Annotated in this window: 59 protein-coding genes and 3 pseudogenes (1 of these 62 only partly in view); 35 read left to right on the top strand and 27 right to left on the bottom strand. The window is 60.6% G+C overall.

The genetic code is table 11. The features are described 5' to 3' along the window. The 3 genes and pseudogenes from DK870_RS29710 to DK870_RS18025 all read left to right on the top strand — a co-directional run. The coding region (locus DK870_RS29710) for a hypothetical protein (RefSeq protein WP_223820096.1) at nucleotides 1–81 on the top strand (81 nt) is incomplete at its 5' end. An 86-nt stretch (nucleotides 82–167) separates the two neighbouring features. Continuing rightward, nucleotides 168–338, top strand: a pseudogene (locus DK870_RS18020) (HNH endonuclease); the annotation flags it as partial. Between the two features lie 69 nt (nucleotides 339–407). After that, the gene (locus DK870_RS18025; protein WP_161549406.1) at nucleotides 408–1,055 is read left to right on the top strand and encodes an HAD-IB family hydrolase; all 648 of its coding nucleotides are present in this window, start codon (nucleotides 408–410) and stop codon (nucleotides 1,053–1,055) included. Between the two features lie 28 nt (nucleotides 1,056–1,083). Here the strand turns inward: DK870_RS18025 and DK870_RS18030 are convergent. From DK870_RS18030 to DK870_RS18040, 3 genes and pseudogenes are all read right to left on the bottom strand, one after another. Next, nucleotides 1,084–1,477, bottom strand: a pseudogene (locus DK870_RS18030) (type II toxin-antitoxin system VapC family toxin). A gap of 3 nt (nucleotides 1,478–1,480) precedes the next feature. Beyond that, on the bottom strand, nucleotides 1,481–1,720 hold the full coding sequence (gene vapB / locus DK870_RS18035; protein ID WP_104994612.1) for a type II toxin-antitoxin system VapB family antitoxin: 240 nt from the start codon (nucleotides 1,718–1,720) through the stop codon (nucleotides 1,481–1,483). A 250-nt stretch (nucleotides 1,721–1,970) separates the two neighbouring features. Beyond that, nucleotides 1,971–2,930, bottom strand: a complete 960-nt coding sequence (locus DK870_RS18040) for a LysR family transcriptional regulator (RefSeq protein WP_161549310.1) — start codon at nucleotides 2,928–2,930, stop codon at nucleotides 1,971–1,973. A gap of 193 nt (nucleotides 2,931–3,123) precedes the next feature. Between DK870_RS18040 and argH the strand changes: the two genes are divergently transcribed. The 9 genes from argH (at nucleotide 3,124) to DK870_RS18085 (ending at nucleotide 10,715) form a co-directional block, all read left to right on the top strand. Further along, nucleotides 3,124–4,551 (top strand): argininosuccinate lyase, encoded by a 1,428-nt coding sequence (gene argH, locus DK870_RS18045; protein ID WP_161549311.1) that lies wholly within the window; start codon nucleotides 3,124–3,126, stop codon nucleotides 4,549–4,551. Nucleotides 4,552–4,789: 238 nt separating this feature from the next. Continuing rightward, nucleotides 4,790–5,668, top strand: coding sequence for an amino acid ABC transporter permease (locus DK870_RS18050; protein WP_060757244.1), 879 nt, complete (start codon nucleotides 4,790–4,792; stop codon nucleotides 5,666–5,668). Between the two features lie 23 nt (nucleotides 5,669–5,691). Then, nucleotides 5,692–6,456: an amino acid ABC transporter ATP-binding protein gene (locus tag DK870_RS18055; protein ID WP_060757243.1), complete on the top strand. Its 765-nt coding sequence runs from the start codon at nucleotides 5,692–5,694 to the stop codon at nucleotides 6,454–6,456. A 25-nt stretch (nucleotides 6,457–6,481) separates the two neighbouring features. Next, nucleotides 6,482–7,303, top strand: coding sequence for an ABC transporter substrate-binding protein (locus tag DK870_RS18060; protein WP_161549312.1), 822 nt, complete (start codon nucleotides 6,482–6,484; stop codon nucleotides 7,301–7,303). A 103-nt stretch (nucleotides 7,304–7,406) separates the two neighbouring features. Continuing rightward, entirely contained in the window at nucleotides 7,407–8,576 is a 1,170-nt protein-coding gene (locus DK870_RS18065) for an MFS transporter (protein WP_090369034.1), read from the top strand. A 54-nt stretch (nucleotides 8,577–8,630) separates the two neighbouring features. Next, nucleotides 8,631–9,578, top strand: a complete 948-nt coding sequence (locus DK870_RS18070; RefSeq protein ID WP_161549313.1) for a hypothetical protein — start codon at nucleotides 8,631–8,633, stop codon at nucleotides 9,576–9,578. A 93-nt stretch (nucleotides 9,579–9,671) separates the two neighbouring features. Then, on the top strand, nucleotides 9,672–9,992 hold the full coding sequence (locus DK870_RS18075; protein ID WP_161549314.1) for a helix-turn-helix transcriptional regulator: 321 nt from the start codon (nucleotides 9,672–9,674) through the stop codon (nucleotides 9,990–9,992). Between the two features lie 47 nt (nucleotides 9,993–10,039). After that, nucleotides 10,040–10,402 (top strand): type II toxin-antitoxin system RelE/ParE family toxin, encoded by a 363-nt coding sequence (locus DK870_RS18080; protein ID WP_161549315.1) that lies wholly within the window; start codon nucleotides 10,040–10,042, stop codon nucleotides 10,400–10,402. Further along, nucleotides 10,377–10,715 (top strand): helix-turn-helix domain-containing protein, encoded by a 339-nt coding sequence (locus tag DK870_RS18085; RefSeq protein WP_161549316.1) that lies wholly within the window; start codon nucleotides 10,377–10,379, stop codon nucleotides 10,713–10,715. Before DK870_RS18080 ends, DK870_RS18085 begins: the two co-directional genes overlap by 26 nt. Here the strand turns inward: DK870_RS18085 and DK870_RS18090 are convergent. The 4 genes from DK870_RS18090 to DK870_RS18105 form a co-directional block, all read right to left on the bottom strand. After that, entirely contained in the window at nucleotides 10,685–11,266 is a 582-nt protein-coding gene (locus DK870_RS18090) for an AAA family ATPase (RefSeq protein WP_161549317.1), read from the bottom strand. The two genes, DK870_RS18085 and DK870_RS18090, sit on opposite strands and share 31 nt — an antisense overlap. Nucleotides 11,267–11,419: 153 nt before the next feature. Then, nucleotides 11,420–12,937 carry an amidase family protein gene (locus DK870_RS18095; RefSeq protein ID WP_161549318.1) on the bottom strand — a complete coding sequence of 506 codons (1,518 nt, stop codon included), beginning with the start codon at nucleotides 12,935–12,937 and terminating at the stop codon, nucleotides 11,420–11,422. A gap of 114 nt (nucleotides 12,938–13,051) precedes the next feature. Continuing rightward, nucleotides 13,052–13,621 (bottom strand): hypothetical protein, encoded by a 570-nt coding sequence (locus tag DK870_RS18100; protein ID WP_235594064.1) that lies wholly within the window; start codon nucleotides 13,619–13,621, stop codon nucleotides 13,052–13,054. Nucleotides 13,622–13,929: 308 nt separating this feature from the next. Further along, on the bottom strand, nucleotides 13,930–14,988 hold the full coding sequence (locus tag DK870_RS18105; protein ID WP_161549319.1) for an MBL fold metallo-hydrolase: 1,059 nt from the start codon (nucleotides 14,986–14,988) through the stop codon (nucleotides 13,930–13,932). Nucleotides 14,989–15,130: 142 nt separating this feature from the next. On the opposite strand from DK870_RS18105, the gene DK870_RS18110 reads away from it, so the two are divergent. The 4 genes and pseudogenes from DK870_RS18110 (at nucleotide 15,131) to DK870_RS18125 (ending at nucleotide 19,162) form a co-directional block, all read left to right on the top strand. Further along, nucleotides 15,131–15,763 (top strand): TetR/AcrR family transcriptional regulator, encoded by a 633-nt coding sequence (locus DK870_RS18110; RefSeq protein ID WP_090369025.1) that lies wholly within the window; start codon nucleotides 15,131–15,133, stop codon nucleotides 15,761–15,763. A 189-nt stretch (nucleotides 15,764–15,952) separates the two neighbouring features. After that, entirely contained in the window at nucleotides 15,953–17,011 is a 1,059-nt protein-coding gene (locus tag DK870_RS18115) for a diguanylate cyclase (RefSeq protein ID WP_161549320.1), read from the top strand. A 266-nt stretch (nucleotides 17,012–17,277) separates the two neighbouring features. Beyond that, nucleotides 17,278–18,597 (top strand): PAS domain-containing methyl-accepting chemotaxis protein, encoded by a 1,320-nt coding sequence (locus tag DK870_RS18120; RefSeq protein WP_161549407.1) that lies wholly within the window; start codon nucleotides 17,278–17,280, stop codon nucleotides 18,595–18,597. Nucleotides 18,598–18,672: 75 nt separating this feature from the next. Then, nucleotides 18,673–19,162: pseudogene (locus DK870_RS18125) on the top strand (DUF1003 domain-containing protein). Here the strand turns inward: DK870_RS18125 and DK870_RS18130 are convergent. Then, complete coding sequence (locus tag DK870_RS18130; protein ID WP_161549321.1) at nucleotides 19,159–20,043, bottom strand: LysR family transcriptional regulator; 885 nt, start codon at nucleotides 20,041–20,043, stop codon at nucleotides 19,159–19,161. The pseudogene DK870_RS18125 and the gene DK870_RS18130 sit on opposite strands and share 4 nt — an antisense overlap. A gap of 80 nt (nucleotides 20,044–20,123) precedes the next feature. Here DK870_RS18130 and DK870_RS18135 point away from each other — a divergent pair, with 80 nt between their 5' ends. Beyond that, nucleotides 20,124–20,831, top strand: a complete 708-nt coding sequence (locus DK870_RS18135; RefSeq protein ID WP_161549322.1) for a CTP synthase — start codon at nucleotides 20,124–20,126, stop codon at nucleotides 20,829–20,831. Further along, nucleotides 20,828–21,151, top strand: coding sequence for an antibiotic biosynthesis monooxygenase (locus DK870_RS18140; RefSeq protein ID WP_161549323.1), 324 nt, complete (start codon nucleotides 20,828–20,830; stop codon nucleotides 21,149–21,151). The genes DK870_RS18135 and DK870_RS18140 overlap by 4 nt, the downstream gene beginning before the upstream one ends. On the opposite strand, the gene DK870_RS18145 is transcribed toward DK870_RS18140, so the two are convergent. Next, nucleotides 21,148–21,471 (bottom strand): DUF2025 family protein, encoded by a 324-nt coding sequence (locus DK870_RS18145; RefSeq protein WP_060757226.1) that lies wholly within the window; start codon nucleotides 21,469–21,471, stop codon nucleotides 21,148–21,150. The two genes, DK870_RS18140 and DK870_RS18145, sit on opposite strands and share 4 nt — an antisense overlap. A 232-nt stretch (nucleotides 21,472–21,703) precedes the next feature. On the opposite strand from DK870_RS18145, the gene DK870_RS18150 reads away from it, so the two are divergent. From DK870_RS18150 to DK870_RS18160, 3 genes are all read left to right on the top strand, one after another. Next, nucleotides 21,704–22,855: a glycerophosphodiester phosphodiesterase gene (locus tag DK870_RS18150; RefSeq protein ID WP_161549324.1), complete on the top strand. Its 1,152-nt coding sequence runs from the start codon at nucleotides 21,704–21,706 to the stop codon at nucleotides 22,853–22,855. A 122-nt stretch (nucleotides 22,856–22,977) separates the two neighbouring features. Further along, complete coding sequence (locus DK870_RS18155; RefSeq protein ID WP_161549325.1) at nucleotides 22,978–23,283, top strand: PepSY domain-containing protein; 306 nt, start codon at nucleotides 22,978–22,980, stop codon at nucleotides 23,281–23,283. 182 nt (nucleotides 23,284–23,465) lie between these two features. After that, nucleotides 23,466–24,638 (top strand): sensor histidine kinase KdpD, encoded by a 1,173-nt coding sequence (locus tag DK870_RS18160; protein ID WP_161549326.1) that lies wholly within the window; start codon nucleotides 23,466–23,468, stop codon nucleotides 24,636–24,638. Here the strand turns inward: DK870_RS18160 and DK870_RS18165 are convergent, their stop codons facing one another. Then, nucleotides 24,639–26,267 carry a methyl-accepting chemotaxis protein gene (locus DK870_RS18165; RefSeq protein ID WP_161549327.1) on the bottom strand — a complete coding sequence of 543 codons (1,629 nt, stop codon included), beginning with the start codon at nucleotides 26,265–26,267 and terminating at the stop codon, nucleotides 24,639–24,641. Nucleotides 26,268–26,530: 263 nt separating this feature from the next. On the opposite strand from DK870_RS18165, the gene DK870_RS18170 reads away from it, so the two are divergent. Further along, nucleotides 26,531–27,553, top strand: a complete 1,023-nt coding sequence (locus tag DK870_RS18170; protein ID WP_161549328.1) for a transporter — start codon at nucleotides 26,531–26,533, stop codon at nucleotides 27,551–27,553. A 327-nt stretch (nucleotides 27,554–27,880) separates the two neighbouring features. Beyond that, nucleotides 27,881–29,497 carry an inorganic phosphate transporter gene (locus DK870_RS18175; protein WP_161549329.1) on the top strand — a complete coding sequence of 539 codons (1,617 nt, stop codon included), beginning with the start codon at nucleotides 27,881–27,883 and terminating at the stop codon, nucleotides 29,495–29,497. Nucleotides 29,498–29,636: 139 nt separating this feature from the next. Here DK870_RS18175 and DK870_RS18180 read toward each other — a convergent pair whose 3' ends face one another. The 3 genes from DK870_RS18180 to DK870_RS18190 are packed head-to-tail and all read right to left on the bottom strand — an operon-like array spanning nucleotide 29,637 to nucleotide 32,302. Further along, nucleotides 29,637–30,611, bottom strand: a complete 975-nt coding sequence (locus DK870_RS18180) for a biotin-dependent carboxyltransferase family protein (protein ID WP_161549330.1) — start codon at nucleotides 30,609–30,611, stop codon at nucleotides 29,637–29,639. After that, nucleotides 30,608–31,486 (bottom strand): allophanate hydrolase subunit 1, encoded by an 879-nt coding sequence (locus DK870_RS18185; protein WP_104994627.1) that lies wholly within the window; start codon nucleotides 31,484–31,486, stop codon nucleotides 30,608–30,610. Before DK870_RS18185 ends, DK870_RS18180 begins: the two co-directional genes overlap by 4 nt. A gap of 57 nt (nucleotides 31,487–31,543) precedes the next feature. After that, nucleotides 31,544–32,302: a 5-oxoprolinase subunit PxpA gene (locus DK870_RS18190; protein ID WP_060757218.1), complete on the bottom strand. Its 759-nt coding sequence runs from the start codon at nucleotides 32,300–32,302 to the stop codon at nucleotides 31,544–31,546. 121 nt (nucleotides 32,303–32,423) lie between these two features. On the opposite strand from DK870_RS18190, the gene DK870_RS18195 reads away from it, so the two are divergent. Continuing rightward, complete coding sequence (locus DK870_RS18195; RefSeq protein ID WP_060757217.1) at nucleotides 32,424–33,341, top strand: LysR family transcriptional regulator; 918 nt, start codon at nucleotides 32,424–32,426, stop codon at nucleotides 33,339–33,341. Here the strand turns inward: DK870_RS18195 and DK870_RS18200 are convergent. Continuing rightward, nucleotides 33,338–34,234: a LysR family transcriptional regulator gene (locus DK870_RS18200; RefSeq protein ID WP_161549331.1), complete on the bottom strand. Its 897-nt coding sequence runs from the start codon at nucleotides 34,232–34,234 to the stop codon at nucleotides 33,338–33,340. The two genes, DK870_RS18195 and DK870_RS18200, sit on opposite strands and share 4 nt — an antisense overlap. Before the next feature lie 106 nt (nucleotides 34,235–34,340). On the opposite strand from DK870_RS18200, the gene DK870_RS18205 reads away from it, so the two are divergent. Beyond that, the gene (locus DK870_RS18205) at nucleotides 34,341–35,099 is read left to right on the top strand and encodes an SDR family NAD(P)-dependent oxidoreductase (RefSeq protein WP_161549332.1); all 759 of its coding nucleotides are present in this window, start codon (nucleotides 34,341–34,343) and stop codon (nucleotides 35,097–35,099) included. A gap of 3 nt (nucleotides 35,100–35,102) precedes the next feature. On the opposite strand, the gene DK870_RS18210 is transcribed toward DK870_RS18205, so the two are convergent. Further along, a complete protein-coding gene (locus DK870_RS18210; RefSeq protein WP_161549333.1) occupies nucleotides 35,103–35,954 on the bottom strand; it encodes an NmrA family NAD(P)-binding protein in 852 nt (283 codons plus the stop codon). Nucleotides 35,955–36,066: 112 nt separating this feature from the next. Between DK870_RS18210 and DK870_RS18215 the strand changes: the two genes are divergently transcribed. Next, entirely contained in the window at nucleotides 36,067–36,972 is a 906-nt protein-coding gene (locus DK870_RS18215) for a LysR family transcriptional regulator (protein ID WP_161549334.1), read from the top strand. Between the two features lie 111 nt (nucleotides 36,973–37,083). Here the strand turns inward: DK870_RS18215 and DK870_RS18220 are convergent, their stop codons facing one another. After that, nucleotides 37,084–37,527, bottom strand: a complete 444-nt coding sequence (locus DK870_RS18220) for a multidrug/biocide efflux PACE transporter (RefSeq protein WP_060757212.1) — start codon at nucleotides 37,525–37,527, stop codon at nucleotides 37,084–37,086. An 89-nt stretch (nucleotides 37,528–37,616) separates the two neighbouring features. Between DK870_RS18220 and DK870_RS18225 the strand changes: the two genes are divergently transcribed. Then, complete coding sequence (locus DK870_RS18225; protein WP_060757211.1) at nucleotides 37,617–38,471, top strand: LysR family transcriptional regulator; 855 nt, start codon at nucleotides 37,617–37,619, stop codon at nucleotides 38,469–38,471. 118 nt (nucleotides 38,472–38,589) lie between these two features. Here DK870_RS18225 and DK870_RS18230 read toward each other — a convergent pair whose 3' ends face one another. Genes DK870_RS18230 through DK870_RS18245 form a run of 4 tightly spaced genes read right to left on the bottom strand, consistent with a single transcriptional unit; the run spans nucleotide 38,590 to nucleotide 41,120 of the window. Continuing rightward, nucleotides 38,590–39,813: an RNA polymerase sigma factor gene (locus tag DK870_RS18230; RefSeq protein ID WP_161549335.1), complete on the bottom strand. Its 1,224-nt coding sequence runs from the start codon at nucleotides 39,811–39,813 to the stop codon at nucleotides 38,590–38,592. Beyond that, complete coding sequence (locus DK870_RS18235) at nucleotides 39,810–40,283, bottom strand: SRPBCC family protein (RefSeq protein ID WP_161549336.1); 474 nt, start codon at nucleotides 40,281–40,283, stop codon at nucleotides 39,810–39,812. Before DK870_RS18235 ends, DK870_RS18230 begins: the two co-directional genes overlap by 4 nt. A 34-nt stretch (nucleotides 40,284–40,317) precedes the next feature. After that, entirely contained in the window at nucleotides 40,318–40,662 is a 345-nt protein-coding gene (locus DK870_RS18240) for a YciI family protein (RefSeq protein ID WP_060754082.1), read from the bottom strand. Between the two features lie 38 nt (nucleotides 40,663–40,700). After that, the gene (locus DK870_RS18245; protein WP_161549337.1) at nucleotides 40,701–41,120 is read right to left on the bottom strand and encodes a nuclear transport factor 2 family protein; all 420 of its coding nucleotides are present in this window, start codon (nucleotides 41,118–41,120) and stop codon (nucleotides 40,701–40,703) included. 159 nt (nucleotides 41,121–41,279) lie between these two features. On the opposite strand from DK870_RS18245, the gene DK870_RS18250 reads away from it, so the two are divergent. Continuing rightward, nucleotides 41,280–41,780: an N-acetyltransferase gene (locus tag DK870_RS18250; RefSeq protein ID WP_161549338.1), complete on the top strand. Its 501-nt coding sequence runs from the start codon at nucleotides 41,280–41,282 to the stop codon at nucleotides 41,778–41,780. Between the two features lie 59 nt (nucleotides 41,781–41,839). On the opposite strand, the gene DK870_RS18255 is transcribed toward DK870_RS18250, so the two are convergent. Then, nucleotides 41,840–42,322, bottom strand: coding sequence for a GyrI-like domain-containing protein (locus DK870_RS18255; RefSeq protein WP_161549339.1), 483 nt, complete (start codon nucleotides 42,320–42,322; stop codon nucleotides 41,840–41,842). Nucleotides 42,323–42,517: 195 nt separating this feature from the next. Between DK870_RS18255 and alaC the strand changes: the two genes are divergently transcribed. Next, nucleotides 42,518–43,735, top strand: a complete 1,218-nt coding sequence (gene alaC, locus DK870_RS18260) for an alanine transaminase (RefSeq protein ID WP_104994636.1) — start codon at nucleotides 42,518–42,520, stop codon at nucleotides 43,733–43,735. A gap of 86 nt (nucleotides 43,736–43,821) precedes the next feature. On the opposite strand, the gene DK870_RS18265 is transcribed toward alaC, so the two are convergent. Together DK870_RS18265 and DK870_RS18270 are read right to left on the bottom strand one after the other, a co-directional pair. Continuing rightward, the gene (locus DK870_RS18265; RefSeq protein WP_060754087.1) at nucleotides 43,822–45,174 is read right to left on the bottom strand and encodes a GntP family permease; all 1,353 of its coding nucleotides are present in this window, start codon (nucleotides 45,172–45,174) and stop codon (nucleotides 43,822–43,824) included. 84 nt (nucleotides 45,175–45,258) lie between these two features. Continuing rightward, entirely contained in the window at nucleotides 45,259–45,792 is a 534-nt protein-coding gene (locus DK870_RS18270; RefSeq protein ID WP_060754088.1) for a gluconokinase, read from the bottom strand. A gap of 213 nt (nucleotides 45,793–46,005) precedes the next feature. Between DK870_RS18270 and DK870_RS18275 the strand changes: the two genes are divergently transcribed. The 4 genes from DK870_RS18275 to DK870_RS18290 all read left to right on the top strand — a co-directional run bounded on the left by DK870_RS18275 (nucleotide 46,006) and on the right by DK870_RS18290 (nucleotide 49,903). Further along, the gene (locus DK870_RS18275; protein WP_161549408.1) at nucleotides 46,006–47,037 is read left to right on the top strand and encodes a LacI family DNA-binding transcriptional regulator; all 1,032 of its coding nucleotides are present in this window, start codon (nucleotides 46,006–46,008) and stop codon (nucleotides 47,035–47,037) included. 314 nt (nucleotides 47,038–47,351) lie between these two features. Then, complete coding sequence (locus tag DK870_RS18280) at nucleotides 47,352–47,591, top strand: DUF6124 family protein (RefSeq protein WP_161549340.1); 240 nt, start codon at nucleotides 47,352–47,354, stop codon at nucleotides 47,589–47,591. 237 nt (nucleotides 47,592–47,828) lie between these two features. After that, nucleotides 47,829–48,461 (top strand): glutathione S-transferase family protein, encoded by a 633-nt coding sequence (locus DK870_RS18285; protein WP_161549341.1) that lies wholly within the window; start codon nucleotides 47,829–47,831, stop codon nucleotides 48,459–48,461. A 32-nt stretch (nucleotides 48,462–48,493) separates the two neighbouring features. Continuing rightward, nucleotides 48,494–49,903, top strand: a complete 1,410-nt coding sequence (locus DK870_RS18290; RefSeq protein WP_161549342.1) for an MFS transporter — start codon at nucleotides 48,494–48,496, stop codon at nucleotides 49,901–49,903. Here DK870_RS18290 and DK870_RS18295 read toward each other — a convergent pair. Further along, nucleotides 49,897–50,319, bottom strand: coding sequence for a hypothetical protein (locus DK870_RS18295; protein ID WP_161549343.1), 423 nt, complete (start codon nucleotides 50,317–50,319; stop codon nucleotides 49,897–49,899). The genes DK870_RS18290 and DK870_RS18295 overlap by 7 nt on opposite strands. A 256-nt stretch (nucleotides 50,320–50,575) precedes the next feature. Here DK870_RS18295 and DK870_RS18300 point away from each other — a divergent pair, with 256 nt between their 5' ends. Next, nucleotides 50,576–51,088, top strand: coding sequence for a hypothetical protein (locus DK870_RS18300; protein ID WP_161549344.1), 513 nt, complete (start codon nucleotides 50,576–50,578; stop codon nucleotides 51,086–51,088). An 84-nt stretch (nucleotides 51,089–51,172) separates the two neighbouring features. Here DK870_RS18300 and DK870_RS18305 read toward each other — a convergent pair whose 3' ends face one another. Beyond that, on the bottom strand, nucleotides 51,173–52,042 hold the full coding sequence (locus DK870_RS18305; RefSeq protein ID WP_161549345.1) for a LysR family transcriptional regulator: 870 nt from the start codon (nucleotides 52,040–52,042) through the stop codon (nucleotides 51,173–51,175). 96 nt (nucleotides 52,043–52,138) lie between these two features. Between DK870_RS18305 and gstA the strand changes: the two genes are divergently transcribed. Next, nucleotides 52,139–52,735 (top strand): glutathione transferase GstA, encoded by a 597-nt coding sequence (gene gstA, locus DK870_RS18310; RefSeq protein ID WP_161549346.1) that lies wholly within the window; start codon nucleotides 52,139–52,141, stop codon nucleotides 52,733–52,735. On the opposite strand, the gene DK870_RS18315 is transcribed toward gstA, so the two are convergent. Together DK870_RS18315 and DK870_RS18320 are read right to left on the bottom strand one after the other, a co-directional pair. After that, entirely contained in the window at nucleotides 52,690–54,105 is a 1,416-nt protein-coding gene (locus DK870_RS18315; protein WP_104994643.1) for an aromatic amino acid lyase, read from the bottom strand. The two genes, gstA and DK870_RS18315, sit on opposite strands and share 46 nt — an antisense overlap. Beyond that, nucleotides 54,102–54,465 carry the 3' portion of an ornithine cyclodeaminase family protein gene (locus DK870_RS18320; protein WP_161549347.1) on the bottom strand. 641 nt of this gene lie beyond the right edge of the window, so only the last 364 of its 1,005 coding nucleotides appear in the window; its start codon lies off the right edge, out of view; its stop codon occupies nucleotides 54,102–54,104. Before DK870_RS18320 ends, DK870_RS18315 begins: the two co-directional genes overlap by 4 nt.

The following is a 54,465-nucleotide window of genomic DNA, read 5'->3' on the forward strand; positions in this document are numbered from 1 at the left end:
ATGGACTTGAAGAAAGAGAAGAATTTCTTCGAGACTCGGGTGATCGAGTACCAGACCGGCGGCGCGCTGAGCTGGGACTGATTCTCCCGAAGCCAGGCAGTATCAAAAAGCCCTGACTCGTTCAGGGCTTTTTAATTTCTAGTGAACTCAAAGTTGGCGTTGAATCGCCATCTCTTGAAGCACATCACATCAAGCACCTCGCCCAGAAGGGTTCGGATCGCATCACCAATGCTGTAGCCTTATGCCCCAATTGCCATCAGCGTTGTCACCGGTCGAGTGATCGGGAGGCTTTTACCGAAGGGCTTTACGCCAAGATCGGAAGATTGGCACGGGAGTAGACTCCTGCTGTCACACCTGATGCACGCTTAAACATTTAGATAGGACCGAGGCCACCCGTGAACCCAGACATGCTCGAAGCCGGCCCCGCTGACGCCAAAGTACTTTCCGTCTTTGACTTCGACGGCACGCTGACCCACCACGACAGTTTTGTGCCCTTCCTCAAGTTCGCCTTTGGCCCCGGTGAGTTCTATGGCCGGATGGTCAAGCTGGCGGTGCCGGGGCTGCGCTTTTTGGTGCGGCAGATCAGCCGGGATGAGTTGAAGGCACAACTGATTCGCACCTTTATGACCGGGGTGGAGAAGGCGTGGGTTCAGCAGCAGGCCGAGGCGTATTGCCAGCGCTATTGGAGCAAGTTGATGCGCCCCAAGGGCTTGCAGTCGGTGGCCGATGAGGTGAACTCGGGGGCCGTGGTGACGCTGTGTTCTGCGTCGCCGGCGTTGGTGTTGCAGCCGTTTGCGAATCGGCTGGGGATCAAGTTGATTGGCACTGAGCTTGAGGTGGTTGATGGCGTATTGACCGGCAAGCTCACCGGGAATAACTGCCGCTGTGAGAACAAAGTGCTGCGGCTTGAGGCGGTGTATGGCGACCTGGGGGAATACCGGCTGCGGGCCTGGGGCGATACGCGCGGGGATCGGGAGTTGTTGGCAGCGGCGCAGGATGCGCATTTTCGGCATTTTCATGCGAAGAAGAAAAAGCGGGATCGGTTGCAGCGATGATGCGGGTGGGGTTGGCAGGAAGTCTGCACTAGACGCCTATCCAGTTTTCCACAATCAAGCCATTTACGCGCGTGAACTCATCTTCATTGTTAGTAACCAAGACCAAGCCTGAGCTTCTAGCGTGCCCGGCAATATGTAGGTCATTGACGCCGATAGGCGTGCCCTTTTTCTCCAGATCTGAACGTATCGAGCCGTAGTGAAAAGCGGCCTTGTCGTCGTAGCTAAAGACATTGAGCCGGGAAGAGAAGTCTTCCACGGCTCACGTATTTTTTTCTACGAACTGACTCTTTTCTGCGCCATGCATCAGCTCAGCAGGGTGATGAAAGAGAGATCACCATACGCCCAACATTGGCATTGAATTTTTCCAATATTTCGATCGGACGACGCTTGATGATGTAGATCACGATGTTGGTATCAAGCACGTACTAATCATCAAAAGACTCTCGTTCTTGCTGGGTTTGATCGGCACGTTCCTCCATGAAATCTTCAGATACCGATTCACTGGCAAGAAAAAAGCTGTCCCAAGTGTTTTCAACAGGCGAAATGATCAGCTCTCTTCCCACAGCACGGACCTCCACGGTCTTCACTCCCGCAGGAAAACGCATGTCGGCAGGGATGCGAATATTTTGCGTACGGTTGTTAGTAAAGACGGTTCCAGAAGACATAGAGAACACCTCTCTGGGTAAGGAAAGACTGGGAAGAATGATGATTCGAGAATGCTCTATTTCAAAGCTATCTGGCAAACATCCGAAGAATGCCAGCGTTATCGCACTAGCATGGGCTGCTACGAGTCGAGGCGATACGGGTTTATGGGCTCGACAGGGAAATCGCGTCGATCCCTTCGCAGCCTCGCTGGGGCTCGACAGCTCCCACATTTGATCTTTGCCAATCCGATGATTTGTGGTCGGCAGGTATTTATGTCGCGGCTTTCAGGTCTACGCCCAGGGCTGTGGCGAAGGCTTTTACCATGGGGCTGCGCGGTGCGTTGTGGCGCAGGATGAGGTTGAATGCCGTGCTCAGGTGGACCTGCTCCGAGCACAGTACGCGCAGGCGGCCTTCTCTCACTAGCGGCGTTGCGTAGTGTTCCGGCAGGAAGCCGAGGAAGCGGCCGGTAAGGATCAGGATGGCCACGGCTTCAACCTGGGAGGCCGAGGCTGACTGGCTGTCGTAGTTGACGAAGTTGGCCTTGTCGCGATGGATCGCATACCGATGGTTCACCACTTCGTATTGGCGCAAGACTTCGGGCGTGATATCGCTCGCATTGAAGAGTGGATGCCCTGTTGCGCAGTAGGCGTGGGCGTTTTCTTCGTACAGCGGGAAGTAGTCGAATTCCTCGCGGCGTTGGTAGACCGGGACGATGCCGGCAACCAGGCGCCCTTCCACTACGCCGCGCTCAACTTCATCCAGATGTGAGGCGTGCAGGCGTAATCGAATCTTGGGCGACTCACTATGTAATTTTCCCAGGGCCGCAATAAGCGGTGAATTAACGTCCGATACGGTGTTATCAATAACGCCCACACTAAGGTCACCGATCAGTTCATTTTGCGCTGAACTAAGCTTGTCGCGAAAACTGTCGACCGAGGTAAATAACTCGATGGAAGCTTGATACACCAACTTGCCTTCTTCGGTCAGCCCGAAGCCTTCCCTGCCCCGGGTGCACAGGCGCATGCCAATGCGGATTTCCAAGTCGGAAATCTGTTTGCTGATAGCTGCCAAGCCCACATTCAGCTCGTTTTGCGCGGCGCTGAAACCGCCGGCCTCGACCACAGCCATGAATACCCGCAGCAACTTGAAGTCCAGCCCGCTCAATTGCAGCGGCGGTCTTGCGCCGGGTTTGGGTGGCAGGTTTCCAGAAGTGGAAAGTGGGGTTTCCATAATACGCGTTGACCTCTAGTGCCATATTCAACAGGCTTGAACCCAATCCTTGAATATAGCCAGGCGGCGATAATGAACATAAACATCCGCCCTTGGCAACCTTGAATACGGCGCGTCAGACGCCGGTTCTACGCCGTTGGAAATTTATTTTTACTGCCTCCGACTCTTCTAAAAACAAGCGTGAGGAACCTCCATGTCCCAGCCCACCGACCGCCTTTGGGGCGCTCGTTTCAAGACCGGTCCGTCTGCGGCATTGGCCGCGTTGTCGCGTTGCCCTGAGCGCTATTTTCGCCTCACGCCCTATGACCTGGCCGGCTCCCGTGCCCATGCCCGTGAGTTGCAGCGCGCCGGTTTGCTGGATGAGTCGGAAACCTTGCGCACGCTGCAAGCCTTGGACGGCATCGGCGCAGATTTCGCCGCCGGCAACCTGCATCCAACCCTGGATGACGAGGACGTGCACACCTTCATCGAACGCGTACTGACCGAGCGCCTGGGCGCCCTGGGCGGCAAGCTGCGTGCCGGGCGCTCGCGTAACGATCAGACGGCCAATGATCTGCGCCTTTTCCTGCGCGACCATGTGCGCACCATCGCCACTCAAGTGCTGGCTTTGCAGCAGGCGCTGGTGCAACAGGCCGAGCAGCATGTACAGAGCATCTGCCCGGGCTTCACGCACTTGCAGCAGGCGCAACCGATTGTGTTCGCCCATCACTTGTTGGCCCACGCCCAGTCAATGCTGCGCGATGTGCAACGGTTGATCGATTGGGATGCGCGTACGGCGTTGTCGCCCCTCGGTGCAGCGGCCATGGCCGGTTCGGCGATTGCGCGTCAGCCGGAACAATCGGCCAAGGAAATGGGCTACACCGGGCCGTGCGAAAACTCTATCGACGCCGTAGCAAGCCGTGACCATGTGGCGGAGTTTCTGTTTGTGGCGGGCATGCTCGGGGTGAATATTTCGCGGCTGTCGGAGGAGTTTTGCCTGTGGTCTTCGCGCCAGTTCCGCTGGGTGGTCTTGGATGATGCCTACGCCACTGGCAGCTCGATCATGCCGCAGAAAAAGAACCCGGACATTGCCGAATTGGCGCGGGGCAAGGCCGGGCGATTGATTGGCAACCTGACCGGGTTGATGTCGACGCTCAAATCCTTGCCGCTGTCCTACAACCGCGATTTGAGTGAAGACAAACACAGTGTGCTCGACAGCGTCGACACCCTGCTGCTGGTGCTGCCGGCGCTGGCCGGTATGGTCGCGACCATGCAGGTGCAGGTGCAAGAGCTGCGGCGGCAGGCGCCGATGGGTTTCACCCTGGCGACGGAGGTGGCGGATTGGTTGGCCACGCGGGGTGTGCCGTTCAAGGAGGCGCATGAGATTACCGGCGCGTTGGTACAAGCCTGTGAGAAGCATGAGATTGAGTTGTGGGAAGCCTCGCCGGCGCTGCTGGCTGAGGTGGATGCGCGGTTGACGCCGCAGGTGCGCGACTGCCTGACACTGGAAGCGGCGATTGCGGCGCGCAATGGGTGGGGTGGGACGGCGCCGGAACGGGTTAAAGAGCAGATTGAGCGGTTGAAGGTATCGTTGGCCGCTCAACAAAAATGGGCTGACAGCTACACCGGATTTCGAATTTAACCCACACCTGTGACGATCGTTGACGATCGTTCCCATGCTCTGCGTGGGAATGCCGCCCCGGACGCTCTGCGTCCCGTTCATGCGCAAGGGTGACGCGGAGCGTCGCAGGATGCATTCCCACGCAGAGCGTGGGAACGATCAATCCTCGGTGTGTGGGCTAGCGCCTTCGCAGGCAAGCCAGCTCCCACATTTGGACCGAGTACAGCCGTTAGTGCGTTGTTAGTTTTGGAGTAGCACCATGAACCAAACCCCGGCAGAGCGCTTGGAAGCCGAGCGCAAGTTGTCCGAAAACCAGTTTGATATCACGCAGTACGAGCACGTGCCGCGTCGCTATTACGGGCGGATGTTTTTTGCCACCTTGATCGTGATTGTGCTGGTCGCGTTGTTGCGCGCCTTCGCCAATGGCCAGATCGAATGGTCCTACATCGGCCAGTTCCTCACGTCCGAGGCGATTCTGTGGGGCCTGGTGAATACCATCGTCATGTCGATCCTGGCGATGGCGCTGGGCGTAGTGATCGGGGTCATCACGGCGATCATGCGCATGTCGGCCAACCCGATCCTGCGCTACGTGGCCATCACTTACACCTGGCTGTTCCGGGGTACGCCGCTGATTCTGCAACTGCTGCTGTGGTTCAACCTGGCATTGATTTTCCCGGTGATCGCGATACCCGGCCTGTTCAGCATCGACACCGTCGACCTGATGACGCCCTTTGTGGCCGCCCTGCTCGGCCTCAGCATCAACCAGGGTGCCTATACCGCCGAGGTGGTGCGTGCCGGTTTGCTGTCGGTCGACACGGGCCAGTACGAAGCGGCCAAGTCCATCGGCATGCCGAGCTTGCAGGCCCTGCGTAGGGTGATTCTGCCGCAGGCCATGCGCGTGATCATTCCGCCTGTAGGCAACGAGTTCATCAGCATGGTGAAAATGACCAGCCTGGCCAGCGTCATCCAATACTCGGAGCTGCTGCACAACGCGCAAAACATCTACTACGCCAACGCGCGGGTCATGGAGCTGCTGATGGTGGCCGGCATCTGGTACCTGGCGGTGGTGACTGTTCTTTCATTTGGTCAAAGCCGCCTCGAGCGTCGTTTTGCCCGCGGCGCCGGCAAGCGTTCGTAAGCCTGGTTGAGGAGATTTGCCCCATGAGAAGCATCGTCAAGGCCGTCAACCTGAACAAGTATTACGACCAGTATCACGCGCTGCGTGACATCAACATCGAGGTCGAGCAAGGCGAGGTCATGTGCATCATCGGCCCATCGGGCTCGGGTAAAAGTACCCTGCTGCGCTGCGTCAACCAGCTGGAAAAAATCGACAAGGGCGGCCTGTGGGTCGACGGCGAGCTGGTCGGTTACCGCGTGGTCGGCAACAAGCTGCATGAGATGAATGAAGCGCAGATCGCCCGCCAACGCCTGGCGACGGGCATGGTGTTCCAGCGCTTCAATTTGTTCCCGCATATGACCGTGTTACAGAACATCATCGAAGGCCCGTGCCAGGTCCTCAAGCGTTCACCCAAGGAAGCCACCGAAGATGCGCTGGAGTTACTCGCGCGCGTGGGCCTGGCGGACAAACGCAATGCCTACCCGGTGGAGTTATCCGGCGGCCAGCAACAGCGTGTGGCGATTGCTCGTGCGCTGGCGATGCGCCCCAAGCTGATGTTGTTTGATGAGCCCACATCAGCTCTCGACCCGGAGTTGGTCGGTGAAGTGCTGTCGGTGATGCGCGACCTGGCGACCACCGGCATGACCATGATCGTGGTCACCCATGAGTTGGGCTTTGCCCGCGAAGTCTCCAACCGCATGGTGTTTATGGACGCCGGCCAGATTGTGGAAGCCGGCAGCCCCGAAGACATTCTAATAAGCCCACAAAACCCGCGTACCCAAAGCTTTATTTCTGCCGTTCGCACTTAACTAGAAAACTAACGAGAACGCCTCCATGAAAAAATTGTTTATCCCCACCTTGCTCGCGGGCCTGATGGCCTCCACTGCAGTTTTCGCGGCATTGCCGGCGGCAATCAAGGAGAAAGGCGAGATCAGCGCGGCCATCGTGCCGAACTACCCGCCAATGGATTTCAAGGACCCGGCCACCAACCAGATCACCGGCCTGGACTTTGACCTGGGCAACGCCCTGGGCGAACGCCTGGGTGTGAAGATCAAATGGCAGGAAACCGCCTTCGAGCAAATGCTCAGCGGCCTGACCACCAAACGCGTGGACATCGTGCTGTCGGGCATGAGCGATACCGCCGAACGCCAGAAGTCAGTGACCTTTATCGACTACTTCACCAGCGGCCCGCAGCTGTACACCCTGGCCAAGCGTGAAGACCTCAAGGAATTGACTGACCTGTGCGGTAAAAAAGTCGGCACTAGCCGCCGTACCACCTGGCCGTCGGAAATTGCCGCGTGGAGCAAGCAAAACTGCGAAGCGGCGGGTAAGCCGGCAATCGTGGTGATCGGCACCGAAGGCTCGGCGGATGCACGGGCGCAGTTGCAGCAGAACCGCCTGGATGCGGCCATGCAGGGCAGCGAGACGATTCCTTATCTGATGTCGTTGGATAAAGGTAAATACAAGCCGGTGGGGCTGGCGATTTCCAAGCAGTTCACCGGGCTGGGCATCGAGAAGAGCAATACCGAGCTGGTCAGCGCGATCAGTGCAGCGCTGCAGGGCATGATCGATGACGGGACCTACGGCAAGATCCTGAAGAAGTGGGACCTGGAGCAAGGTGCGGTAGAAAAAATCAGCATCAACGCCGGGCAGTAACCCGGCCTGACTGTGGGAGCGGGCTTGCTCGCTCCCACAGGCGGTCTGTTTTCCCATTCGACCGGTGTTGTCTCAAAGCAATAACAAGGACGCTCGCCCCACCGTGCCCACCTACTCTTTGGTAATCCGTCGCCTGATGATTTGCTCGGTGACCATCGTGGTCAGCCGTGCCATGACCAGCCCGTTGCTGGCGCTGCTGTTGAGCACCCGGCTGGGCCTCAACCAGCAAGACATCGGCCTGCTGATGGGCATTGCCGTGTTTACCGCCACGTTGCTCGGCCTGTACGGCGGCTACATCATCGACCGCCTGGAAAAGCGCAAGCTGTTGATCCTGGCCATGCTGTCCAGCTCCATCGGTTTTCTTTTGCTGACCTTTGCCAGCAATCTCTACCTCACCACCTTGACACTTGTGATCACCGAGGCGGCGTCGGCGCTGTTCCTGATCGGCTCCAAAGCCATCATCAGCGAGAACCTGCCGGTGGCGGAGCGCGCCAAGGTATTTTCGCTGCGCTACACCCTGACCAACGTTGGCTACGCCACGGGCCCGATGCTTGGTGTGGTGATTGCCGGTCACATGCAACTGGCGCCCTTTCTGATCGCCAGTGCCATTGCGTTTGGCAGCCTGTTCCTGATGATCGGCATCCCGCCGACGCAACAGGATGACAGCAACAAGCCCTTGAGTTTTCTCACGACCCTGCGCACGTTACGCAGCGACCGCACGCTGATCCTGTTCACCGGCGGTAGCTTGTTGAGCACCATTGTCCACGGGCGCTATACGTTGTATCTGTCGCAATTTCTGCTGGTGGCCTACAAGCCTGCCGACGCGTTGAAGATTCTGTCTGCGGTGCTGGCCTGCAACGCTATCACCGTGATTCTGATGCAGTACCAGATCGGCCGCTTTCTCAAACGCGAACAACTGCGCTACTGGATCGTGCTGGGCACCTTGCTGTTCATCGTCGGGCTGGTTGGTTTCAGCCTGGCAGACAGCCTGCTCACCTGGTGCCTGGCGATGTTTGTGTTCACCTTGGGCGAGATGATCATCTACCCGTCGGAATTTCTGTTTATCGATACCATCGCCCCCGATGCGCTGCGCGGCAGTTACTACGGTGCGCAAAACCTGGCCGCGTTCGGCGGGGCAATGAGCCCGGTCATCTGTGGGTATTTATTGATCAACGCCGCCCCTACCAGCATGTTCTATGCCCTCGGCGCACTGACTGCGATCGGGGGCACCTTGTGCTTCTTGAGTGGGCGACGGGTAGCAGGTTCTTGCTGATATTTGTGCTGGATCCCGCTATTAATAGCGAAATATCTCACGGACCCGAGCCCCATGAAATTCGACACGGCCTACAGCCTGAGTCTCGATGACAAGCTGTCGATCTACGATGTAAGAGACCTGAATTTCGACGAAACCGCTGACTTCGACTCCGACAAGGATCGCTTCCTGTGCCCCAACGATGAATGCCGTGGGGCATTCGACACGGGGAATGCGCTGAGTACCTTCAACGCCAAAAACGTCAATTATCAGCGCACACCGCACTTCAAGAACAAGACCAGCACCCGGCATATCGACGGCTGCCGCTATGCCAGCACCCACAAGCCGGCGACGGGTGAACACGACGACGAGCGAGAGGACAACTTCCCATCGGAGTTTGTACTGACGCGGCGTCAGTACGAACGCAAGAAACCGCTGGCGGGCACTGAGGGAAACCTTGCGCAAGACTCAACACAGCCATCGCCAACCCGGCCCGGTGCGCTCGTCGGCACCACCGATGCCGCACCGGACAAAACCAGCGTCTTCGCCCACCCGGTGGAATGTTATGTGTCGAATATCGACGACAAGGACAAGCTCAAGCGCATGCCGTTGAAGATCGGCGATCACACGGCAACCTACTGGACGTTTTTCAAGAAAATCGAATACCTGCAAGACAACAAGGGCCTGATCTACTGGGGCAGGATCAAGGCGATCAAGGACTACACCAGCAGCTTTCGCATCGACTTCGAAAAGAAAGTGTGGCTCGACAAGAAGCCCTACTCGGTCAACGTCTACCTGAGCAAAAAACTCATCGAGAACTACCGCAAGCGCAAAGCGTTCCTGGAGCAGATCAAGGCGGCAGTGGACAGTGAGCAGGCGTTGTATTGCTTCTTCTACGGGGTGACGCCGACGCTCAAACAGGTGCCCAGCAAGAAGAACCCCGAACAGACGTTCGGGGTGTTCAGCGCGAATATCGAAAACCTGGATCACCTGATCATTCGGGAGGCGCCAGGGGTGGAATAGTGGGTTGTCCAGAATCCAGTTGATGAGCGGTCAAAACAACTGTACAAAAACACAGTATAGTTTGCCTTCCCCCGTCGAACCTGGAGAAACCCCATGTCCTCTCTGGCAATGAGCTCTTTCGTAGAACAGCAGATCGTCCTGCACCAATTCACCGCCAAACACAGCGTGCAGGCCCGCGCCATGCTGGGCTGGAGCCAGGAACAACTGGCCCGCCTGGCAGGTGTGACGGTGCAGGCGCTTCAACAGTTTGAAAGCCAGGGCGACGTGGGTGATGACACCCGCCTGGCATTGGCGTTTCGCCTGGAGGCCGAAGGGTTGGTGTTCTTCCCGGGGTTTGCGCCGGGTTGGGGGATGAGTGTGCGGGGCGGTACGCCTCAGCCAACGCTCCAGGTCGTTCATGAGACAGCAGAGTAAATTTTTTACCTGCACTGCCACTTATCCCTATTTAGGTATAACCTCTCATGAGCTCATGGAAGCCACTGCTGTGGGTGGGCGCCAGCAAAAAAGACCTTCAGTTGATGCCGGGTTCAGTTCAAGACATTTTCGGTTTTGCACTGCATCTTGCTCAAGAAGGTGGAAGGCATTCACAAACAAAAGCATTGAAAGGATTTGGAGGTAACGCAGTACTGGAGATCATCGAGGATTTCGACGGCAACACTTATCGAGGGGTGTACACCGTTCGGTTTGGCTCCGCTGTTTATGTCCTCCATTGTTTTCAGAAAAAATCCACAAAAGGCATTGCAACCCCGCAGCACGACATACAACTGATCAAACAGCGACTCAAGGCGGCGCAGGATCATGCACAAGCATCACGAAACCATTGAGATCGAAGAAGGCAGCGGCAATGTCTATGAGGATATTGGTCAGCCCAACGCTGCCGAAATGCAGGTCAAGGCGCAGCTCGCAGCCAAAATCGGCGAGATCCTCAAGGCACGTAATCTCACTCAAACCCAGGCTTCAGTGATTCTCGGGTTGTCACAACCCAAAGTGTCGGAAATGCTTCGTGGAAAATTCCGAGGCATCAGTGAGGCCAAGATGTTGGAATGCTTGTCGCTGCTAGGGCGCGATGTGCAAATTGTCATCAGCACCGCTCCCGCGTCGCGTGTTCAGGGTCGAATTGAAGTGCTATTTGCTTGAGCACTGGTTTCACGCAACCTTTCAAGCAATTGCCCCACCAACGCCTCAACCGAATGGTGCCTGACATCCAACCGGATCACCGGGCAGCTCAGCGCCTTCAACCAGGTCTCATGCCGACGCAGGCTGCGTAGGCTGTGGTTGCCGTCGTCGTAACGGGCGGCCAGGGCGAGGAAGGCGAGACTGTTGGCGTGGCGGTTGCCGCCCTCCAGCACTTCATCGCCATAGCGTTGCATTTCTCGCAGGCGCAATCGATGCAGGCGGGTTTCGGTGTCCAGACGCAGAAACACCACGTGGGTGAACTGCGGGAGCATCGGGTCGCCCCAACCGCACAGCGAACCTGACAGCACCCAGCTTTGCAGGCCCGCCGTCTGCTCTTGCAGCAGGCGGATGCGTTCATCCCGGGGCCGGGCAACGGTAAAAGGGTCGGGGGTTTGCTGCCAATAGAAGAAATCCGAATCGAAGTAGGCAACCCCCAGGCGTTCGGCCATGGCCTTGCCCAGGGTCGTGGTGCCGGCACCCGCAGCGCCGAGGATGTGAATTCTGTAGGCCATGGTGTTCTTTCCTCGGCACTGAGTCTGACCGTCGATACGCCAAACCTTAAATTGCAACTGCCCGGCGCATCATTGAGGCAAAAACCAGCATGCCTGCGAACGTGCGCGCCTGGCCCTGGGCCCTAGGCTGCCACACCACAGCCCGGCAGCACGCTACGAGTTGGCAAGTGCATGCGGGGTCGAAAGCTTCGGCTTGATGGCGGCCTGGGCACCCTGCTCATAGCCATACGCCACGGCCAGCAGTTGAGCTTCGGAGCCGGCGGGGCCAAAAAAGTAGGCGCTGCCAGGCAGGCCGTCCTCGGTCGCGCCCGAGGGGACCGTGATTCCCGGGTAGCCAGCAGCTGCAACGCCAAAGTAGCTGTTGCTGTCGAAATCCGACACGATGGCATCCAGATTATCCTCTTTGATGGGCTCATCCACCGTACCGCGAAAATCCCGGAGAAGCTCATCCCAGGCTGCCTGGCGTTGTTCCGGTGTGAGGGTGGATGCGTCGATCTCTTTGAGGACAGGCTGGTGATCGGCCTGTGTCCCCTCACGCGCATCGTTGAATCTGATCAGCTCTTTGAGCGACTTGACCGGCAGTCCCTCTCGCTTGGCCAAATAGCCGTTCAATTCTTCCTTCACATCGCCAAGCAGCAGTTCGTCGTAGCGTGAAGCATCGGCCAGGCGCATGTTGATCGGAACCAGAATCGCACCTTGTTTGCGCAGTACTTCCAGTGTCTGGTTGAACTGTTCGCTGTTAACCACCGGCAGGGTTGTAGCGCCGTCCGAAAACGTCGTGGGGTAACCGATACGCTTGCCGAGCAAGGCGCCTGGCACCAGTTGTCGGGTGTAATCGACAGCCTGCGCCCCGGCAGGAGCCTGGGGGTCGTTGGTCATGGCGTTGAGCATCAGCGCGGCATCCAAAACCGAACGGGTCATCGGCCCCGGCGTGTCCTGCCGCCGGCTGGCAGGCATGATCCCCTCGCGATTCAACAAACCGACGCTGGGCTTGAGGCCAACCACACCATTGAGCGCCGCCGGCACGATGATCGAACCGTTGGTCTCGGTCCCCACTGCCAGGGGGGCCAGCCCAGCCGCGACCGCCGCAGCCGAGCCGGAGCTGGAGCCGCCCACGTCCGCGTCCGCACCATGCGGGTTGCGGGTTTGGCCGCCGCGGCTGCTGTAGCCATCGGGGCCGCCACGAAAACCCGCCATTTCAGTCAGGTTGGTGGTCCCCAGAATCACCGCGCCCTGCTCGATCAGGCGCTGAACGATGGGGGCGCTCTTGCTGACGGGAGCCCCGACAAGTCCCCATGCCGCTGCACTGGCTTGCATGCCTTCAACTTCCACGGTGTCCTTGACCAGAATGGGAATGCCATGCAACGGCCCCCGCACCTTGCCGCTGGCGCGTTCGCGGTCCAGCTCGCGGGCCGCTTCCAGGGCCTTGGGGTTTAGCTCAATCACCGAGTTCAACGCAGGGTCCAGCATGCGGATACGCGCTTGCAGGTAACCGACCAAATCTGCCGCAGTGAACGCCCCGAGCCTGCCCATTTGCTCGCCCAGTTGCTGAACCGTGGCGTACTCCGTTCCGGGCGGAACAGGGTTCGCCGCCGTCTTGGACTTTTGCGCGGCTACAAACGGCGCAGCGTGACTGACAAACACATTCAGACCATGGCCAATTCCAAACATGAATCATCTCCAGGGAAGGGTAAGAAATAACAACGAATCAACGTTGATCCGTACGTCAGTCTAAAAACATCCCTCCTTCCCAGCAGCGAGACCCAGCCCGTTCACAGCGTGGGATTACTCAACACCAGCGGTAGTTTGCGCCCTGCCCGCCGCGAGGCAAGCGACCTTATTTTTGTAGCCCTGCACCAATGCCATCAGCGAATCCCGTGCCCGGCGCGAGCCGTAGAAGTACAGCGTGCCCCCACCTTCGAGCGGTGCCTCCAGGCGTGGATAGCCGCTCCCGCAAGCACCATGAAAGGCCGCGCTGCTGCCATCAGACACCAGGGCATCAAGACGATATGCCAACGTGAGGTCGTCGATTTCATTACGGGTATGCGCGCAAAACCTGGCCGTGTCATCCATGCGTTGTGCGGCCACCGGCACCAACTGCACAGCGGTCTGACGCAGGGTGTCCAGTGCACACAGGAAGGCGACACTGTGCTCAATCGGTTCGTGATCACTACTACGGACATAGCGGTCGGCAAAGCCTACACGCCACCCCGCCAGTGATTGCGCGGTGGCGAACGAGCTGTTGTTCCGCACCAGCGGCACCGCCACCATCACCGGCGTCTCGGGCTCGACGCCACTCAAGGCGATCAGTGATAACGAAGGGTCACGCACGGGTTTGATGGAAGACCCCGGCACGCTGTATCCGGGGATGAGCACACCGATTGGCGCATGGGGGTGGGAGTCGGTATCGAAAGCAATACCGCGGGGGCTCGCACTGTCGGCAGGAGCGTTGGACGCTGTAGCGGGCGGTGCACAGGGTTCTGCGAACGCTGGCAACAGTTGCCCAGGCCGGCAAGGCGAAGCCTGCGGCCAGATTTTCCTACACTTGTCTTCCATCAGAATTACCCCCGAAGCATGATGTTTCGGGGATCATCGCACCCTCTTCCTGCCGCTGTCGCAGCGCTGAAACACGCTGAAAAATCCTTTTTCGGTTACCTCGGTGTTCAGCTCACGAGCGGCTCTTGCGTGCCTTGGGTTTCCACGTCCAGCCACCATGCATGCCCACGCTCCGGCTGGTTCAGATTGAACATCTGTCCCATCGCCGGCGTGGTGATCGACACACTGCGCTCCCACGCCAGGGCCATGATGCGATCGAAGGGCTCGTGCCACGCATGGAATGCCAGGTCAAAGGTGCCATTGTGGATGGGCAGCAGCCAACGGCCCTTGAGGTCGATATGCGCTTGCAGGGTTTGCTCCGGCTGCATGTGCACGTGGGGCCAGTCGACGTTGTAGGCGCCGGTTTCCATCAGCGTCAGGTCGAACGGACCGTACTGCTCGCCGATACGTTTGAGACCGTCGAAATAGCCGGTATCGCCGCTGAAAAAGATCCGCCGCGGGCCATCGATCATCACCCAGGAACACCACAGCGTCTGGTTGGCATCGAACAGGCCGCGCCCGGAAAAATGTTGCGCAGGGGTGGCGACAAAACGTATGCCCTCCACCTCGGTGCCCTGCCACCAATCCAACTGACGCACTTTGCTGGTGTCGACGCCCCATTTGATCAGGATGTCCCCCACGCCCAATGGCGCGAGAAAGTATCGCGTCTTGTCGGCCAGTTGCACGACCGCCTTGCGGTCAAGGTGGTCGTAGTGATTGTGGGAAAGAATCACCGCCTCCAATGGCGGCAGCTCTTCGAGACTGATAGGTGGCTGGTGGAACCGCTTGGGGCCGGCCCAACTGAACGGTGAGGCGCGCTCGGCAAACACCGGGTCGGTTAGCCAGAACTTACCGCGCATTTTCAGCAGCACGGTGGAATGCCCCAGGCGGAACACGCTGTGGTCCGGGGCGGCCAACAATTGCTCGCGGGTCAGCGGTTGCACCGGGATCGCGCCTACCGGGCGCGTGCTGCGCGGTTTGTTGAACAGCATGTTCCAGAAAATACGCAACGTCTTGCCAAAACCACCGTGCTGTACCGGGGCGTCGTTGCTGAAGTGTCCCTGGTCCTGCTCGGCAGGTTTGAGCGCTGCCGGCGCCGGGTCGAGTCGGGTTGAGAGGGTGGCCATTGCAGAGTGACTCCTGGGGGTCCGCGCATAAATTACACTGCGCGGCAAACTTACACTGCACAGTGTAGTTTCTACATTGCAACAAATCTCGGAGCAAGTAAACTACCCAGTGTAATTTTCCTTTCAGAGCCGAATGCTATCCATGACTGCGACTGCACCTCAACGCCTCACTGACCGCAAACGCGAAGCTATCGTAGTGGCGGCCATCGCCGAGTTCCGGGCAAATGGGTTCGAGGTCACCAGTATGGACAAGATCGCCGCCACCGCCGGTGTTTCCAAGCGCACGGTGTACAACCATTTCCCCAGCAAGGAAGAGTTGTTCGCAGAGATCCTCCACCAGCTCTGGGCCAGCACCGTCGCGCAACTGGATGTGATCTACACCAGCGACCGCCCGCTGCGCGAGCAATTGCGCGGGCTGCTGGAAGCGAAGATGAAGATGATGTCGGACACCAACTTTCTAGACCTGGCCCGCGTTGCCATCGCCGCCACCATCCATTCACCGGAACGTGCGCAAGACATGGTCAACCGTCTGAGCCAGCGCGAAGAAGGCTTTACCCAGTGGGTGCGAGCAGCGCGGGACGATGGCCGCCTGTCTTGCACCGACCCGGCCTTTGCCGCCCACCAGATCCAGAGCCTGCTCAAGGCCTTTGCCTTCTGGCCGCAGATCACCCTGGGCCAACCCACCCTCGACACCGCCGCCCAGGCCCATGTTATCGAGTCGGCAATCGACTTGTTCCTGGCGGGCTACGAAATACCTTCGGCCCACCTGCGCTGATACTTGCCCTGGAACGACACTTAAGGTCGCTTTTAATGTATTCGTACGCTTCTCGGCACAAATGGCCTGGAAGGACACTAATTATTCCCACACGAATCACTGACAATATTCACATCCCTAATCCGATCAGCGGTTTAAACCACTGACACTTGCTGCCGTATCTGCAAAAACAGAGCTGACCCAAGACCTATGGAAAACAAACGAGGCAAAGGGCTTTCATTTGCCAGGCGTATCTACAAGCCAAGGATTATCGGCCTGGGTATCGGCAGCATCAGCGTGATCGGAGCGTTGTCCCCCTTGTCGATGCCCGACTGGGTGTGGGCCTTGCTGTTGTTCAACGGGTATGCCTGGGCACATGTGGCCTACCTGCTTTCTACCCGCTCGCCTTTCCCCTATCAGGCCGAGCAACGCAACATGCTCTATGACTCCCTGTTTGGTGGCTTCTGGGCCGCGGCCATCCAATTCACACCACTGGCAACCGTGACCATTCTGTCGATGATGACCATGAACAACGTCGCGGCGGGCGGCAAGCGTTTGTTCCTGCGCGGGCTGGTGGCACAAGCGGGCGGAATCGGCATCGCGTGGTGGTGCTTTGGGATCACGTTCAATCCCAATGTCAGCCCCGTCCAGGTCTACACCTGCCTGCCGATGCTGACGCTCTACCCGATGGCCATCGGCATGGTCTGCTATCAACTGGCGATCAAACTGTCGGAGCACAAACGCACCCTCAGCGCCCTTAGCCGTATCGACAGCCTGACCGGCCTGCTCAACCACGGCTCGTGGAAAGACCTGCTGAACCTCAAGTTCCATAAGTGCCAGCAGCAACAAGGCCAGGCCACCATCGCATTGATCGATATCGACCACTTCAAGCAGATCAATGACACTCACGGCCATATCGTCGGCGATACCGTGCTGCGCCAACTGAGCCAACTATTGCGCCAGCACCTGCGGGAAAACGACTTCGCAGGGCGTTACGGCGGCGATGAATTCTGTGTGATTCTTCCGAAGATGCCCCTGCAGGAAGCGGTGCTCGTCATGGAGCGCATGCGTGAAACCTTCAGTAACTATCGCAACCCGCAGATCCCCGAGTTGCGCATCAGCCTGAGCATCGGCCTGGCGGACTTCCAACCGGTTTTCAGCGATGCCGTCATGTGGCTCAACGCCGCCGACCGTGCCCTCTATGTGGCCAAGAAAACCGGGCGCAACCGGGTCAAGGTCAGTGAATACGCGGTCGCCTGTTCCGCCTGAGTTGTCCTACAACTTCCCGTCTGAATCCTCTGTCGCAGCGCCAAAGCAATAGCATAATGCCGCCATTGGTCGGCTGCCCAATAATGGTCCTGCTCCAGGGGCGAACTTCTTGGCAAGCTGAACACTCTGAATCCGCTGTTCCACTCCCGCTGTCAGCACAAGGAAGCTGACAATGAGCACGTCAACCGTGAGGCCCCGCGCCCTACGGGGTCAGGCGCATATACATGGATGCCTTCTCCTACGCATGCTTGCCCGAGCCCCCCGACATGCTATTCAACGCCCATAAAAAAACCATCAATACCCTGCAGCACACCAACGCCCAGCAAGCCAGCCTGCTGGACGCCATCGAGCGCTCCATGGCGGTGATCGAATTCGACCTGCAAGGTCGCGTGCTGCGGGCCAACGACAACTTCCTCAAGACCATGAACTACCGCGCCGAGCAGATCCTGGGCCAGCCCCATCGGATGTTTTGCACCCCGGCGTTCGCCCGCAGCGCCGAGTACAACCAGTTGTGGACGCACCTGCGTAATGGCCAATTCCAGTCCGGCACCTTTGAGCGAGTCGCCGGCGATGGGCAGTCGGTGTGGCTGGAGGCCAGCTATAACCCGGTACGCGATGAGTCCGGCAGCGTGATCAAAGTGGTGAAGTACGCCATGGACGTCACCCCGCGCCTGCAGGCCGAAAGCGAAGCCAATGCCAAGCTGCAGGCCATCGACCGTGCCATGGCGATGATCGAGTTCAACCTCGACGGCACCATCATCACCGCCAATGCGAACTTCCTGCAGCGCATGGGCTACACCCTGGCGCAGATCCAGGGCAAGCATCACCGCCTGTTCTGTAAGCCGGAGTTGGCCAACAGCCCCGAATACAGTGCGTTCTGGAACCGTCTGAACCAGGGCGAACTGTTCAACGGCCAGTTCGAGCGCATCGATAAACACGGCCAGACCCTGTGGCTGGAGGCCAACTACAACCCGGTGTACGACGCCAGCGGACGCCTGTGCAAAGTGGTCAAGTTCGCCTCGGACGTGACCGCCCGGGTGCTGCAACATGCCGCCGATGCGCAAAGCGCTGCACAGGCTTACCACCTGTCCCTGAACACACAGGACATGGCGGAAAAAGGCGCTGAAGTGATTCAGAAAACCGCCACGGGCATGCGTGAAATTGCCGTGGACATTGATGCCTCTTCGCAACTGATCGCCAAGCTCGGCGAGCGTTCGCAGCAGATCACCGCCATCGTCAATACCATTCGTGGCATTGCCGACCAGACCAACCTGCTGGCCCTCAACGCCGCCATCGAGGCCGCACGGGCCGGCGAGCAAGGCCGTGGTTTTGCCGTGGTGGCCGATGAAGTGCGGCAATTGGCGGCACGCACCAGCGGCTCGACGACGGAGATCTCCGGCATGATTGCGATGATCCAGGAAGAAACCCGCCAAGCCATCGACAGCATGGGCACCACCCGTGATCGCGCAGCCCAAGGCGTGGAGTTGGCCAACCAGGCCGGCACGGTAATCCTGCAGATTCGCGAAGGCACCGGCGAGGCGGTGCAGGCGGTCAGTGCGTTTGCCAATGAGCGGGGCCACAGCTGACTCGTTCTTCATGTGCCTGGCCGGGGGCTCGGTTTATAGTGCTGACTGTGTTCACGCCAAGGATTCGCCCCCGCCATGACCCCAGACAAACCAGAAGCCGCGCCGGTCGACCACCTGCGCTTTCACCGAGGCCACGCTCACCTCGCGCCGACCTTCGGCAACGATACCTTTGCCCTCAAGGCGGAAGCCTTTGCACGCTTCTTTGGCACGCCGACCTTCCTCGGCGCGCAAACCGTAATCGTGGTGTTGTGGGTCGCGCTGAACATGAGCGGCGTCACGCACTTCGACGTGTACCCGTTTGTCAGCCTACGCCGCACCGCTGATCCTGCTGGCCCAGACACGCCAGGCGGCGCGAGACAAAGCCCAGTCCGACGCCGATGCGCAACACCGCGAAGCCCTGGCCATCGCCAATACCGAACGCCAGGCCCAGGCCGCGCAGACCACCAGGCAGCTGCTGGAACTACTGGAGCAAAACACCCGGCTGACGGAAATGACCAAGCAACTGACCGAGCGTATCGAAACCCTGACGTGCGAAATGCATGAGCAGTTTGTGCGAAAAACCTAACGCCGCGGCCAGCGTACATGCCGTCCCAGCTCATCGAACAACGTCACCACCGAGCGCAGCGCCCGACAATCCGGGCGCGTCAGCAGCCATAGCGCGGTGTCACGCCCCTCCAATGCAGGGCTCAGGGGTTGCAGGCCATCGCCCAACAGAAAGTCCGGCAGCGCTGCAACGCCCAATCCCGTGCGCACCAGTTCGGTCACCGACAACATACTGTTGCAGCGGTAGCTGGGGCGTACGCCCGGCAAATACTCGCGGCGCCAGGTCACCGTGGGGTGATCCGGCAGAAAATCATCCGGTGCGATCCAGGCCAGGTCGGCCAACTCACGCCCCGCGTGCCGGCGCGCATACTCGGCGCTGGCACACACCTGATAGCGGACGGTGCCCAGGCAGCGCCCCACCAGATGCTCCGGCGGCGTCCTGGTCAGGCGTAGGGCGATATCCGCATCACGCCGACTGAGGTTGGCGAAATCATTGGAGGTGCTCAACTCCAGGGTCAGCGCCGGGTATTCGGGCATGAACTGCGCCAGGGCCGGCAACAGCAAGCCTTGCAACACCGAATCGGTACAGGTCAGGCGCACCGTGCCGCTGATCACTTCACCGCCCTGCTCCACGCCGATACGCGCCGCCTCCAGGGCCTGCTCGGCACGTTCGGCCTGTTGCGCAAGATGGCTTGCCAGGCTGGTAGGCAAATAACCGCTGCGGCTTTTTTCAAACAATGTCTGGCCCAAGGCGGCTTCCAGCCGTCGCACGGCGCGGAACACCGTGGACACATCCACCCGCAGCAATGTCGCCGCCCGCGCCAGAGTGCCACCGCGTACCAGCGCGAGAATCAGTGACAGGTCGGGATAGTCGATCGAATAGTGCGTCGCTGCATTGAGCATGTGGGCAAACGCCAATATTGATTGCGTGAACGCCAATCTATAGTGCGCCCCAGGACACCACAAGCCATAGGCCGTACCCGATGAAACTCAGCGCTCTGCACCTCGCCCTGATCGGCGACTACAACCCCGACGTGATTGCCCACCAGGCCATTCCGATCGCCTTGCAACAAGCGGCCGACGCCTTGAAACTCAAGATTGACGTGCAGTGGCTCGATACCGACACCCTCACACCGCACACAGCCCTGCACCGCTTCGATGGCTTCTGGTGCGTGCCCGCCAGCCCCTATCGCGACGCCGACGGCGCACTGCGGGCGATTCGATTTGCCCGCGAGCAAAAGCGCCCTTTCCTCGGCACTTGCGGCGGCTTTCAACACGCCGTGCTGGAATATGCGCGCCATGTGCTGGGCTGGGCGGATGCCGAACATGGCGAACTGGCGCCCGATGCCAAGCGCGCCGTGATCGCCCCCCTGAGCTGCGCCCTGGTAGAGGCGACCGACAGCGTGCGCCTGACGCCTTACACCCGCATTGCCGAGGCCTACGGCGCCCTGGATATCGATGAAGGCTATCGCTGCCGCTATGGCATCAACCCCGAGTTCGCCAACGCGCTGCTTGAAGGCGACCTGATTGCCAGCGGCCATGACTCGGCAGGCGATCTGCGCGCCGTGGAGCTGCTGGACCATCCGTTTTTCGTCGCCACCCTGTTCCAGCCGGAGCGGGCAGCCCTCAAAGGCACCCCACCGCCACTGGCGACAGCGTTGCTGCAAGCTTGCCAAGGAGCGTCGCGATGATCGCCACTACCCCGTCCCCGCCCTACTACGCGGTTATTTTCAGCTCCCTGCGCACCGAGGGTGATCAAGGCTACGGCCAGGCCGCTGCACGCATGCTGGAACTGGCACGTGAACAACCCGGGTTCCTCGGCGTGGAATCGGCACGCGAAGACGACCTGGGCATCACCGTGTCCTACTGGAGCAGCGAGGCGGCCATCCTGGCCTGGAAGCAGCAGGCAGAACATTGTGCGGTGCGCGAACAAGGCCGCGCCACCTGGTACTCGGCGTTTCAAACGCGGGTGTGCAAGGTGGAGCGGGCCTACGGTTTTGCGCGCAATTAACTGACCAGACTGCGCAAGGCACTGATCGGCGGGATTTCCACCCGGCGCATATACACACGCAACGGCTCGGTGATGTTGAGGCGGTCATCGATATTTTGATCCAGCAGCAACTGAATGCGCTCGCGGGACAAGGTCATGGTGTGGTCGACCGCGGGCAACCAGACAAATTCGGCCGTCGGGATGATGCCGTCATCGGCCACGTCCATGCCAAAGGCATCTTCGCTGAAACGCACGATGTACTGGCCGCTTTTACGGTTAAGGCCGACAAAACCGTGGAGTTGGTCGGCGGCCTGGCAGATAAGCTCGGAGGTGATGCGCATGGTAAACCTCACTGAAAAGTCCCACTGGGACTGGAAAGATGGTTTACACGCGTGGCACAAAAATTCGGCCCTCTGACGGGGCAGCTTGGGGCAAGAGTACTGCAAGACTGCACAAAAAAACCCAAAAATCGGCCCGTGCGCACGTTAATGTCGGTTTGGTGATAGCGCCATTCGCAATCAATTGTTAAAAAGGACGCCTTCTCAAAGTTACCTCCACGAAAGGACTTCGCATATGCCTGTCACGTTTTCCAACGGCCCGGTGCCCACCACTATCGGCAGTGCCTTGATGCTCGCACTGATGCTCGGCCTTGGCCCCGCACAGGCAGCCGAACCGATCAGCCCGGCTGAATTGGCGACAAGCGAAGGCATTCCGTACCCGGCGGTCATCGCCCACCGTGGCGCTTCCTACGACGCTCCTGAGTCCACCGCCGCCGCCTACAAGGTGGCACGCGATTTGGGCGCCGACTACCTGGAAATGGACCTGCAGCGCAGCAAGGACGGTGTCCTGTTCGCCTTGCACGACAACAACCTGCAACGCACCACCGACGTAGCCAGCAAATTCCCGGAACGCAAAGATGCCCCGGCCAACGAATTCACCTGGGCCGAACTGCGCACCCTGGATGCCGGCAGCTGGTTCAACGCCGCCTACCCGGACCGCGCCCGTCCAGGGTTCGTGGGCCTGAAAATCCAGAGCCTGGATGACATCATCAAGATCGCCGAAGGCAACCCGCAGCACAAACCCGGCCTGTACATCGAGACCAAGGAGCCCAAGCAGTTCCCGGGCATCGAAGCCGACCTGAAAAACAAGCTGCTGGATAAAGGCTGGTTGAGCTCCGCCGGCTCCAAGCTGGGCAAGAGCAACACTGGCGTCGGCCAGGGTAAAGGCCGCGTGGTGTTGCAGACGTTTGAAAAAGACAGCTTGAAAGAGCTGCAAAAAGAAATGCCCAACACTCCGAAAATCTTGCTGCTGTGGGTCGGTGCCGGCAGCATCGAGCCAAAATCCACGCAGACATTCGCCGAGTCCGGCGAGCCGACCAAGGCCGCCTACTACGCCAAGCAAGAGCCGAAGGACGCCGCCGAGTTCGAAAAATGGGTCGACGACGCCAAGAGCCTCGGCGCCATCGGCACCGGCCCTTCGGCCGAGCTGACCCACCATGGCGACCAGAGCTACACCGACCTGGTCAAGCCTGAAATGAACAAGCTGACCCACGACAAGGGCCTGCTGGTGCATGTCTACACCGTGGACGAACCGGCGGACTTCAAGAAAGTCATGGACGCCGGGGTTGATGGCATCTTCACCAACCGCGCCGCTGAACTGTTGAAGTTCTACAATCGCTTCCCGTCGTCGAACGTGAAGCAGTTGCTGGCCGATCACGGTTATTAAAAAGCCATGGGCATGGCGGATTGAACGAACGGCGCAATGGCTTGAACTAATTAAGGGTGAATTAAGTTGCACTGGATAACCTGAGCCCACTTAAACAGCTCACCCGAAAAAGGAAACACACGATGAAAAGTCTGACCGCCCTGTTCGCCGCCGCCGCCCTGACCCTGACTGCCGGCCTGGCCCAAGCCGATGTGCGCCCGGACCAGATTCCCAGTTTGCTCAAATCCGGCCAGGTAATGGACTTCCAGAAGCTCAACGCCGCTGCCCTGGCCAAACACCCTGGCGCGACCATCACCGATACCGAGCTGGACCACAAAAACGGTGTGCTGGTGTATGAGGTGGACATCACCGATACCACCGGCAAGAAGTTTGAAATCAAGCTCGATGCCAAGACCGGCACCGTGCTGGAAGACAAGCAAGACACTTGAGTCGAACTTGAAAAAACCGCGTCACCTTCGGGTGACGCGGTTTTTTTATGGGCGTTTGAACGCCTGAAGCAGAGCCTGTTTGCTACCCTCGGATGAAATGACACCTACGGCGCGCAAGGTCGTAGAATCTCACTGTCTGGCCAGGGCATAACGCCCGACGCCCACAAGGTCGAGGCTGCCGCATGGAGCAAAGGATCGCCGACGTCGCCATGATTGGCCGAATCAATGCCGTGCCCGCGATGCTCAAGGTCATCTGCGATATGGCCGGCCTGCGCTTTGCCGCCGTATCCCGGGTGACCGACGATAACTGGACCGCGTGCGCCGTGCTTGATCAACTGAACTACGGCATCGGCGTGGGCGGCGAGTTGGACCTGACCACCACGATCTGCTACGACATTCACCGTTCACATGATTGCGTCGTGATCGACAAGGCCAGCGAAGATCCGATCTACCGCAACCACCACACCCCACGTATCTACGTGTTTGAAAGCTATATTGCCGTGCCGGTATTCCGTACCGACGGCAGTTTCTTCGGCACGATCTGCGCACTCGACCCCAAGCCCGCGCCCCTGCGTGACAGCCCCCTCCAATCGATCATGGAGGGGTTTGCCCGGGTGCTCTCGTTGCAAATCGAAGCCGAAGAAAACCGGCCACGAACTGAAACCGACTCGCAGGAAGAACGCGGCACCGCCGAGCTGCGCGAGCAACTCATCGGCGCACTGGGGCACGACCTGCGCAATCCGCTGTTTGCCGTCAACTTCGGTGCCGAGCGGCTGCTGCACAAACACCCCAACCCGACGACCGACCCACTGGTGCACCATATCCTCGCCAACGCGCAACGTGCGTCACAACGGGTCGAGGATGTATTGGACTTCACCCGTAGCCGAATGGGCAGTGGCATTGCCCTGCGCCTCACCGACTGCGTGGATTTGCAGGAGGCTCTAGGCCAGGTGGTGGCCGAGGTGCAAAGCGCGCACCCGCAGCGGCTGGTTCACGCCGACATCGGCGAACTGCACGGCGTGTACGGCGACCGCGAGCGCCTGGCGCAACTGCTCTGCAACCTGCTCGTCAACGCCCTCCATCACGGCAACCGGACCAGCCCGGTGTACGTCACGGCGAAGATCGAGCACGATCATTTGATAGTGGCGGTGAAAAACGCCGGTCAGATCAATGAGCAAGCATTACCGCGCCTGTTCCAGCCTTTCTCACGCCCGCTTCCCGGTACGTCCCAGACCGGCCTGGGCCTGGGGTTGTATATCGTCCAGCAGATTGCCGACGCCCATGGCGGTGAGCTGAACGTGACCACCCATGCACAGCACGGCACCCAATTCAGCTTCCACTTGCCCCTGCCCTGATCACGCGCCCAGGCGCGCCGTCACTTCATTCAACTGCGCAGACAAGCTTCGCAGGTTCTGGCTGGCCGCTTCAGTGCGCTGCACGTTGTCCATGTTTGCCGTGGCAACCGTGGTGATCTGGGTGATGTTGCATGAGATATCTTCGGCCACCGACGTCTGTTCTTCCGCCGCCGTGGCGATCTGACGATTCATGTCACGGATCGCTTCCACAGCCTGGGTGATATGAGTGAGCATCTCGCCAGCCTGGGTGACTTTCAACACGCTGTCGTCACTGCAGGACTGACCGCTGACAATCGCCTCGGCCGCATCCACCGCACCGGTTTGCACCGCCTCAATGATCTGGTTGATCTCGATGATCGACGCCGCCGTGCGTTGCGCCAGGCTGCGGACTTCATCGGCCACCACCGCAAAGCCACGCCCGGCCTCACCCGCCCGCGCCGCTTCAATGGCTGCGTTGAGCGCCAGCAGGTTGGTTTGTTCGGCAATGCCGCGGATCACTTCCAGGACCTTGCCGATACGCACACTGTCGGTTTCCAGGCGGCGGATGATGGTGCCGGTATTGAGGATTTCAGTGCGCATCTGGCCGATGGTGGCAATGGTCACTTGCATCACTTCGCCGCCTTCACGGGCCGACTGATCAGCCTCATCCGCCGCACGCGAAGCGCTGGCGGCGTGGCGGGCAACTTCCTGGGCGGTGGCGGACATTTCAGTCATGGCCGTGGCCACCTGGTCGGTGCGGTTGAATTGTTCATGAGTGCCGGTTGCCATTTGCCCGGCAATCGAATTCAACTCACCGCTGGCACTGACCAGATCGGTGGCGCTGCGCTGCAGGCGGCTGAAAGTTTCGGCCAGAAAGTCGCGCAGAGTATTGGCTGCCGCAGCCAAATGGCCCAACTCATCCTGACGGCGACTGGCGACGCGTTCGGCAAAGCGCCCATGGCTGAGTTGGGTGACGTAGTCGATCAAGCCACGAATCGGCAGAATCAAATTGCGGTTGATCAAGAACAGGCTGAACACACCGATGAGCACGCCCGACAGCAGCATGATCGCCAGGCCCAGCATCACCGTGCGCTCGGCATGGGCGCTGATGCTCAAGGATTGTTTCTGGCCTTGCTCACGCAGGTCGCTGACCAGCGCGCTCATTTGCTCACTGGCGGCGCGATCCACACCTTTGACAGCGTTGTCGCCGGCGGTCGGGTCGGCGCCCGCGGCCACATAGGCGTCACGCCCTTTTTCGTAAGCCAGACCCAATTGCTGATGTTCCTGACGCAGGGTCTCGATCCGTTTGCTCAAGGCCGGGTCTTCCCGGGTCTGGGCCACCAGCCGCGTGAGGATGCCTTGCACATCACGTTCGCGGTCCTGGAACTGGCCCCAATATTTGTTCATGTCCTGAGGCTGCTTGCCGCGCAACAACACGTTTTTCCATTCCTGCACCTGCACCTTGAATTGCAGGTTGGCTTCATCGATCAACTGTGAGGTGAGCAAGGGCCCCTCAATCAAGCTGCGATAACTCTGCACCCCATTGGAGAGGAAGTTGAAACAGGCCAGGGCGATCAACAACATCGCCAACAAGCTGCCACCAAGCAGCGACAGGATTTGTGCTCTCAAGGAGGTTCGCAAAACATTCATCGGGGTAACGCCTCGATACAAGGGAAATGGTGCATGCGCGCCGCAACGTCCCTGTCATCAAAGGCACCGCTGCTGCACAGGGTACTCATACGCTGGATCGGCTGTTCCAGACGCATATTGAGCCTAGCTGACCAGTGGTCAAAAAATTGTCTTCACGTACCGCCAGAACCTTGAAACGGTCACAAAATTGTCAAACATCCTTGCAATGATTCGCCCACGCGAACCTGTGAAACGTCCTACAGGCGCTTTCTCTGCGAGCCTCCATGAACCACAGCATCGACCACGGCCATCGGGATTCCGATCTGTTTGGCCTGCTTTACGGTTTTCGTTTTCGACCCGGCGAAAAAGGCGAGCAGATCGATTCGGCCACCGCGCTCAAGGCCTTGCAGGAACCGTCCGATCCAGACGAGTTTCTGTGGTTGCACTTGAACCTGGCCCACGCGGCCTGCCAGCGTTGGATGCAGGCGCATCTGGCATTGCCCGAGGAGTTTTTCGAGGCGCTGCACGAAGGCTCGCGCTCCACGCGTATCGAGCACGTCGACTCGGCGCTGCTGGCGGTAGTCAACGACGTGGTGTTCAACTTCAGCAGCATGGTTTCATCGGATATTTCCACGCTGTGGGTCTGCGCCCGCAGCCGTTTGCTGGTGAGCGCGCGCCTGCAACCGTTGCACTCGGTGGACAAACTGCGCTCGTCGGTCAAGGCCGGTGAACACTTCCGCTCCCCTCTGGAGTTGCTCGTGCATTTGTTGCGCGATCAAGGCGAAGTGCTGACACAGATCGTGCGCAAGACCAGCCTCAGCGTCGACCAGATCGAAGACCAGTTGCTGTCCTCGCGCTTGTCCACCAACCGTGCCGAGCTGGGGGCCGCGCGCCGCGTGCTGGTGCGACTGCAACGCCTGCTGGCCTTGGAGCCGGGGTCGCTGCTGCGCCTGCTCAATCGCCCGCCGCAATGGCTGCAAAAGGAAGACGTGAAGGAGTTGCGTAAATCCACCGAGGAGTTCGCGCTGATCATCAACGACCTTACGGCCCTGGGTGAACGCATCAAGCTGTTGCAGGAAGAGATCGCGGCCAACCTCAACGAACAAAGCAACCGCACGCTGTTTACCCTCACTGTGGTGACGGTGCTGGCGCTGCCGATCAACATCATTGCCGGCTTTTTTGGCATGAACGTGGGCGGCGTGCCGCTCTCCACCGACCCGGAGGGGTTCTGGATCCTGGTAGCACTGGTGGCGACGTTTACCCTGATTGCCGGGCGCTGGGCGTTCAGAAAGCGCAAAGACTATTGAGTGTGGGAGGGAGCAAGCCTAATGCCAGTCAGTTAAGCGATAGAGCGAAAGACGGATAACGTGTGGCGAGGGAGCTTGCTCCCGCTGGACTGCGTAGCAGGCCCATTTTTGGGGCCGCTTCGCGGCCCATCGGGAGCAAGCCCCCTCCCACAATGACCGCGTCAAGCCTTAACTGACTGGCATTAGGGCTTGCTACCTCCCACAGGATCAGGCGGTGTTTTGGGATCAGCGGTACGCTCAATGGCCGAAACACTGATTTGCGGCAGCATCTCTGTAACATTCAGCAATGATCATGAACGGCATCCTCCTCACACTGGATGCTCCGGCATGGCCACCCCTTCCCTGACTGCCTCCACCACCGCGTCACGCACAGACCCCAAACCCAGGCTGGACAAGAAACCCGGCCTGGTCACGGTGATCATTTTCTTCGCGGTACTGGCCATGGGCCTGTTATTCACCGCCTACAGCCTGATGCACGACATGCATGAACTGGGCACGGTGGTCACCACCTGGACGCCCTTCCTGCTGCTGGGTGTGGCGTTGTTGATCGCCCTGGGCTTCGAGTTCGTCAACGGCTTTCACGACACCGCCAACGCCGTCGCCACGGTGATCTACACCAATTCACTGCCGCCGCATTTTGCGGTGGTCTGGTCGGGCTTCTTCAACTTCCTCGGCGTGCTGCTCTCCAGCGGTGCGGTGGCGTTCGGCATCATTGCGTTATTGCCGGTCGAGTTGATTTTGCAGGTCGGTTCGTTGGCCGGCTTCGCGATGATCTTCGCCCTGCTGATCGCGGCGATCCTGTGGAACCTCGGCACCTGGTGGCTGGGGTTGCCGGCGTCGTCCTCCCATACCTTGATCGGTTCGATCATCGGCGTCGGCGTGGCCAATGCCCTGATGCACGGGCGTGACGGCACCAGCGGCGTGGATTGGAGCCAGGCGATCAAGATAGGTTACGCATTATTGTTGTCGCCGCTGATCGGCTTCGCTTTTGCCGCGATGCTGCTCCTGGCCCTGCGCGCCTTTGTGAAAAACCGCTCGCTGTACAAGGCACCGAAGGGCGACACCCCACCGCCTTGGTGGATTCGCGGCATGCTGATCGCCACCTGCACCGGGGTGTCCTTCGCCCACGGTTCCAACGACGGCCAGAAGGGTATGGGCTTGATCATGCTGATCCTGGTGGGCACGCTGCCGATGGCCTACGCGCTGAACCGCACCATGCCCGCCGAACAATCGCTGCAATTCGCGGCGGTGGCCGAGGTGACCCAGGCGGCACTGGTGAAAAGTGCGCCGCAGGTCTTGCCGGGTGATCCACGCCCAATCCTTTCGACCTACGTACGCACCAAGGAAGCCACGCCGGAGCTGGTACCCGCCCTCGCCGCCCTCGCCGGTCAGATCGGCGACGAAGTCAAAGGCTACGGCTCCCTGGCCAAAGTGCCTGCCGAAGCCGTCGGCAACGTGCGTAACGACATGTACCTGACCAGCGAAACCATTCGCTTGATGGACAAAGGCAAGGTCGGCAATTTCGACGCCGATACCCAGAACAAACTGAAGTTGTTCAAAGAGCAGATCGACAACTCCACGCGCTTTATTCCACTGTGGGTGAAGATCGCCGTGGCCATCGCCCTGGGGTTGGGCACCATGGTCGGTTGGAAGCGCATTGTGGTGACGGTGGGCGAGAAGATCGGCAAGACCCACCTGACGTACGCCCAAGGCGCCTCGGCCGAAATGGTCGCGATGCTGACCATCGGCGCGGCGGATATGTACGGTTTGCCGGTGTCGACCACCCATGTGCTGTCCTCCGGTGTGGCCGGGACCATGGTGGCCAATGGCGGTGGGTTGCAGATGCGCACTATCCGTAATCTGGTGATGGCGTGGGTGCTGACGTTGCCGGCGGCAATCCTGCTGTCAGGCAGCCTGTACTGGCTGTTCACCCAACTGTTCTGACACAACACAGGGCAAAAAATGTGGGAGGGGGCTTGCTCCCGATAGCGGTGGTACAGTCAGCAAATCATTGACTGACCCACCGCTATCGGGAGCAAGCCCCCTCCCACCAAGCCCCCTCCCACATAGTCCTCTGTGTTCTTCAGGTATTGAACAACCCACCCATTATTTTCAGGCGCTTTTTATAGACCCGCCGCGCCTCCAACGCCTCCTCCAAAGTCACCGCGATAAACCCCGCACGCTGGTTCGGTTGCATCTGCCCGATCAGATCCAGGTCGGCGCTGATCACCGTGCCGATCATCGCGTAGCCGCCACCCGATACCGCATCCCGATGCAGCACAATCGGCTCCAGCCCGGCCGGCACCTGGATCGAGCCAATCGGGTAGCAACTGTCGACGATATTGGACGGATCGGACCCGGCACCAAACGGTTGCTCCCTGGGTTGAAAGCTCAACGCACTGCCGCCCTTGAATCGGTAGCCGATACGGTCCGCCTCGGACCCGACTGTCCAGGGTTCGGCAAAGAAGCTGCTTTTCGCCGCGTCGGCCAGCCGCTCGTAATACAACCCCGGCACCACCCGTAACGTCACATCACCGCCGACCGACCGCCGCAGGGCCATCGGCAGACTATTGCCCGCCCGCCCCCGCCCACTGGCCTCGCCGATCGGCAGTTCATCGCCTTCCTGCAAACGTCGCCCCGCAAACCCACCGAGCCCGCCAAGGGTGTAGGTCGAGCGGCTGCCGAGCACCAGCGGCACATCAATGCCCCCGGCCACGGCCACATAAGTACGTGCGCCCGCCTTGGGAAACTCAAAGCGCAACACCTGCCCGGCACGGACCTGGAACGCAGTGTCCTGATGCACCACTTCGCCATCCAGGCGCGGCGACATCAGCGCGCCGCTGAGCGCCACCAGCGCGTCCTGTTGAAACTCAAGCTGCGGGCCGATCAACGTGCACTCCAGGCCCGCCGCACCGATCGGGTTGCCCACCAGGTGGTTGGCCGCACTCAACGCATACTGGTCCAGCGCACCCGACGGGGGGATGCCCAAGTGGTAATAACCTTCACGCCCCAGGTCCTGCACTGAGGTAGCCAGGCCGGGTTTGAGCACCTTGATCATGCCAGTGCCTCCTGCAGGGTTTTCGGGTAGCCGATGGGGTCGGTGAGAAAGGCGTCGAGGGAAAATTCCACTGGGCGAATGCGCAGGTCGAAACGGCCGGCCTCGACCTCGGCGACGGCCAGGTCGTAGGCCTCGCGGTCCAGGGGCTTGAACTGCACGATGTCACCCGGCCGGAAGAACACCATGTGCTCCTTGAGATAGGCCAACTGCTGCGCCGGGTCATAGATGGGGGCCGGGGTCACGCCGAACATCTGGTAACCGCCGGCACCGCGCACCGAGTAGATGCAGCCAAAGCATCCGCCATGGCCCAGGGTCAGCTTCGGCGTGTCGGTGCGTGGGCGCAGGTACTTGGGCACCTGCAATTGGCGCTCACGCTCGACCATCTGGAACATGAACGGCAACCCCGCGACAAACCCCACCATCGACACAAACCACGGGGCGCCACTGTGCGCGGCGATAAACGCGGCCACATCGGCCAGGCCATTGATGCGGGCGGCGTACTCCAGATCGGTGCTGCCGGGGTCTTGATGGCGGTCGCGAAAACGCATCAGGGTTTCATGGGTCCAGGGGTCGTTGTAGAGCACCGGGATTTCGATGATGCGCGTGTGCAAGGTGCGTTCGGCCACCGCCTGGGCTTCGGCGCTCTGCACCGCGTCAAGCAGCACATGGGGCGCGATGCGGTCAGGGTCGAAGCGGATCTGGAACGACGCATTGGCCAGGCACACATCCAGCACGCCTTCCAGGGCCAGGCGTTCAACGGCGCGGGTCACCGCCATGCCTTTGAAAAATGCCTGCAGGGACATGCTGTCGCTGACCTCGGCAAACAGGTGTTCATCACCGCCGAAGCTGTAGCGGATGGGGGACGTTTCAGCCATGTCTGTTCCTCTTGGAATCATTGTAGAAAGGCAGGCAAAAAATAATCGGGCGTTTTTTTATTGTGGCGTTCTGACGATGATGCCCGCCTCGTCCAAGGCTTCACGGGTGGCTTCCACCAGCTCCAGGGCACCCGGGGTGTCGCTGTGCAGGCAGATCGAATCGAACTCGATAAACAGATCCTCACCTTCTACGGTACGCACCAGGTTGGTCTGACAGGCACGCAGGACGCGTGCCGCGACCGTTGCAGGATCGAGCGCACGCACCTGGCGGGTAAATACGATGGAGCCGCTCAAGTCGTATTCACGATCGGCATAAAACTCGCGCACCACCGGTTGCCCCAACTCCTTGGCCACTCGCCAGATCACCGAATTGGGCATGCAATACAACCGCAACGTCGGCTCGATGATTTGCAGGTTCTGCACCAGCAGCCGCGCCGCGGCTTCGTCGCGGGCCAGGTGCATATAAAGCGCGCCATGGGGCTTGATGTGTTGCAGGGTCAACCCTTGGGCGCGAGCCATTTCGCGCAGGGCGCCGAGTTGGTAGAGCATGTCATCCACCAGCTCCTGGGCCGGTGCGTTGATATGCCGGCGACCGAAACCCACCAGGTCGCGAAAACCCGGATGGGCACCGATGGCAACGCCCAGTTGCTTGGCACGCTCGACCGTACGGCGCATGGTGCCGGGGTCGCCGGCGTGAAAGCCGGTGGCGATGTTCGCCGAGCTGATGTAGGCCATCAACTGCGCATCGACACCGTCGCCAATGGTCCAGGGGCCGAAGCTTTCGCCCATGTCCGAGTTTAAATCCACTGCCTGCATCGGGGTCGCTCCGCCAAAAGATGATGGCTGAAAGTAGGCTGTGTCTTGACCCCTTGGGAAGATCTATTATCAGATGGCTCATCTTCTGAAAAACAGATAGCTCACTGCATTGGAGTGGCAGATGTCCCTGACCTTGCGCCAAGTCCGCTACTTCGTGGCCACCGCCGAGATCGGCCAGATTTCCCAGGCGGCGATTCACCTGAACATCTCCCAGTCGGCCGTGACCACCGCAATCAAGGAACTGGAGGCCATGCTTGGCGTGCAACTGTTCGTGCGCTCGGCCCAGGGCATGAACCTGACCGACGCCGGCCGGCACTTTCTCAACCGTGCCTACGTGATTCTGCGCAGTGTCGACGACGCGCTGAACAGCCCCTTGCCCGACTACCGCGCCAGCGGTGTGCTGCGCGTAGCCGCCAGCTACACGGTGCTGGGTTATTTCCTGCCCCACCACCTGCAACGCATGGAACACTGGCACCCGGACGTCAGCATCGAGGTCTTCGAGCAGGAGCGCCAGGCGATCGAACAGGGCCTGCTCGATGGCCAGTTCGATATGGCCGTGGTGCTCACCGCCAACCTCACCCATGCCGATATCGTCTCTGAAACCCTGTTCAACTCGGAACGCCGCCTGTGGCTGCCCAGCCATCACCCGCTGTGCGAACGCAGTGCCGTAAGCCTGGCGGATGTCGCGCAGGAACCCTACATTCTGCTCACCGTCGACGAGGCCGAACACAGCGCCATGCGCTACTGGGAACAGGCCCGGCAAACGCCCAAGGTGCGGCTGCGCACCAGTTCGGTGGAGGCGGTGCGCAGCATGGTCGCCAACGGCAGCGGTGTGGCGATCCTGTCAGACCTGGTCCACCGGCCGTGGTCCCTGGAAGGCAAGCGCATCGAAACCCTGACCGTCACCGATCCGGTCACCCCCATGAGCGTGGGCCTGGCCTGGCACCGCGAGCGTGCCTTCACCCCGCCGATGCAGGCGTTCCGCGATTACTTCCACGACGCCTTCCTGGCACCGCAGCAATTATCGGCACGTCGTTAATACCGGGCTTGCAGGATGGCCGCCAGCCAATCCATGAACACCCGCACGCGCAACGGCAGATGACGCTGGCCGGCGTACAGCAAGGACACGTCCAACGGTGGCGCCGGGTAATCCGGCAGCACCGCCACCAGCTCTCCACTGGCCAATAACTCTTCAATACCGAGGCGCGGCACCTGGATGATGCCGAATCCGCCCAGGCAGGCGGCCTGATACGCATCGGTGCTGTTGACGGTGACGCGCCCGGCCATCGCCACGCGCTCCACCTTGTGGCCCTGCTGATATTCGAAACCTGCCGAGCGTGCGCCCAAGGGCCTCACGTAATGCACCAATTGATGCTCGGCCAGGTCAGCCAGGGTCGTGGGCATGCCATAACGTTGCAGGTAGGCGGGGCTGACGCAGTTGACCATCGGCATGCTGCACACGCGGCGTGCGACCACGGTCTGGTCGGGTTGCGCGCCGACACGCAACACACAATCGAAACCTTCGGCAATCAGGTCGACCTGGCGGTCCGTACTGCTGATTTCCATCTCGATCAGTGGATGGCGCTCCAGGAATGCGGGCAGGTGCGGCAAGAGCATGTCGCGCGCCAGCACGTTGGGCAGGTCCACGCGGATACGCCCGGCCAGTTGCGTTTCATCCTGGCGAAACAAGCCTTCCAGCTCCTCCATATGGGCCAGCAGGTCCTTGCTGCGTTCATACAAGACTCGGCCGTCCTGGGTCGCCTGCACCTTGCGCGTGGTGCGCTGTAACAAACGTGCGCCGAGCAGTTCCTCCAGTGCCTGCACATGTTCGGAGACGGTGGAGCGCGGCAGGCCGAGGCTGTCGCCGGCCTGGGTGAAACTCGACAGTTCGGTCACGCGCACGAAGGTGCGCAGCAGCTCAAGTTTGTTCATGGGATTGTTCGCCTTATCCGGCCAGTGATTCCGGTATAGCGCTGTTTATCACGTTATGAACGGACAAATACACTTCCTCTCACTGATCACCTGAGAGGACATCACCATGACCCGTAAAATCGCACTGATTACCGGCGCCAGCCGCGGCCTGGGCAAAAGCGCCGCGCTGCACCTGGCCGCACAAGGCATCGACATCATCGGCACCTACCATAGCGCCGCCGCCGAAGCCCAAGCGGTGGTCGAGCAGGTTCAAGCCTTGGGCGGCCGTGCCGCCATGCTGCAACTGGATGTCAGCCGCAGCGACAGGTTCGAGGGCTTCGTCGGCGAAATCACCACTGTGCTCAAAGATGTTTTCGCACAGGATCACTTCGATTTTCTGATCAACAACGCCGGCATCGGCGCCCACGCCAGTTTTGCCGAGACCACCGAGGCACAGTTCGATCAGTTGGTGGCAATCCAATTCAAGGGGCCGTTTTTCCTGACCCAGAAACTGCTGCCGCTGATCCGCGATGGTGGCCGCATCATCAATATCTCCAGCGGCCTGGCGCGGTTCAGCCTGCCGGGGTATGCGGCGTATGCTGCCATGAAAGGCGCGATGGAAGTCCTCACCCGCTATCAAGCCAAGGAATTGGGCGGGCGTGGCATCAGCGTGAATGTCCTGGCGCCCGGCGCCATCGAAACCGATTTCGGCGGTGGCGCCGTGCGCGACAATCAGGCGCTGAATGCGATGGTCGCCCAAAACACCGCCCTGGGCCGCGCCGGCCTGCCGGACGATATCGGCGGGGCCATTGCCAGCTTGCTGGCCGATGGCAGCCACTGGATCACCGGCCAACGTATCGAAGCCTCGGGCGGCATGTTTCTGTAAGGTTCAAACGCCGCTGCGTTGCACCCACTCGCCAAGCACCGTGCCCAGTTCGACCGTGCCTTGGCGAGGGGTGCCTTCGAATTCGATCCAGCCTTCGTTAAAGCCGTTGATCATCTGAATCCGCGGTAGCGGGTTGCGCATGCCTTGGCCGCTGAACAGTGCATGCCAGGTCGCCTGGGGAACCGCTTCTACGTCGACCGGTTTGCCGAGCACGCGGGCGAATTCGGCGGCCAGCTGGTACGGGGTGATGCGCTGCGGGCCTTCCAGTTCCACGATACGCGGGCTGGGTTCCAGCAGCAGTTCAGCCGCCACGCGTCCGACATCCGCCGTGGCAACCATCGGCACCGGTTTGTCCAAGGGTTGCAGGAAACTTGAGATCCGCCCTGCCACCGCCGCCTCGACATCCCACGATGCATTTTCCATGAACCAGCCGGGGCGCAAAAACGTCACCGGCAACTCCAGGCTGCCCACCGCTTCCTCCAGCAGGTGCAGTTGGTTGAGCAGGTTCGGTTGCGTGGCCTGGGCGCCGATGGTGGACAGGCATACCACCTTGCCAGGGCGTGCGCACGCCAGGGCCTGACGGATGTTTTCCACCACCCGGCGGGTTTCCGGAAAGCCCGGCGATGGGTCGAAATTCGACGGCAGCATGATGAACACGCCCGTCACCCCGGCGAAGGCTTCCGCCATGGCTTGCGGGTCATCCACCTCCGCCACGGCCACCTCACAGCCGCGCGCGGCCCAACTGACGCCCTTGTCGGCGCTGCGCACTACGGCGCGTACCGGCTGCCCAGCGGCGAGCAGTGTGCGGGCAACGGCTCCGCCGACTTTTCCAGTGATACCTGTGACTGCATACATCAGTGTTCTCCCCTGCAAAGGCGACTCGTGTCGCGATGGGGAAATTATCCTGCGCAACCGTAGGATTCTTCGATAGCATCAGTGTCATTGCATACCTGACGGAAAATCATCAATGAGCTTTGATCCGAGCCTGGCCGGTGGCATGGGCGTGTTGGCGGCGGTGGTCGACAGCGGCAGCTTCGCACGCGCTGCCGACAGCCTGGACATGACGGCCTCCGGTGTCAGCCGGGCGATTTCGCGCTTGGAGAAACGCCTGGGTATTCGCCTGTTCGACCGCACGACACGGTCGGTGCAATTGACCGATGAAGGGCGACGTTTCTATCAACACATCGCGCCTCTGCTGGCGGGCCTGGAAGAGGCGGCCAGTTCGGCGGCCGACAGCGCCCTGACCGTGCGCGGGCGCCTGCGGGTCAATATCGACCCGTATTTTTCGCGGCTGGTGCTGGGCCCGGTGCTGGGTGACTTCATGCGCCGCTACCCGCAATTGAAGTTGGACCTGCACACCCGCGACCAACTCGGCGACCTGGTGGCCGACGGTTTCGACCTGGCGGTTCGCTTCGGCATCCCGCAATCCTCCTCGCTGATCGCCCGTCAGTTGATGGAGGTGCGGGTGCTCACCGTCGCCGCCCCCGCTTACCTTGAACAGTACGGCCGACCTGCCGTGCCCCAGGATCTGGAACACGGCCATATGTGCCTGGATTTTCGCGACTCACAAACCGGTCGCCCATTTGCCTGGGAATTCCACCGCCCCGGCGAGCGACTGACCGTGCGTACCGATGGTCGCTTGGTGGTCAACGATGCCAGCACGTTATACAGCGTGTGCGAGCACGGCCACGCGGTGGCCCAGATGCTCGACCTGGGCCTGGCCCCGGCGCTCAAGGCCGGCAGTCTGGTGGAGTTGTTTCCCGACTGGCCAGACGAGCGTTTTCCGCTGTACGCCTACTATCCGTCGCGGCATTTGCCCGCCGCCAAGGTGCGGGCATTCTTGGACTTTGTCGGCTCGCTTACTTGTCTGTAGGCGCTCGCTTGTTGTGGCGAGCAAGCTTGCTTGCGCTGGGGTGCGAAGCGCCCCTGAAAGCGGGCGCCAGCTGCGCTGTCGTACGGGAGCAAGCTCCCTCGCCACAGCATGCTAGCTCCTACATGGGATAGCGTTTTTGTTGCGGATTTTTTCCCGAATGACGTCATACCCCCAGTGATACACATAGGTGTACGGCAGGAAGAACAGCAGTACGCCGATGTCGAGCATGAACGCCTGCATCAGGCTGATGTTCAGCCACGCCGCGATCAACGGCACCGCGACGATAATCAACCCGCCCTCAAACAACAGCGCGTGCAATACCCGCGTCCATGCGCCGCCGGCCAATTGCAGGCGAACCTTCAGGCGGTCGAACAGGCTGTTGAAAATGATGTTCCAGGTCAGCGCCAACAGGCTCAGCCCGAGGGTCACCGCGCCCATTTCCAGGGCCGGCCGGCCGGTGATCCACACCAGCAGCGGTGTGCAGATCAGCAAGGCCAGCCCCTCAAAACCCAGGGCTTGACCGATACGTTCAGTAATCGACTTGGTAGGGTGCATAACCTGCGCTCCGTGAATGACGATGGTTGCGATAATCCCGCATCGAACCGATACTTCATAACCAATAACCATCGACAAAGGCGATAGTCATGGCCTCCAATGAAGTGCTGCAGGCGTTTGTGCAAGCGGCCACCCAAGGCTCGTTCTCCGCTGCGGCGCGCAAGCTGGGCAAGAGCCAGTCCACCGTCAGCGCGGCGGTCGCGAGCCTGGAGATTGATCTGGATGTGGTGCTGTTCGATCGCAGTAGCCGCAAGCCGACGCTCACGCCTGCCGGCCATGTGCTGCTGCAACGGGCCGAGCAGGTGCTGGAAGCCAGCAGTCGCCTGGAAATGGCCGCCAATCAACTGGCCCAGGGGTTGGAGCCCAAGCTGAGTATCGCCATGTCCGATACCTACCAGTCCGACCGTTTCGAGGTCGCCCTCAGCGCGTTTGAACAGCGCTACCCGGACCTTGAGCTGGAATGCCTGATCGCCGAATGCGAAGACCTGATCGCCTTGGTGCAAAGCGGTCGGGCCCAGATAGCGTTTATCGAGCACCAGGAGGTGTATCCGCCGGACCTGACCCGTGCGCCCGTGGAAGAGAGCACGGAAATTGCCCTTTTCGTGTCACCGAAACATCCACTGGCCGGGCTCGACACGCTGACCGCGCACGCCCTGCAACAACACCGCGAATTGCGCCTGGCAAGCATCATCAACCCGAATGAAACCCGTGCCAACGGCCGCGTCTGGTCGGCTCCCAGTTACCTGATGCTATTGGAGATGGCTCAATTGGGCTTCGGCTGGGCACCGATTCCGCGCTGGCTGGTGGAACGCTTTGGCGGCGGGCAATTGGTCGAGCTCAAGGCCCGCGGCTGGCCGCGTTCGGTGGCGGTGGATGCGCTATGGTCACGCCACCACCCGCCGGGCCCTGCCGGGAGTTGGTTGTTGGCCAAGATGTTGGAATGATATTTCCCACCCAATAAAAATGTGGGAGGGGGCTTGCTCCCGATAGCGGTGGGTCAGTCACCCAATACTGTGACTGACACCCTGCTATCGGGAGCAAGCCCCCTCCCACATTTGATCTTTATCGCGCAAGGGATTCGAGGTTGGCCAGGCGGTTTTCGAGGAAGCGTTTCTCGGGGATTTGCTGGGTCAGTGACAGGGCTGTTTCATAAGCCGAACGTGCTTCTTCCACCCGCCCCAACTGTCGGTAAAACTCCCCCCGCGCCGAATGCGCCAAGTGGTAATCCAGCAGCTCTCCACGCGCCAGAATCGTCTCGACCTGCTGTAGCCCCGCCCCCGGCCCCTCGCACATCGCCACCGCTACGGCGCGGTTCAACTCGATCACCGGCGACGGCACTTGCCGAAGCAATACATCGTAAAGCCCGACAATCTGCAACCAGTCGGTGTCCTCGGCGCTGGCCGCCTCGGCGTGCACCGCAGCAATCGCCGCTTGCAGGCAGTATGGCCCGAAACGCCCGGTGGTCAGTGCCTGTTCCACCAGCGCGCAGCCTTCAGCGATCAAGGAGGCGTCCCACAAATCGCGGTCCTGCTCCTGCAACAACACCAACTCACCCGCGGCCGAGGTGCGCGCCGCTCGGCGGGATTCATGCAACAGCATCAACGCCAGCAAGCCCATGACTTCTGGCTCCGGCAGCAACTGCGCGAGCAGGCGCGTCAGGCGGATGGCTTCGCGGGTCAGCTCTTCGCGGGTGAGATCGGCGCCCATGGACGCCGAATAGCCCTCGTTGAACACCAGGTAAATCACCTGCAATACGCTGTCCAGACGTTCGGGCAACTCCGCCAAAGACGGCACCTGATAGGGGATTTTCGCTTCACGAATCTTGCCCTTGGCGCGCACGATGCGCTGGGCGATGGCGGTGGGCGAAGCCAGAAAAGCGCGGGCAATTTCCTCGGTGGTGAGGTCGCAGATCTCACGCAACGTCAGCGCCGCCTGGGCATCGGCCGCCAACGCCGGGTGACAGCAGGTGAAGATCAGGCGCAGGCGATCGTCTTCCACGTCTTCCTCATTCCAGTCAACCGCTTCCAGCGCGTCAGCCTGCTCCTGCAGTAAGGGGGTAAACCGGGCCTGGCGGCGCAGGCGGTCGATGGCTTTGAAGCGGCCGGTGGAGACCAGCCAGGCACGCGGATTGTCCGGCACACCGTCCTGTGGCCAGCGCTGCACCGCGACAAAAAACGCTTCGTGCAGGGCCTCTTCGGCGAGGTCGAAATCACCGAGCAAGCGAATCAGCGTCGCGAGTACGCGCCGTGATTCGCTGCGGTATATCGCCTCGATCGGCAGCGTCAATCGGTCATGCCCTGGGTCACCAGCGTCACCAGGCGGTCCAGGCTCTGGCCCCAGCCATCATGAAACCCCATGGCCTCGTGGGCCTGTTTGTCTTCAGCATTCCAGTGCATGGCGCGAGCGGTGTAGCGGGTTTTACCGTCGAGCTCTTCGAACGTGACCTCGGCGGTCATGAACGGCTTGCCTGAGGGAATCCAGCCAGGCATGAAGGCATCGGTAAACACCAGCCGGTTGGGCGCATCGATTTCCAGGAAAACGCCCTGGGTTGGATACTCACTGCCATCCGGGGCACGCATGAGGGTGCGAAACAGGCCACCGACCCACAGGTTCATTTCGCACTCGGGGGTGGTCATGCCATGCGGTCCCCACCATTGTTTCAACAATTCAGGCGTGGTCCAGGCGCGGAAGACACGACTGCGCGGGGCGTCGATCACGCGGCTGATGGACAGTTCGAAGGGAGCTTGGGTACTCATCGCCAATCCTCTTGGGTTTTTATGATTATGCTGGTCAGAGTTTCAATTCACGCACGGGACGCACTTCCACACTGCCGACCCGCGCCGCCGGAATACCGCCGGCCACCTGGATCGCGTCGTTCAGGTCCCTGGCGTCGATCAGGTAGAACCCGGCCAATTGCTCCTTGGTTTCAGCAAACGGCCCATCGGTGATCGACAACTTGCCATTGCGCATGCGCACGGTAGTGGCGGTGGTCACCGACTCCAGAGGCTCGGCGGCAAGCATGCGGCCGCTGGCCTGCACGGACTGCGCGTAGGCGAAACACTCCGGGTCCTGGGGGCTGTCCGGCGAGCTGTGCAACACCTGTTCGTTGCTGTAGATCAGGCAGAGGTATTTCATGTGCGTCTCCATTTGCGGACTCATGACTATAGTTCGGCTCAAGGTTTCAGCTCGAACAAGGCGACGCCGCTTTGCATATCGAAGGGCGCCGACCAATGCTCATGCACCACCTTCCATTGGCCATCGAGGCGCTGGTAACCGGCCGTCACCCGCATCCAGCACGCCTTCACCACGCCATCCGGCCCGGCACCGCCGCAATGCGCCAACCAATGGGCAAAGGCGCTATCCGCGGCTTCTACAATGCGCAGTTCATGAAACTCGAAAATACCCGGGCCGGGGCAGTGCTCCATGCACGCTTCCCAGTGGGCGCGATAGGCGGCCTTGCCCTTGAATTGCAACGCGGCAACGGCGTCGAACGAGACAATATCGTCGGCGTAAAAGCTGACAATTTTATCGATATTCCGGGCAAGCACAGCTTGCTTCCATTGATCGATCAGAGCGTGGATGGCAGTGCTCATAGTGATACTCCTGTTTTGTGGGGAGAGGGGTAAACATCACGAAGGACACCCTTAGTCGAATCAGCCCTGGCTCAATCGACAGCCCGCTGAAAAATAATTTAGCCGCCTGCAAACCCGTTAGAATCCGCGCCTCTCTGTAGTCTTTGGGATGCACCGCCAATGGAAACCCGCCTTGTCCCCTATGAGACGTTGAGCCTTGTGCAAAAACAGCAGCTCAATGCCCTGCAAGTGCATCCCGAGCAGTTGGCATTTTCCGGCGACATCGGCTGTGCGCTGAACAGCCTGCTGGTCAATCCCAACCCCGCCGCGATCAAAGGCTTCGCCCTGCTTGCCGACGACCGGCCTGTGGCCTTCATGCTGCTCAAACGCCCACCGTGCCTGCCTCATTGGGCTGATGAACACAGCGCCACGCTGCACGCCTTGCAAGTGGATCGCACACAGCAAGGACGCGGCTTCGGCAAGGCATGCCTGCACGCGCTGCCGGCAGCGGCGATACGGGCCTGGCCGCAGATCAAGGGCTTGGAGTTGTCGGTGGACACGAACAATGTGGCGGCGATGGGGTTGTATCGGGCGGCTGGATGGGTGGATAGCGGAGAGGCCTACAAGGGCCGGGCTGACTATGAGCGCAGGTTGAGATGGACGTTCAGCCCGTCGATGTAACGTAAACATGACTGTTTGACGGCCAGGTCATGTTTACGTGACATCGATTCACTGCCGTTTCAGGACTTGGTTTCAACCGGCAACCAGATCTCCACCGTCCCCGTGCCCTTGCGCACATCGAAATCCGCGCTATAGCGCTCGAAATCCGCCCCGGCCACCTTGAAGCCCGAGTGCGGCAACCACTCGAACATAATGCGCTCATAGGTCTGCTCAAGCGCTTGCACCGGGCCGTGGTGCGAGAATACGGCGTAGTGATGCGGGGGAATCTCCAGGGTTTCGAAGTTGCCCGGCGCGTCGCCCTTGCTCGGGACTTCCACCCCGGCCATGTAATCGAACTCGCCGTGGTGGGGGTTATGACATACCCCATAGGTCACACAGCCAACGCGCTTCTTGATGTCCTTGATGCAGCTATCAAACAGCTCCCACAACTTGGGGATATCCCCCACGGTAGCTTTTGAATAGCGCCCCTGCACACCCGCAATCACCAGCGCTTTGCCGTCCTCCATGCGTGGCTCGAGCGGTTGTTTTGTCTGCTGATCCATACGAACAGTCTCCTTCTTGTGAGGGAACAAGCCCGCATCGAGTATAGGGGTATATCCGCGCTGCACACCATGCAGAAAATTTTCCTACGCATCTGGACAACCGGCCATCATCAACCGTATTGTCTGCCCCGCAGGCCACCGCAGTGGCCGACGTCGCTCGGACGGTTCCGGGCGCTTACGTACCTCGAGGCAACAATGGCAGACCAAGGTTCGCCGCGCCGCTTTGCGCGCATAGATCGACTCCCCCCCTATGTTTTCAATATCACTGCCGAGCTGAAGATGGCTGCGCGTCGGCGCGGCGAAGACATCATCGACTTGAGCATGGGTAACCCCGACGGCCCCACTCCACCGCACATCGTGGAAAAACTGGTCACCGTCGCCCAGCGTGAAGACACCCACGGCTACTCCACCTCCAAAGGCATTCCGCGCCTGCGCCGCGCCATTTCGCGCTGGTACAAGGACCGTTATGAAGTGGACATCGACCCCGAGTCGGAAGCCATTGTCACCATCGGTTCCAAAGAGGGCCTGGCGCACTTGATGCTGGCCACCCTGGACCAGGGCGATACCGTGCTGGTGCCCAACCCAAGCTACCCGATCCACATCTACGGTGCCGTGATTGCCGGCGCCCAGGTGCGCTCGGTGCCGCTGGTGCCCGGCGTGGATTTCTTCGCCGAACTGGAACGCGCGATTCGCGGCTCGATCCCCAAGCCGAAAATGATGATCCTGGGCTTTCCGTCCAACCCCACCGCGCAGTGCGTGGAGCTGGACTTCTTCGAACGCGTGATCGCCTTGGCCAAGCAGTACGACGTGCTGGTCATCCATGACCTGGCGTATGCCGACATCGTCTACGACGGCTGGAAAGCCCCGTCGATCATGCAGGTGCCGGGCGCCAAGGACATTGCGGTGGAGTTCTTCACCCTGTCCAAGAGCTACAACATGGCCGGCTGGCGTATTGGTTTCATGGTGGGTAACCCGGAACTGGTCAGCGCCCTGGCGCGTATCAAGAGCTACCACGACTACGGCACCTTCACCCCGCTGCAAGTGGCGGCGATTGCCGCGCTCGAAGGGGACCAACAGTGCGTGAAGGATATTGCCGAGCAGTACCGCCAACGCCGCAATGTGCTGGTCAAGGGCCTGCATGAGCTGGGTTGGATGGTGGAAAACCCGAAGGCATCGATGTACGTGTGGGCCAAGATTCCCGAGGCGTATGCCGCCATGGGCTCGCTGGAATTTGCCAAGAAACTGCTGCTGGAGGCGAAGGTATGCGTGTCGCCGGGGATCGGCTTTGGTGAGTATGGGGATGATCACGTGCGCTTTGCACTGATCGAGAACCAGGACCGGATTCGCCAGGCCGTGCGCGGGATTCGCGGGATGTTCAGGGCGGATGGGCTAGCCCCGAAAACCGGCGCCTGACTCGGTCAAAATGTGGGAGGGGGCAAGTCGAATCGTCGCACCGCCCCTCCCACATGTGCATTCGGTTTAACCCCAAGTTCTGGGGTTTAGACCACCAGCGACAACAGCATGATGAAGATCAACGCCACCACCGACAGGATGGTTTCCATCGCCGTCCAGGTCTTGAACGTTTCAGCCACGGTCATATTGAAGTACTGCTTCACCAGCCAGAACCCCGCATCGTTGACGTGAGACAAGATCAACGAACCCGCCCCCGTCGCCAACACCAGCAGCTCACGGTTGACCCCTGGGATCATCCCGACCACCGGCACCACGATCCCGGCGCCAGTAATCGTCGCCACGGTTGCCGAACCGGTTGCCACGCGAATCACCGCCGCCACCAGCCACGCCAGCAGAATCGGATTGATCTGCGCAGTCACCGCCATATGGCCGATCACGTCACCCACGCCGCTGGTGACCAGCATCTGCTTGAAACCACCACCGGCACCGATGATCAGGATGATCGCGGCGGTCGGAGCCAGGCTAGCGTCGAGCAGCTTGAGGATCTGCTTGGAACCGATGCCCTGGCGATGGCCGAAGGTGTACAGCGACAGCAGCAACGCCAGCAACAACGCCGTGATCGGGTGGCCGATCATGTCCATCCAGTTGCGAATGGCATGGCCATCCGGCAGGGCGATGTCGGCGAAGGTTTTGAGCAGCATCAGGAACACCGGCAGCAGCACGGTGATCAGCGTGACGCTGAAGCTGGGCAGCGACTTGTTGTCCGTCTCGCGGGCCAGTTGGTCGACCAACTCCTGGGACGGGTTGCCGGGGATGTACTTGGCGATGAACGTACCGAAGATCGGGCCGGCAATAATGGCCGTCGGCAATGCGACGATCAGGCCGTAGAGGATGGTCTTGCCGATGTCCGCGCCAAACACGCCGATGGCCAGCAACGGACCCGGGTGCGGTGGTACCAGGCCGTGCACCGCCGAGAGGCCGGCGAGCAACGGGATGCCGATCTTGATCAGTGAGACGCCGGTACGCCGGGCGACGATAAACACCAGCGGGATCAACAACACAAAACCGATCTCGAAGAACAGCGGGATGCCCACCAGGAACGCGGCGAACATCATGGCCCACTGCACCTTCGCCTTGCCGAAGGCACGGATCAGGGTCTGGGCGATCTGATCGGCGCCACCGGATTCGGCCATCATCTTGCCGAGCATGGTGCCCAGCGCGAGGATGATGCCGACAAAGCCGAGCACCCCGCCGAAGCCGTCCTGGAACGCCTTGATGATCTTGTCCACGGGCATGCCCGAGGTCAGGCCGAGGAAACCTGCGGCGATGATCAACGCGATAAAGGGGTGAACTTTGAACCGGGTGATCAAGACGATCAGTCCGATAATGGTGACCACTGCATCTAGCAGCAGGTAGGACTCGTGGGACATGCCAAACATGGGGGGTCTCTCCTGTTTGTTGTTGTTATTAAAGCGGGTGTTGAATTTCCTGCCGGGGATAGCGCTATCTTTTCCGGCAAAAAATTAATGAGTAGGTTCAAAGCCGTGTTGCAGCCACCAGGCATGGGTCTGCCGGGCCAGGGCCTCGACGCTGTCTTCACTGGCGTTGAGCGCCAGGGTCAGCGGTTCGCCCTTCGGCGACTCAAGGGTGGCGAACTGGCTGTCGATCAGGCTGGCCGGCATGAAATGCCCGGGGCGATGGGACACACGGTCGGCGGCCACGGCCCGGGTCAGTTCCAGGAACACAAAACCCAGGCCCGGCGCGGCTTCGCGCAGGTGGTCGCGGTATTTCTTTTTAAGCGCCGAACAGGTGAGCACGGGATGCTCGCCGGCCTTGAGTGCGCGGCGCAGTTCATCGCAGAGGATGTCGAGCCAACCGGCACGGTCGTCGTCGTTGAGAGGGTGGCCGGCGCTCATCTTTTCGATGTTGGCGGCAGGGTGAAAGCTGTCGCCTTCAATGGCGGTGGCGCCGTTCAGGCGGCACAGGGCCTCGCTGACGCTGGACTTGCCACAGCCGGAAACACCCATGATGACCAGGGCGGTAACAGGTTGACTCATGAAACACCTCAGGACGCAGATAGCGCTACCTTTGCACGCTGTAAGGCTAGTGCAAAAACAGGCTTTTCCCGCGCCGTCTTGTCTTTTTTTATGGAGTGACGCGTGCATCCTCTCCAGCGATTTGAACGGGATCAGGCAACCCTTCGTTCAAGCATTTGCAGCCTTTTGGAGACAGCGCTACCTTAGTGCCTCGATTTTTGTTTGGCAAGCCGCCTGATGACCTCCAAGAACGATAAAAAAATGCGTACCACGGGTCGCCCGACCCTCAATGAAGTCGCCCGCCTGGCCGGCGTCAGCCCGATTACCGCCTCGCGCGCGCTGCGCGGCATCAGCACCGTGGCCACTGAACTGGTGGAAAAAGTGCAACACGCCGCCAGTGAACTCAATTACGTCGTCAACCCCGCCGCCCGCGCCCTGGCCTCGGCGCAAAGCCATTCGGTGGTGGTGCTGGTGCCGTCGCTGTCCAACCTGTTGTTTATCGAAACCCTCGAAGCCATCCACCAGGTACTGCGGCCCAAGGGCTTTGAAGTACTGATCGGCAACTCCCATTACTCGCGCGATGAAGAAGAAAACCTGCTGCGCAACTACATGGCCTACCAGCCACGGGGCTTGCTGCTGACCGGCTTCGATCGGACTGAAAGCGCGCGACGAATGGTCGAGGCCAGCCATGTGCCTTGCGTCTACATGATGGACCTGGACCCGCACGCCGGCGTGAACTGCGTGGGGTTTTCACAGTTGGCGGCCGGTGAAACGGCGGCCGCGCATTTGCTCTCCCGCGGGCGCAAGCGCCTGGCCTACATCGGCGCGCAGCTGGACCAACGCACGTTACTGCGCGGCGAAGGCTTCCGCCGCGCACTGCAACAGGCAGGCCTGTACGACCCGGCGCTGGAGCTGCTGACACCACGCCCTTCCTCCGTGGGCCTGGGCGGGGAGCTGTTCTTGCAGATGCTGGCAAGCCATCCCGATGTGGACGCGATCTTCTTCGGCAACGACGACCTGGCCCAGGGCGCGCTGCTGGAGGCCCTGCGCCACGACATCAAGGTGCCGGAGCGCGTGGCGGTGCTGGGCTTCAACGACTTGCCGGCCTCATCCTTCATGGTGCCGCGCCTGAGCAGCATCAGCACCCCGCGTGAGGCGATCGGGCGACGTGCAGCGGAGCATTTGTTGAGCATCATGGCGGGCAACAAGATCGCCAAGCCGGTGGTGGATATGGGGTTTGAATTACAGGTGCGGGAAAGCACGTAGGACGCCTGTAGGACACGGCCGACATTGCGCCAGGCGCCTTGCCCGGCTGCCTACGCTTAGGTCAGAATCCGCCGGCTTGTGCGCCTGGAAGGGGGTCTCTAAGGTTTGCCGGTCGCTGAATTTCTCGGTGACCGGGTTTAGTAGCCCATGTTCGGACTTCTCAGTGCACAAGCCTCAGCGAAATGTTTGATGGCGGCTGTGCGTAGGGCACCCTTGGGTGCGCCGGCTTTGGAGTCCACCGGTCTACTAACCTGCGTACAGCTGCCACCCTCGTTTAGTAGCGAAGAGGCGGTGGCCAATTCCTGGACTATCCAATGATCAAAGAAATCGATACGCCGCCAACCACCCTCTTCACCCTCATCCCCGATGTCCCCACCGAAACCCTGCTGATCAACAGCTACGAAACCGTATGCTCCGTCAGCACCTTGCTGCTTGACCTGTCCGATGACCTTGAAGGCAAACACCGCGATGTCGCCCTGGCCATCCACCAGCTCAGCGAACTGAGTGTGTTGCTGGTGGGCAAAGCCATGGACCAGCACACACACCGCTACTGACACGCCCTTTGTAGGAGCGAGCTTGTGTGGCGAGGGAGCTTGCTCCCGCTGGAGTGCGAAGCACTCCCAGACCGGTTGACGAAGTGTATCTGACACATATCGATCGCACGGTTTGGGGCCGCTTCGCAGCCCAGCGGGAGCAAGCTCCCTCGCCACGACAAGCTCGCTCTACAGGGTATTGCTTACAAATTGTTTCGTCGTGCTAGATTGGCCTCTCTCCACTGCAAGGGAAGCACCATGGGACACTCACTGAAAATCCTCGGCCGCACGTCCTCCATCAACGTACGCAAAGTACTGTGGACCTGCCAGGAACTGGGCATCGACTATGTGCGTGAAGACTGGGGCATTGGCTTCAAGCCCACTCAAGCCGCCGAGTTCCTCGCCCTCAACCCCAATGCCCAGGTGCCGGTGCTGATCGATGACCACGGCGTGCTGTGGGAATCCAACACCATCTGCCGCTACCTCGTCGGCCTGTACCAACGCCATGACTTGCTGCCCGCCGACCCTGCCCCCCGCGCCAGGGTGGAGCAATGGATGGACTGGCAAGCCACCGAACTCAACCCATCCTGGGGTTATGCGTTCCATGCCCTGGTGCGCAAGAACCCGGATTACCAAGACCCGCAACGCCTCAGCGCCGGCGTGCAGGCCTGGAACGACAAAATGGGGCTGCTGGAACAGCAACTGGCCAAAACCGGTGCCTACGTGGCCGGTGATGAATTCACCCTGGCCGATATCCTCATCGGCCTCTCGGTGCATCGCTGGTGGAACGCGCCGCTGGAGCATCCGCCCTACCCTGCGGTCGCGGCCTACTACCAGCGGCTCAGCCAGCGCCCAGGCTTCCAGGCCTATGCGCTCGACGGTCACAACTGATCAATCACGCCACGACGTTCGGAACCACGCCCATGCATTCACCTTCCGCCACCGACGGTATCGACCCGATCCGCGCCGCCCACATCAGCGCGCGCATCGACCGCCTGCCTGCCGTGGCCAGCATCTGGCGCCTGGTGGCGTTGCTGTCGATCGGTGGTTTTTTCGAGCTGTATGACCTGTTCCAGACCGCCTACATCAGTCCTGGCCTGATCAAGGACGGCCTGTTTGCCACCGGCAGCGGCGGCGTGTTCGGGTTCTCCGACCAGGCCGCGTTCGCCTCGGCGACCTTCCTCGGCCTGTTCCTCGGCGCCAGCCTGCTCAGCCCCATCGCAGACCGCTTCGGGCGACGGGCGATCTTCACCTTTGCATTGATCTGGTACACGGTCGCCACTGTGTTGATGGGCATCCAGACCTCGGCGCTGGGCATCATCTGCATGCGCTTTCTGGTGGGTATCGGCTTGGGCATCGAGCTGGTGACCATCGATGCCTACCTCTCGGAACTGGTGCCCAAACGCATGCGCAGCTCGGCGTTTGCCTTCGCGTTTTTTATCCAGTTCCTGTCGGTGCCGGCGGTGGCATTGATGTCGTGGTGGCTGGTGCCCCAGGCGCCGTTCGGGGTGGCCGGTTGGCGCTGGGTGGTGCTGTCGAGCGCGGTGTTTGCACTGTTTATCTGGTGGTTGCGTAAACGCTTGCCGGAATCACCCCGCTGGCTCGCCCAGAAAGGTCGATTCGAACAAGCCGATGCAATCATGGACAGCCTGGAGGCACGCTGCCGGAAAGACCACGGCAAACCGCTGGACCCACCCGAGCCCGAGGCGGTCAGCGTGCAAGGCAGCGGCCGTTTTGCCGATATCTGGCAACCGCCCTACCGCCGCCGCGCCTTGATGCTGATTGTGTTCCATGTGTTCCAGGCCATCGGCTTTTTCGGTTTCGGCAACTGGTTGCCGGCGCTGCTCTCGGGCCAGGGCGTCAGCGTGACCCACAGCCTGATGTACGCCTTCATCATCACCCTCGCCTACCCGCTGGGGCCGTTGCTGTTCGTGAAGTTTGCCAACCGGTTTGAAAACAAATGGCAGATCGTCGGCTCGGCCCTGGGCGCGATGCTCTTCGGCAGCCTGTTCGCCCTGCAGACCACGGCGGTGGGGCTGGTGCTCTGCGGGGTGATGATCACCTTCTGCAATGCGTGGCTGAGCTTCAGCTATCACTCGTATCAAAGCGAGCTGTTCCCCACCAACATCCGTGCGCGCGCCGTGGGGTTCTGCTACTCCTTCAGCCGCTTGTCCACGGTGTTCAGCAGCCTGCTGATCGGGTTTATCCTCGAACACCTGGGCACACCGGGGGTACTTGCGTTCATTGCCGGCAGCATGTTGATCGTGATGCTCACCATCGGTGGGTTCGGGCCTCGTACGCGTAACCTGGCGTTGGAGAATATTGCTCACTGATCAGCGGGTTGGACGCTAGGAGCATAGAGCACACGAAACGAACCTTTGATCGTCTGAGCGGGTTGACTGATTGAAGAGCCCTCAAAATCGGCACGCAGAGCACCCGCTTCGGCGAGGCAACGCATCTGCCCTTCGTAATGGGTAGTTTTTATTCCCCCAGGAATCTCGTGCGAGAACATTAACCCGGCCTGTCCCTCTTTTTCGGGATTCTCGACCAGCGTGTAAAATTTTGTGGGGTCGAACTCAAATGTGCTGAATACAGTCAGAGTCGGCAGCCCCTCCTTTGTAGTCCCCATGATTTGGTAATAGCGGCCCGAATAGAAGTGTGTCGCCTCCTCAGTATGAAAGGGTTTGGATTCGTCCGAAAATTGAGCCTTCACATAGACGCTACCAATAGGGTCTCGTTTATCAGTCATTTCATTTCTCCTTGTCCCGGATTAACAACACAGCTGATTCAACGGCAAGTCGAAGCGGTTGAATACTGTGAAATCCCACAGAGAAACGTTTCAGCCAGACAGTCCCCGGCCATTGCCAGTCTGCGGCAACGAATGACCGCTGAACGGACGAAGATTGCCTCTTGGATAAGGCTACGCCCCATAAAACCCGGCCCGTCGCCCCCGGCACACTATTTGCTCCAGCTGTGGCACCGAACATTTGCACAGGTGAGCGATCATGCTGGTTAACAACAACGCCCAAGCCGTATCGACGATCCAACACATCAAGCGCCCCGACATGGACCCCGCCAACGCGGCCGCCAGCACGCTGTACAGCGGCGCCCTGCAGGCGGCGCAGCAAAGCGTGACGGTGCCGGCCGCGCAGAAGGACCTGGACAAGGCCAATGACCGTATCGATGAAGCCTTCGCCAAGACCCGAGTACAGCTGCAGGCCACCACCGCAGCGACGAGCGCGACCTCTGACGTGCCGGCCACCGGGTCGACCGGCAAGACCGCCCGCGAAGACTTCACCGACTACATGAGCAAATCGCCGGCCGAACGCATCCGCGAACAGCTCCTCAAGGAGCAGGGTTTGACCGAAGAGGATGTGCAGAAGCTGCCACAGGAAAAGCAGGACGCGATTTCCAAGGAAGTGGCTGAGCGCATCAAGCAACAGCAGGATCAGCAGGTAGCGGCGAAAACCGCCGACCCACAGGTGCAGGCGGTGAAAGAAACCCTGGCGGCGATCTAAGCCGCACATCGTTGCGTGTAGAAGCGAGCTTGCTCGCGAAAAACCTCAACGATAACGCGGGCTTGCTGGATTGCAGGACGCGGTTCAGTTAACCAGCATGTTCAACAAAGCCTGCGCAGCAGCACCCGGCTCCCGGTTCGGCGGCCCCACCAGGCAGAACTCACGCTGTACCGGGGCCTTGAGCGGCATCACGCGCAACCCCTGGCGTTGAGCCGGCAGGGTCATTTCCGGGACCAGCGTGACACCAATCCCTTCGCGGACCAGGCTGAAGGCGCTGCTCCATTCGCGCACTTCCACGCGGGCATCGCGTAACGCCAACCCGGCCTCGGCGCTCAGGCTGCCGGCGTTGACGGTGCAGCCGCCAGTGGCGAGTACAAAGGGTTGTTCCAGCAATTCCTCCAATGTCACCACCGCTCCGACCGGGCGCCGGGCCAGTTCATGCTGCGCGGGCACCACCGCTGCCCAATGGTCGCGCCCCAACACCGTGGCCTTGCGCTCGGGCTTGGGGTTGAGCACCACGCCCAAGTCGATCAGCCCGGCGTCAAGCAAGGTATTGACCTCGTCATCCGTGACTTCCAGGGTGGTGACCTCGATGCCGGGATACAGCTGCTTGAAACGCTGCAACAACGGGCTGAGAAAGGTCTGCAGCACGATGGGGAAACTGGCAATGCGCAGTGTCCCACGCAACATGGGCCGGGCTTCATCGACGGTGCTGCGAATCGCCTGCAGCGCGCCCATCATGACTCTCGCCTGTTCGATCACACTCATCCCCAGTGCCGTGGGCAGCGTCTTGCGCGGCTCACGGGTAAACAGTTGCGCGCCCAACGTCGCCTCCATCCCGGCCATGGCCTGGCTGGCGGCGGACTGAGTCATGCCCACGCATTGGGCAGCGGCAGTGATGCTGCCATGGTCGGCGACAGCGACCAGCAAGCGCCAGTGCATCAGGTTCATCATGACAGTAGCTGTCCTTATGGCAGGGCTCTGAAGGTTTAATTTTACGCACGGTGCCATGCCCGTGAAACTGGCGCAAATCCCACGGAGCTGTCCCCGATGAAACTGTATTACGCCCCCAACGCCTGTTCGCTCGCCCCGCATATCGTATTGCGCGAACTGGCCCTGCCGTTCGAGTTGGTGCAGGTCGACAACAGGGCCAAGATCACTGCCGACGGCGAGGACTTCCTGCAGATCAACCCCAAGGGCTACGTGGCTGCGCTGCAACTGGAGAACGGCCAGGTACTGACCGAAGCCAGCGCGATCCTGCAATACCTGGCCGACCTGAAACCCACGGCCGGCCTGGCTCCCGCCAATGGCAGCTGGGAACGCGTGCGTTTGCAGGAATGGCTGAACTTTACCGCCAGCGAAATTCATGGCGGGCTGGGCGTGTTCTTCAACAGCGCCATCCCGGATGACGTGAAGGCGCTGTTCAAGGCCACGCTGCTCAAGCGCCTTGCGATTCTGGTGCACACCCTGGCGCGTCGGGATTACCTGCTGGGCACCCGATTCTCGGTCGCCGATGCCTACCTGTTCGTGGTGCTGCGTTGGGCGGCCCTTCACACTATCGAGCTGAACCCGGTACTGCAGGCGTTCATGCAGCGCGTGGGTCAGCGCCCGGCGGTCGTTGCCGCACTGGCAATCGAAAATCCATAAGTCGAAATGAAGGCACTCAACACCCGCACATCTGCCGAGCCTGGGCGATCCTGGTCCAGATGGGCCACCTGGCTGCGCACGGTGTCATGGATCTGCCGAGTGCCCTGCCCCAGCCGCAATTCGCCGCGCAGATCCACCGCCTGCGCGGCAACGATCAGTTCGATACTGGCCAGCCACAACACCCGCTCCGTCAACTGGCGGGTCTTGTCCACGACGGCCAGGGCCTGCCCTGCGTAGTCCTCGACGCGATCCGCCACCGGCACAGTCACTGCCGGCAGCGGGTTGGCCAAATGCCCGATCTGCGCCACCAATGCCGAACTGGTGCGCTGCAACGCCGCCATACCGACATGCCCCGGTCGAGCGATCAAGAATCGCGGCAGATCGCTGGAGGCAGGCGACAGCAATTTGGCAATGCGCTCAGCGCTGCACGCCGCCGCTCGATTCAGGGCCAGGCCCAGGCTTTCGGCGGCCAGCGCCAGGTGGGTGCTGTCGAAGTTCGCGGTGGCCAATACCAGCGCCTCTTCGCTGATCAACGCCGGATTGTCGGCACCGCTGCGCAGTTCCAGTTCAATCAGTTCATGCAAGGGGTGCAACGCCTGCTGCGCCGCCCCTTGTACCACCGTGGCACAGCGAAAGCTCAAGGGGTCTTGCAGGCGGCGCGGACTGTCCGCCAACTCACCGCCCGCCAGCAGTTGCAACAAGGCCGCCGACTGCTCGGTTTGCCCCGGTGCCGGCCGCAGGCGCGAGGCCCACGGCTGGAAGGGGCTGAGGTTGGCCCGGTAGCCTTCGCAGGACAACGCCAGCGCGGCCAGCAAAGCCTCTAACGCCCGCTGCGCCTGCGCCACCAGTAACGCGCCCAAGCCGACACTGGCGGCATTGGCGGAGACCAGCGCCAAACCATCTTTACCGGTCAGGGGCACCGACAGCGCCAGGCTCAGGTGCGCCAGCGGCGCCAGGTCGCTCTCGCCCAGCGAGCCGATCAACGGCACATCCGGCTCGACACCGCTATTGAGCAACGCCAGTAAAGCCTGCGCCGCGCCCGGCGAAATACCTGAACGCCCCTGGGCCAACCCGGCCAGACGCGCCGCCATCATTGCACGCAACTCCTGGCGATTGGCAAGGCGCCCTACCCCCACCGCGCGTCCCAGCGGAATGTTCGCCTGCACGGGGGCGACCAACGTATCCACCGCTGCGCCAAGGCCGGTGTTCACCCCATAAATCGGCGTGCCTTCAGCCGCCAGTTTCACCAGCAGGCGGTGGCCTTCATCGATGCGTTGGCGGGCCTGCGCGGTGAAATCCGCCTCTGCATCCTCGCGGGCAATCGCCAGCAAATCCGCAAGTGACAGACCTTGGGGGCCGAGATGAATCATGCCCAACGCAACCGCTGGCCAAGCCCCAACTGCCTGGCTTTTTCCAACAGCGCATGGCCCAGCGCGATATCACTGAGGCTCAGGCCACGGTGCCAGAACAGGATGGTTTCCTCGGGCGTTTCCCGGCCGTTTTTCAAGCCGGCCACGATCTGCCCCAGTTCGGCATAGAGGGTCTGGGCGCTGAGTTTGCCGGCGTCCACATGGGCACGCAGCGAACCAAACAGGCCGCCTTTACACTGGCCCCAATCGTCCACCACCAGCTTGCTCATGATGTCGGTGAGCGACAGTTCCACCGCGCTCATGGTGCCGTAGGGCACCACAAACGCGCCGGGCTTGATCCAGTCGGTGCGCAGCAACGGT

Origin of the sequence: Pseudomonas sp. Q1 (assembly GCF_009935975.1) — a bacterium.
GTDB lineage: Bacteria > Pseudomonadota > Gammaproteobacteria > Pseudomonadales > Pseudomonadaceae > Aquipseudomonas > Aquipseudomonas palleroniana.

Excerpts from the sequence above, each read along its gene's own strand:
- DK870_RS18255 (WP_161549339.1), bottom strand. The coding sequence starts at position 42,322 with ATGGATCAGCAGACAAAACAACCGCTCGAGCCACGCATGGAGGACGGC.
- DK870_RS18210 (WP_161549333.1), bottom strand. The coding sequence starts at position 35,954 with ATGTATGCAGTCACAGGTATCACTGGAAAAGTCGGCGGAGCCGTTGCC.
- DK870_RS18140 (WP_161549323.1), top strand. The coding sequence starts at position 20,828 with ATGATCGCCACTACCCCGTCCCCGCCCTACTACGCGGTTATTTTCAGC.
- DK870_RS18285 (WP_161549341.1), top strand. The coding sequence starts at position 47,829 with ATGGGACACTCACTGAAAATCCTCGGCCGCACGTCCTCCATCAACGTA.
- DK870_RS18195 (WP_060757217.1), top strand. The coding sequence starts at position 32,424 with ATGTCCCTGACCTTGCGCCAAGTCCGCTACTTCGTGGCCACCGCCGAG.
- DK870_RS18105 (WP_161549319.1), bottom strand. The coding sequence starts at position 14,988 with ATGGCCACCCTCTCAACCCGACTCGACCCGGCGCCGGCAGCGCTCAAA.
- DK870_RS18185 (WP_104994627.1), bottom strand. The coding sequence starts at position 31,486 with ATGGCTGAAACGTCCCCCATCCGCTACAGCTTCGGCGGTGATGAACAC.
- DK870_RS18175 (WP_161549329.1), top strand. The coding sequence starts at position 27,881 with ATGGCCACCCCTTCCCTGACTGCCTCCACCACCGCGTCACGCACAGAC.
- DK870_RS18265 (WP_060754087.1), bottom strand. The coding sequence starts at position 45,174 with ATGTTTGGCATGTCCCACGAGTCCTACCTGCTGCTAGATGCAGTGGTC.
- DK870_RS18235 (WP_161549336.1), bottom strand. The coding sequence starts at position 40,283 with ATGAGTACCCAAGCTCCCTTCGAACTGTCCATCAGCCGCGTGATCGAC.
- vapB (WP_104994612.1), bottom strand. The coding sequence starts at position 1,720 with ATGTCTTCTGGAACCGTCTTTACTAACAACCGTACGCAAAATATTCGC.
- DK870_RS18025 (WP_161549406.1), top strand. The coding sequence starts at position 408 with ATGCTCGAAGCCGGCCCCGCTGACGCCAAAGTACTTTCCGTCTTTGAC.
- DK870_RS18160 (WP_161549326.1), top strand. The coding sequence starts at position 23,466 with ATGGAGCAAAGGATCGCCGACGTCGCCATGATTGGCCGAATCAATGCC.
- DK870_RS18170 (WP_161549328.1), top strand. The coding sequence starts at position 26,531 with ATGAACCACAGCATCGACCACGGCCATCGGGATTCCGATCTGTTTGGC.
- gstA (WP_161549346.1), top strand. The coding sequence starts at position 52,139 with ATGAAACTGTATTACGCCCCCAACGCCTGTTCGCTCGCCCCGCATATC.
- DK870_RS18240 (WP_060754082.1), bottom strand. The coding sequence starts at position 40,662 with ATGAAATACCTCTGCCTGATCTACAGCAACGAACAGGTGTTGCACAGC.
- argH (WP_161549311.1), top strand. The coding sequence starts at position 3,124 with ATGTCCCAGCCCACCGACCGCCTTTGGGGCGCTCGTTTCAAGACCGGT.
- DK870_RS18315 (WP_104994643.1), bottom strand. The coding sequence starts at position 54,105 with ATGATTCATCTCGGCCCCCAAGGTCTGTCACTTGCGGATTTGCTGGCG.
- DK870_RS18120 (WP_161549407.1), top strand. The coding sequence starts at position 17,278 with ATGCTATTCAACGCCCATAAAAAAACCATCAATACCCTGCAGCACACC.
- DK870_RS18250 (WP_161549338.1), top strand. The coding sequence starts at position 41,280 with ATGGAAACCCGCCTTGTCCCCTATGAGACGTTGAGCCTTGTGCAAAAA.
- DK870_RS18215 (WP_161549334.1), top strand. The coding sequence starts at position 36,067 with ATGAGCTTTGATCCGAGCCTGGCCGGTGGCATGGGCGTGTTGGCGGCG.
- DK870_RS18110 (WP_090369025.1), top strand. The coding sequence starts at position 15,131 with ATGACTGCGACTGCACCTCAACGCCTCACTGACCGCAAACGCGAAGCT.
- DK870_RS18280 (WP_161549340.1), top strand. The coding sequence starts at position 47,352 with ATGATCAAAGAAATCGATACGCCGCCAACCACCCTCTTCACCCTCATC.
- DK870_RS18290 (WP_161549342.1), top strand. The coding sequence starts at position 48,494 with ATGCATTCACCTTCCGCCACCGACGGTATCGACCCGATCCGCGCCGCC.
- DK870_RS18200 (WP_161549331.1), bottom strand. The coding sequence starts at position 34,234 with ATGAACAAACTTGAGCTGCTGCGCACCTTCGTGCGCGTGACCGAACTG.
- DK870_RS18090 (WP_161549317.1), bottom strand. The coding sequence starts at position 11,266 with ATGGCCTACAGAATTCACATCCTCGGCGCTGCGGGTGCCGGCACCACG.
- DK870_RS18165 (WP_161549327.1), bottom strand. The coding sequence starts at position 26,267 with ATGAATGTTTTGCGAACCTCCTTGAGAGCACAAATCCTGTCGCTGCTT.
- DK870_RS18135 (WP_161549322.1), top strand. The coding sequence starts at position 20,124 with ATGAAACTCAGCGCTCTGCACCTCGCCCTGATCGGCGACTACAACCCC.
- DK870_RS18130 (WP_161549321.1), bottom strand. The coding sequence starts at position 20,043 with ATGCTCAATGCAGCGACGCACTATTCGATCGACTATCCCGACCTGTCA.
- DK870_RS18190 (WP_060757218.1), bottom strand. The coding sequence starts at position 32,302 with ATGCAGGCAGTGGATTTAAACTCGGACATGGGCGAAAGCTTCGGCCCC.
- DK870_RS18225 (WP_060757211.1), top strand. The coding sequence starts at position 37,617 with ATGGCCTCCAATGAAGTGCTGCAGGCGTTTGTGCAAGCGGCCACCCAA.
- DK870_RS18060 (WP_161549312.1), top strand. The coding sequence starts at position 6,482 with ATGAAAAAATTGTTTATCCCCACCTTGCTCGCGGGCCTGATGGCCTCC.
- DK870_RS18155 (WP_161549325.1), top strand. The coding sequence starts at position 22,978 with ATGAAAAGTCTGACCGCCCTGTTCGCCGCCGCCGCCCTGACCCTGACT.
- DK870_RS18040 (WP_161549310.1), bottom strand. The coding sequence starts at position 2,930 with ATGGAAACCCCACTTTCCACTTCTGGAAACCTGCCACCCAAACCCGGC.
- DK870_RS18220 (WP_060757212.1), bottom strand. The coding sequence starts at position 37,527 with ATGCACCCTACCAAGTCGATTACTGAACGTATCGGTCAAGCCCTGGGT.
- DK870_RS18245 (WP_161549337.1), bottom strand. The coding sequence starts at position 41,120 with ATGAGCACTGCCATCCACGCTCTGATCGATCAATGGAAGCAAGCTGTG.
- DK870_RS18075 (WP_161549314.1), top strand. The coding sequence starts at position 9,672 with ATGTCCTCTCTGGCAATGAGCTCTTTCGTAGAACAGCAGATCGTCCTG.
- DK870_RS18300 (WP_161549344.1), top strand. The coding sequence starts at position 50,576 with ATGCTGGTTAACAACAACGCCCAAGCCGTATCGACGATCCAACACATC.
- DK870_RS18150 (WP_161549324.1), top strand. The coding sequence starts at position 21,704 with ATGCCTGTCACGTTTTCCAACGGCCCGGTGCCCACCACTATCGGCAGT.
- DK870_RS18070 (WP_161549313.1), top strand. The coding sequence starts at position 8,631 with ATGAAATTCGACACGGCCTACAGCCTGAGTCTCGATGACAAGCTGTCG.
- DK870_RS18295 (WP_161549343.1), bottom strand. The coding sequence starts at position 50,319 with ATGACTGATAAACGAGACCCTATTGGTAGCGTCTATGTGAAGGCTCAA.
- DK870_RS18050 (WP_060757244.1), top strand. The coding sequence starts at position 4,790 with ATGAACCAAACCCCGGCAGAGCGCTTGGAAGCCGAGCGCAAGTTGTCC.
- DK870_RS18055 (WP_060757243.1), top strand. The coding sequence starts at position 5,692 with ATGAGAAGCATCGTCAAGGCCGTCAACCTGAACAAGTATTACGACCAG.
- DK870_RS18305 (WP_161549345.1), bottom strand. The coding sequence starts at position 52,042 with ATGATGAACCTGATGCACTGGCGCTTGCTGGTCGCTGTCGCCGACCAT.
- DK870_RS18145 (WP_060757226.1), bottom strand. The coding sequence starts at position 21,471 with ATGCGCATCACCTCCGAGCTTATCTGCCAGGCCGCCGACCAACTCCAC.
- DK870_RS18080 (WP_161549315.1), top strand. The coding sequence starts at position 10,040 with ATGAGCTCATGGAAGCCACTGCTGTGGGTGGGCGCCAGCAAAAAAGAC.
- DK870_RS18115 (WP_161549320.1), top strand. The coding sequence starts at position 15,953 with ATGGAAAACAAACGAGGCAAAGGGCTTTCATTTGCCAGGCGTATCTAC.
- DK870_RS18205 (WP_161549332.1), top strand. The coding sequence starts at position 34,341 with ATGACCCGTAAAATCGCACTGATTACCGGCGCCAGCCGCGGCCTGGGC.
- DK870_RS18085 (WP_161549316.1), top strand. The coding sequence starts at position 10,377 with ATGCACAAGCATCACGAAACCATTGAGATCGAAGAAGGCAGCGGCAAT.
- DK870_RS18095 (WP_161549318.1), bottom strand. The coding sequence starts at position 12,937 with ATGTTTGGAATTGGCCATGGTCTGAATGTGTTTGTCAGTCACGCTGCG.
- DK870_RS18270 (WP_060754088.1), bottom strand. The coding sequence starts at position 45,792 with ATGAGTCAACCTGTTACCGCCCTGGTCATCATGGGTGTTTCCGGCTGT.
- alaC (WP_104994636.1), top strand. The coding sequence starts at position 42,518 with ATGGCAGACCAAGGTTCGCCGCGCCGCTTTGCGCGCATAGATCGACTC.
- DK870_RS18180 (WP_161549330.1), bottom strand. The coding sequence starts at position 30,611 with ATGATCAAGGTGCTCAAACCCGGCCTGGCTACCTCAGTGCAGGACCTG.